Genomic DNA, 57671 nt, shown 5'->3' on the forward strand with positions numbered 1-57671 from the left:
CTTTTATGACTATACCTTTTCAATTGTTAACTTCAGGAAATATATAAAACATACAACTAATACAGGCTATATTAAACGGAACTAATGTTAATAACAACCTTAATATTTTTGAAACTCTTTGTAATTTAATACCTCAACAACAAGATAAGAATGTTAAAAATGCTTTAGAAAGTACTGCAGTACAGGTATTAGGAAAAATGATTTCCATTTCTGAAACCAATTGGGATAAAAAAGACGGTAATGGTAATACTATATTTGAATGGGGAGTATGGAGTAATAGCTCTAAGGTGATGAATGTATTTCATAATAATCCTCAAATAATGAATAAATTTGTTTCAGCTGAGAAAACACAAATTCATAATTTTTGCCGTGTTATAGCAGAGCCGCATATTTCTGATGAATTCCGTAAGATACAAATCGAAAAATTAAAGCCATTCGGTTTAGATATTAATGAGTTTGGTTAAGATCATACTGCTTTATATTCTGCAATAAATATCAGCTTATTGCTAATAATCCAAGTAATCAAAATATAAGTTTATTTCAAACTCAAATGGATAAATATTATAAAATAATTGAGAATCTAGTTAAATTTGGTGCTAATCCTTCGCTTGAAGCAAATAATATATTAAAATGTACAAACTCGTCTGACTGATTTACAAGGATTGTTTCACTACACTAGTCCTAAATTTTGGATTTCTTTAAATATTTTTATATATTTTGCGATTCCATCGCTTGGTCCTTCAATCTTTCAAAGAATATTGATGGCAAAAGACACAAAGCAAATATCAAAAACTTTTTTTATTTCGGCAATTATTTATCTTTGTTTATCCACCTTATTTATTTGGATTGTAATATTATTACTATCTCAAGATCCGAGTGTTGACACTAATCAATTGTTTTTACGGATTATTAAAAGTTATATAGGATTTAAGGGGTTAATAGTCGGCGTTATTATGGCAATGATAATCTCAAGTACTAACTCTTATATTAACGTTGCAGCGGTAACTTTTACTAATGACATCATTAAAAAAGCTTCATTAAATTATAATTATATAACCGTAATTACTATAGGATTAATAGGTTTTATTATATCACTCTATACGAAAGATTTAATAAATCTATTTCTATTGTTAACTAGTATCTATTTGCCGCTAATCACTTTGCCGTTAATTTTGTTAATATACGGTTTTAAATCAAGTGCCAAAAGTTTTTTTATCGGTATGATTGCTGCAATATTAACTATTATATTGTGGCAAATATTTTCTTTAAGAGCAATTCTAGGTATTTATCCGATACTACCCGCAACTATCGTAAATTTACTCTTTTTCCTTGGAAGCCATTACATTTTAAAACAACCAGGAGGGTTTAGTTCTTTAAAAGAGCCGCTAGCCGTTAAAATAATCAGGCAAGAGAGAAAAAGAAAAATTTTGACTTTATTTCGTGATCTTAAGAATTTTAACATCTTTAAATATTGGGAAAGTACCCTACCAAATCAAGAAATTACTTATAGTGATGTCGGTATATTTATTTTAATATCGATGTTCTCATCTTTATATACCACACCAGGTAGCAGAATAATGAACCATTTAGAGATATATAATATTATTTACCATACCACACTTATAACTGCTACAATATTAATCACTTATCCTTTATGGTCTTTAAAGTTTAAAAAGAATTATATTATCTCTTTATCTTGGTTTGTTGCTACTTTTGTTATATTAATATTTTTCGGTAGTGTACTTGTTATATCAAGTAGTTTTGATCAGCTGCAATTAATATGTTCGATAATTAACTTACTTATAATTGCAATGATATTCAGGTGGCAAGCTACTTTACTTATGATCGTTACAGGCGTATTTGCTAGTATAGAGTTTTATAAATATTTTATGGATGAGAAGTTATTAATTAGCATAGATAGTTTTCAATTTAAAGTAGTATATTTCCTAACCTTATTTAGTAGCCTTTTAATAGTATTCTTAAAACCAAGGCAGGAGCAAGAGAGATTAGTTAACCTCAAAAATACCCATTTAGGTAATAGAGTTAATTATAGAGAACAGGAATTAGAGAAGTTACTTGATTTGAAACATGAGTTCTTACGTAATATAAACCATGAAATCAATATGCCGCTAACCGGTATTATTAGTCTTGGTGAAACCTTATGGGCTAATTATGATAAATATGCTGTAGAGATTATAGCTAAAAGCTCTATTAGATTAAATAGCTTGATAAATAATATTCTAGATTTTTCAAAATTATCCAGTCTTAATTATGAACTAAATAAAGAAAATATAAACTTAAGCGAATTGCTACATGAAAGGATTAAAATACGTAAGAAATTATATCTAAACGGCAAAACCTTAAATTTTGTATCTGATATTGAAGAGAATATAATATTTAACTGTGATCCTCATTATATTAAACACACATTCGATAATCTAATAATTAATGCTATCAGCTATTGTAGTGAGGGAATAATAAAAATTGATCTACACATGCAAGAAAATAATATCTTGTTTAGTATAAAAGACGATGGAGTAGGAGTGCTGAAAGAGGAATTGCAGAGTATATTCGGTGTATTTGTCGTAAGCTCTAAAACACGTACAACGGCAGGAGGTAGAGGAGTAGGGCTTGCTCTTTTTGAAGTTGTGTCGAAGTATAACTATCATGATTTTAATGTCATTTGTGGATTGATTCTACTTTTTTTAATCTTGAAAGTTTTTAATATATGTGCCACAATGTAGCTACATTATTTAAAGAGAATTTTATGTCTGCTGGTTCTATTGTTCGAGCTCGTATTAATGAAGACGTGAAAGAAGAAGCAACTGTAGTGCTTGCTGCTATGGGGCTTACTGTGTCCGATGCTGTTCGTATGCTTTTATTTCGTGTTGCTCGTGAAAAAGCATTACCGTTTGAACCGCTTATCCCAAATGATGAAACAATTAAAGCTATGAAAGCTGCAAGAAGCGGCAAATTAGTTCATATTGGTAATATAAATAATTTATTATCCGATTTAAATGAGAACGATTAAACGTACTGCACAGTTTAAACTTGATTATAAGCGTGAAAAACATAGAAAACGTAGATGATAAGATTTTTTCAGGTGATGAATTGCCTTTTTTCGCTGCTCCTAAAGAGGAAAGGTTGAGAATGTTTAAAGTAGCCATGGAAAATGAGAAGGTTAAAATAATTTGGGCTTTTCATGGCAGATATGGATGCGGTGAATTTGTAGAAGATTGTTTTAATATAGAGCAAAAAGGGGATAAAGTCCTGATAGGCTATAGCGATATTACCGTTTTGCATTTATTACTAAATAACCATTATAATATCCCAACTATACATGGTTCAGTACTAACCTCGTTACTACCGCCTACTAATCAGGCTATTATGCCTATAATAGATGTTCTTGAAGGGAGAAAGAGTAAAATACAACTTACACCTATAAAGAAAATTAGTGAAGAAAATATAACAGGTACAATAACAGGCGGAAATTTAACGGTTTTTAGCAAATTAATAGGAACTTCCGTTAATCTAAAAAAGAGTAATATATTACTGCTTGAAGATGTTAATGAAAAAGGTTATACAGTACATCGTAATTTAGTTCAGTTAAAAAATGCCGGTATATTTGAATGTATAAAAGCAATAATTTTCGGTGTTTTTACTAAAGGGGATGAGTTTATAGAACAAACTATAAAAAGTTTTTATTTAAATGATATTCCAAATATTAGAACTTATAAAGCAGTAGGAATAGGGCATGGAGAGGTAAATCATCCGGTTATTATGCATCATGAAGTAATTATAAGCAGTAATGTTTTAAGTTTTACTAGTCCTTTTGAAATAGTAGAAAACAAATGACAAATTCTATCAAAATAGGTACAAGAAAAAGTCCGCTTGCTTTAATACAAACTAATTTAGTTATTCAGCAAATCAAACAATTTTTTCCTGATATTAATTGTGAAATAGTATCCATTATTACTAGCGGGGATTTAATCCAAAATAAACCATTATACGATATAGGCGGTAAAGCTTTATTTTTAAAGGAAATAGAGCAAGCCTTGCTTGATAAAAAAATTGACTTAGCCGTTCATTCTTTAAAAGACGTACCTGGTAGAATACCTGAAGAGCTAGTAATTGCTGCCGTTTTAGAGCGTGAAGATCCTAGAGATGTTTTTGTATGTTTAAATTATAAATCCATAGAAGAGCTGCCGCAAAATGCTGTAATAGGTAGCTCGGCAGTACGAAGAAAAGCATTTATCCAAAAAATAAGAGCGGATTTAAAGGTAACGGTTTTTAGAGGGAATGTTGATTCAAGAATAAAAAAGCTAATGACCGGCGAAGTTGACGCAACAATTTTAGCATATGCAGGTCTTAAAAGGTTAGGGGCGTTTAATCCAGAGTATTGTCATTTGATAGAGTATTCACAGATGTTACCGTGTATAGGGCAGGGAGTCATTGCAGTTGAAATACGACAAGATGATAATGCTATGCTTGAGATATGCAACCAAATTAATCATCTTCCTACCTTTGAACTAATAAAACCCGAAAGAGCATTTTTAGAATATCTAGATGCTAATTGCTGCACGCCGATTGCTGCTTACTCTAAATATTTAGATACGGATACTAGACATCTTTCCAAACTCGCTTATAGGGAGGAATTTGAAGGCAACACGGAAGCACTTGCCGCCGCAGCATACAAAAGCGATAGCACAGATGCGAGTACTGAATTGACATACAAATTACCCCTAGAAGTAGAGTTTGGGAAGATGTCTAGTATAAAAACCGATTTCATGCTAGGTAACCTCGACGGTAGTAAAATAATCTTCCACACCGAAACTACCAATATAAAAACCTCAAAAGAAGCAAGTATAAAAGCCGCTAAAATGATGTTGAATCAGCTAGACAAATAGATATTTAAGGAGTATACTCCTTAAATATCAGATATTTAAGGAGTATACTCCTTAAATATCTAAATTTGAAAGGTATTATCATGACGATACAAAGATTTTTAGACCTAGAATTACCAAAAGGACAATCTTGTTTTTTATGGGGAGCACGTAAAACCGGTAAGTCAACATATTTAAAACAACATTTTCCAGATAGTTTATATATAGATTTATTACAAGCTGATATATATAAAGGCTACTTTCAAAATCCTGAACGTTTAAGAGAAGAGCTTAAGTCAAAAGACGGCATCTCAACTATTATTATTGATGAGGTGCAAAAAATTCCCTTACTGTTAGATGAGGTTCATTATTTAATAGAATCTAATAAATCTTTACAATTTATCCTTTGCGGCTCCAGTGCTAGGCGTTTAAAATCAACAGGTAGCAATTTGCTTGGGGGAAGAGCGTGGAGATATATGTTTTTACCCTTATGTTATCCTGAAATAAAAGAGCTTGATTGGCATAAAATTTTCAATCATGGACTAATACCGGATCATTATATTACATTAAAAAAGATTCATAAATATCTTGCGTCTTATTTATATGATTATATTTTGCCGGAAGTGCAATTTGAAGCTAATCTTAGAAAGCGTGAGGCATTTGCTAAATTCTTAGAGATTATAGGTATTTCAAACGGTGAGATGATAAATTATAGCAATATAGCAAGAGATTGCAGCGTTGATGCAAAAACCGTTAGAACATATTTTGAAATATTAGAAGATATGTATTTAGGATATCATCTTTATCCGTATAGATCACATAGTAAAAGGCAAATTATTACGGAAATGCCTAAATTTTACCTTTTCGATACCGCACTCGCAAATTATCTAAGGAAATATAAATATCAGGAAATGATAGGGTTTGATGCCGGTAAAGCTTTTGAGCATTATGTATTCTTAGAGTTAATAGCTTATAAACACTTAAACGATAAAAGAGATGAGTTATTTTATTGGCGTACCAAAGAAGGATATGAGGTTGATTTTATATTTCAAAATAATGCATTTGAAGTTAAAATCGCTTCTTCTATACAAAAAAATCATTTAAAAGGTCTATTAGAATTCAGCAAAGATAGTGACTTTAAATTACATGTTATATCTTTAGAAAAAACAAAACGTATAATTAATTTAGAAAATAAAGAAATTACCATTTGGCCTATTCAAGAATTTTTAGATACTCTTTGGAATAATGAAATATGGCGGTAAAATAGTTAATAAATTTTTTCTTAAATTTTAATTTAAAACTAAAAGGTATGGTTTATTACCCATACAAATATATGGACATTTAGTATAAAGCTAAGTATTATTAAATTAATCTATTAAAGGTTAAAAATACATTCTTCTTTTGAATGGGATGAAGAAAAAAATAAAATTAATATTGGGAAGCATAACATAAGCTTTTATGAAGCTCAAAAAGCTTTTCTAGATATAAAAAGGATAATTCTTGAGGATGTAGACCATAGTATTACAGAAAAAAGATATTTTTGTTTAGGTAAAGTTGATGGTAATATTTTAACAGTCCGTTTTATGTTCCAAGATAATCATATAAGAATTTTTGGAGTAGGATACTGGCGTAAAGGTAAGAGGATTTATGAGCAAGAGAATAAAATACACTGACGGGGGAATAGATGCAGTAAAAATAGTAAAAGATTTCTTGCCACACCCTAGAGAACTTTTATTAAAAGATGATTCTGTAAAAGTAACCATTTCTTTAAGTAAAGAGAGCGTAGAATTTTTTAAATCAGAAGCAGCAACTGCACATGTTCCTTATCAAAAAATGATTAGGATTTTACTAGATAAATATACTAAGCATTATAAAGAAAATACAAGAGCATAATACCATAAACTGAGCTGGCGGATAGGGTGGGATTCGAACCCACGGTACGGTTGCCCGTACGCCAGTTTTCAAGACTAGTGCCTTAAACCGCTCGGCCACCTATCCAAGAAGATTCATAGCAAAAAATGTTGCGTAATTCAAGGAAAATCTTGAAAAATATAAATTTAAATTACAAATCCGAATTGTTCTTTCACTTCATTTACCGTTTCAGAGGCTCTAATTTTTGCTTTTTCTGCTCCTTTATGCAGTATTTTTAATAAATATTCTTGATCATTCATTAATTCTAAATATTTATCACGTATCGGTTGTAGATTTGTAATAATAATTTCTGCTAAATCTTCTTTAAATTTTGCAAAGCCTTGGTTTTGATAATTATCGATTATTTTTTCTAAGCTTTCTTCAGACAAGCTTCTATAAATATCTAATAAATTACTAATTTCCGGTCTTGTTTCTTTATCATAGCTAACGAAACTTAAATGATCAGTTTTGGCTTTTTTTATTTTTTGATGAATAAGATCGTTATCATCTTTTAAATTGATACGGGAAAAATCTGAAATATCGGATTTACTCATTTTCTTTAATCCGTCTCGTAAGCTCATGATTCTTGCTCCTGTTTCACTAATTAAAATATCCGGAACTTTTAGAATTTCTTTATCAAATTTCCTATTTATCACCCCTGCAATATCTCTTGTTAGCTCTAGATGCTGTTTTTGATCTTCACCGACAGGTACTATATCCGCTTTATATATAAGTATATCGGCTGCCATAAGTGCCGGGTAGGAAAATAACCCAAGACAAGCCTTTTCTTGATCGCTACCTGCTTTATCTTTAAATTGCGTCATCCGCTTTAACCATCCAAGCGGTGTAACGCAATTTAGTAGCCAAGCAAGTTCAGTATGCTCTTTCACCATACTTTGTGCAAAGATTGTTACTTTATCAGACTCTAGTCCTGCTGCTAAATAAATAGCAAGAACCTCCATAATTGAATTATTAAGTTCTGACGGTTTAATATCAACCGTGATAGCATGCAAATCTGCTAAGAAGAAAAAACAATTATATTCTTCCTGCATTCTAACCCAGTTTGTAATTGAACCTAAGTAGTTACCGAGATGTAAAGAACCGGTTGCTTGCACACCGGAAAGAACAGTTTTTTTCATTTAATACCTTTTTATTTTACTCATTGTAAAATTATGTTATAAATACCATTTTAATTAATATAATTATTTTAATAATTATGCTTTGGCGTTTAAGAATTTTATCATTTTACGGATTATTATCGTTATTTACATTTATTTTTTTTCTTATATGTTACATACCCGTAACATTTTTCAATGTCAACTATCAAATAAGATATAGAATTGCCATTATCTTTTCTTATGCTTTTGTGTGGCTTGCAAAAATTTGTTGCGGTCTTAAATATAAAGTAGAGGGGCTTGAGAAATTACCGAAGACTACTTCAATAGTCGTGTCTAATCACCAATCCTTTTGGGATCAAATGTTTATGCAACTGATTATTCCTAAACATTCTTGGGTATTAAAGCGTGAATTATTTAATATACCCTTGCTTGGTTGGGGACTTCGGATGGTTAAACCTATTGCGGTTGACCGTGGTACTAATAGCTCAGTTGCTCAAATTTTAAGAGAAGGTCAGGAAAAAATAAAAGAAGGATTATGGTTAATAATATTTCCGGAATCAACCAAAGTCCCGCCTGAGAGAACGGTAAAATTTAAGCCAAGTGCTGTAAAGCTTGCTTCAATTACTAAAGTTCCGATTGTAATGATGGCTCATAATGCCGGTTTATTTTGGCCTAGAGGTTTTTGGTTTAAGCAGCCTGGAACTATAAAGGTAAAGATTATAGGTGTAATAGAAAAAGAAGAGGTAGAGCAAACAGACGTACGTATACTTAATGACAAGGTTGAGCAAATTATTAACAGTGAAAAGCAAAAATTATTAAATTAATATTAGGTTTTAAAAGTAATTAGTATTATCATAAAATTACTAACTAGTTTTTATGGAGGTATTTATGGTAAGTACAGCACCGTTAAAATTAATTGCGGTTATCGATAGTAAGCAAATGATGCTTTACGACGCTCAAGGAGTTAAAATTACTACTAATAAACCTTTAAAATTATCTTTGGATTTAGAGGAACATCACCACCATAGAGAAAAAAGACAAAGCCTTTACCAAAATAAATCTACCCCAGGATCACTTTTTGAGCCGCATACTTCGCTAAAAGATATAGAACATAAAGAAGCAGCCAGAAGTATTATTAAGCATTTAGAAAAAATAGCAGGAAATGATCAAGCTAAATATAAAGAATTGATTATTGTAGCAGAACCGCAAATGCTTGGATGTGTTAGACAAGAACTTAAAAACGGTCTAAAAAAGATGATTACTAAAGAAATTGCTAAGGATTTAGTACAACATAGCGTAGATGCAGTGGAGCGAGCAGTATTTTCTTAGATAATAGTGAATAGCAAATTACTTTTATAATTTGCTATTGTTATATTAAAATAAATCGGAATGAGTTCCAGTACGATATAAAATAATTGTATCTTTTTTTATTTTATATTAATAGCCAATCAGGTTCAATATGACATTCCCATTTTGGGTAATGATCACCCATGGGTTTATGAGGTCTATATTTTTGTGGTAAAGCAATATTGTTTATAAGCATATTCACTATTGCTTGTATTTTTTTGATATTTTTACCTCTTTTAACCAATCGTTTTAAATCGCGATTAAAAATTACGGTAGAGTGAATTTGTTTCATTTAGCGATGTCGTCTAAAAATTTTTCAAATTGTTTTAAGTTATAGCTTTCAAACTCACCGTTTTCTGCCTGCTTAAATGATTCTAATGTTTCTTTATTAGGAATCTTAATGTGTGGTTTGAAAGGCAAACCGCCGCTATTTATACATTGATTTAGGAATATCCTCATGGCTTCCGACATAGTCATCCCCATTTGCTTAAATATTTCTTCTGCTTCAATTTTTATATCTGCTGAAACACGTAATCTAATATCTACCGTATTCATAATATAGCTCCATTCAACTATTATTATCCGCTATAGTCAAATGATTTGAATTCACTTACATCGTCTCTCGTCGTTCTCCTATTATCTATAGGCTTCGCTCCTCGCTCCTTGTAATTAAATCCCACTGATTTGACTATATTTTAGTATATATGGCGGCATGTGTCAATACAATCATATTTTAATTAAGAATAGTTGCACTAATAAGAAAAAGTGGTAAAATATCATATCGAACAAATTAAATATTATGAATAATTATGCCGCAAATTTATTTTAACGGTCCGGAAGGACGAATCGAAGGAAGATATGCAAAAGCTACCTCGCCTAATGCCCCTATTGCATTAGTTCTTCATCCTCATCCTTTATACGAGGGTAATATGAATAATAAAGTAGTTTATAATGCCTATAAGATTTTAGCAGATAACGGTTATACCGTCTTACGTATTAATTTTAGAGGAGTAGGGGGATCGCAAGGTAAATTTGATAACGGAGTCGGTGAAGTTGTTGATGCGGGGGCAGCTTTTGACTGGTTACAGCAGAATAACCTAAATGCTCAGTCTAATCTGATATTAGGATTTTCGTTCGGAGCATGGATAGCTATGCAGCTTGTAATGCGACGTCCGGCAATAAATCATTTTATTGCTATTTCGCCACCGGTTAATACAATTCATAAATATGACTTCTCATTCCTTTCGCCTTGTCCTATCCCAGGGTTTATATTACAGGGAGATAATGATAGTATAGTATCGGCAGATGATGTAAAAGATCTAGCAAATAGATTATCTAAGCAACAATCCCATATTAAAGTTGATTATAAAATTATCAATGGGGCTGACCATTTCTTTCGTTATAAAACTGAAGAATTTTCTAAAGCAATAAATGATTATTTAATAACAATCCAATCTAATTATCATCACCATAATAATAATGTAAATGCAGAAATTAGTAAGAGCCAAAAGAAACTATTTTTATATTAGTTTTTGTTGTGTGGTTCGAGAGGTCCGGTCCGTGCTCGATGTCATTCCCGCCTTCGCGGGAATGACATAAAAGAAGCCATGCATCAACGTCTACAATTCTAAATAAGCTTCTATTGCCAAAATTAATATTTCATCTTTTTTAGCATCTAACTCTTGAGTTAATTCTTCGTAAATTTGCCTATTTGATAGAGAAGTGGATTTTTTAAATAGCTGCACTAATTTTAAAGAGGGGATAATACGAAAAGCATCTTTTAATATTTTGATCTTTTTATTAACATTAAGCTTATCATTTAAATTAAAGTAAAATTCTAGTAATTCGTCGTTATAAAAATTTAAACCTACAGCCGTTTCCAAATAATCTATAGCATTAGCCGTATTATTACTTTCTACTTCTTGCTTCGCTGCTAATAATAAATAATACTCAGCAATTTCTTGAGTTTGCAGTAGTATAGAACCATGTTTATGAAATTTTGCGAGCTTATTCATTATAAAAATAAATTTCGTCCATAGAGAAAGCTTTCCATAACAACGCATTAAAGTAATTAAATTGTCACTATCAAGTTCATTGAAATTATAAGCCTTTGTTGCGTAATTTTCTGCTTGCTCATACAAAGATTTATCATAATAAAGTTTTGCTAGGTTTTTGCTACCGTAAAAAACAAATTCTTTAGATGTAATAAGTTTTTGAAAATAGGAAATTTTTCTATCTACATCCTCTTCAGTTACGGCTAAGATTAAATTATGGAATTCTTGTGAATCTTTTAGATCTTCAGAAGATAAATTTTTGCGGGCAATAGAAGCAGATTTAGCTTTATTATTCATAATATATTCGGCAAAAGCTAAAATTAAAGCATATCTATCATGATTAATTTTTCGTTTATTAAAAATATTATGTATTTTAGACGGTAAATCGATAATTAATATTAGAAATCTAATGACAATAAAACAAGAAATTAGTAATAAAAGCCCTAAAATAAGACTAAAGAACAACGTAGTTTCAATATTATAATCGTATAAACTAATAAAAACTTTTGAATCAAAGCTCTCTATTAAAGTAAATCCGAAATAAAATAGTAAAAAAGTAGCACATATTAATAATAACCTAAACATCTTTATTTACAAACTCCTGCATAAATTTTTCTGAATAAAGAAAATCGATTAGATAGTTTAATTTCTCTAAAATTAGAGCTTTATCTTGTTCTTTTATCATCATAGCAGAAGGTTTTTTCTCAATTTTGATAAATTTCTCCAGCCACTTATGGTTGGTAGGAAAAATTACTTCCGTACTACTTGATTTAGAAAAAAGATAATTATTATTATATGCTTCTAAGTTATTTAAAATATTCCTTATATCTTGAGGCAGCAGGCGGAATTTTACTATTCTTAGTTCTTTACTATAATCCTTATCTTGCATGAAATTATATACTAATAAATTTACGTTTAATAAATAATGAATATAGTTCTTAGAATATGATTCAATAGGGGCTTTTACATTGTCATCCGTGACTTCTATACTGTTATCCTGCGGCTTGACCGCGGGATCCGGTTTTGGTGCTTCAGGAAACTTTAAAGAACTTACGTAATTTAAAAGCGACTTGGTAGATAATAGAGGGGCTGCTTCCTTTTCTTCCAGGGTAGTATTTTCTTTATTTTCTACTGTTTGATCAGGAATTTGGCTTAAATCTTTATTTTCACTTTTAAACAGTTTTAAAATATCGGATCTATTATGATAAAGAGTAAAAGAAGATAAGACAAATATTACTATTGTTATAAAAAAGATGTTTGTACTTTTAAATAAACTATCAAATTTTTGCATTTTCGGATAATAACTTGATTATATCGTTAGGGTTTTGATCATCACAATAAACCACATTTTTTATAAAAGGTCTAACTATATTTGCGACTTTCAAACTTATGGCTATAACTAAACTATCTTGTAAATATACCTTTGATACTTCAAGATTTGGTAAGTCAAATTTCAGGATTCGCCTTTGCTCACGTAGTTTTCTATGCTCCGCAGGCTCACCACTTATTTGACTTTCAACTTTTGAAGTATCTGCAGTATACTCTAGTAAATTATTTTGAAGTAATAATTTTATAAAAGTCTTAGCACTATTCTGAGAATAAAGAAGTATAAAGTCAATATTGTTTTTAAATTCTTTTATAATAGATACGGGCAGCTCATTCAAATATTCTACATTATAAATGATATGTCTAGCTATTTTACTAGGTAAATCTTTAGTAATTTCATTTGAAGATAAATATATAGTCTGCTCATATAAATCAGGAGGAAAATGCTTAATCAAATCTTCCACGTTTTTAGCGGTATAAATTACTTTCTTGCCCAATAATCGTTTTGACTTACTACCTACTACCCAAATATCTTGTTTTAAATTATGACCGGCTAAGATATTTGCCGCATATTTACTAGTAATTATTATATTTGAATAATCGTTTAAAATATCAATATTAAAATCTAGGGTTTCATATTTAATTAAAGGACAGTGAATATAAAGTAAATCTAAATTATATTTACTTATTTCCTTTATAGTTTCATTATTTTCTTCAATATTTCTAGTTAATAAAACCGATTTCATGCAATATACTCGATGAACTTGAAAAATTGGCTACGTCGTCTTTGTAAGCCCTCGGATGCTCACGTATTTAGTATACGCTCCGCTCCTCTCGGCTTACAGCCTCCTTGCTCTTTTCCAAGTTGATCTTCGTATACCGACTATTCATTTTACTTCAAAGTATATTTGTACTCCAATATAAAAAAGTAACTGCCCAAATAATAATAGCAGCTATTTTATTAATTATAGTTAAAATCGTACTACTTTTATTTAGCTTTCTGATATTATAACCTGCAACTGCTAAAGAAAAAAACCATATCTAAGATATAACTATGCAAGTTAAGGTAAATATAATTTTGCAATACCGTTATACTTTAAAGCACTAGTACCTATTACTATAATCATATCCATAATTGCATGCGGATTTAATATTGACACCGATATAGCAAATAAAATTTGTTTCCATATAGAAACCGGCTGAGGTTCTATTGTTAAATTAAAATATGATTGAGTCCACAAATTATATCCCATATAAAATTAAAAAAATAAATTCAACTATTCCTATCATAAAAGTGATAGGCACGATAAACAATTGACCGAGGGCAGCAACCATACTTATAATAAAGCTATAACAAATCCAAGCAATAATTATACTGGGTAGAGCTTTTTTAAAACTATGATATTTAGTACTTTGATTTAATATAAAAATACTCGGCATAATGGAATATATAGCCACATACGGTGTTAAAAATATTATATGTGAAAAAATATTTAATACATCTTCATTGTAGTTTAGTTTTTATTTTTAATAATATTAGTAAAGAGGGGATAGTTATAATAGTAGTAAATAAAAAGAAATTTTGCCAACCGAAATTTACTACCATATAGCCTGAAATTATAGGAAAAATTGAACGCGAAATCCCCATCATTGATGAAAGGAAAGAATATTGAGTAGCTCGAAATTTACCTTGACAGAGTGAAGAAATAAAAGCGATATAAGCAATCATCGTCATACCGCCGGTAATACTTTCTATTCCTATTGTAATAAATAATAATAAAGAATTTTTACCGTTTATTTCAAGAAAAATAAATAAAATATGTCCTAAAGCGTGAATAATACCAAATAAAAATATACTATTTAATATATTTTTATGTTTCATAATAATACCGCCGACGAGTCCACCGATTATAACTCCTACAATGCCCCAAAACTTTCCAACGCTTGCTATTTCAAAAGCATTATACTCAAGATGAAGCAAAAACGGATTAATCATAACATTGATTAAGTTATCCGGTAATCTATATAATACTAGGAAAATTAATATAAGAATAATGAAATAAACAGAACCTATAGGTTTTAACGCATTATATATAAAATTTATTATGTTTTTTTTATTTTGATTATTTTTTATATCATTCTTGATTATCTGTATATGTATGTTCTCGTTTAAATAACAATATTTAATTCCTACAATCAATAAAATTAAATAAATCAATACTAAACCGGCAAAGATTTTATATATTTCATTAAATGTTAAATAAATAGATAAATAAATAGCTCCGGAACCTGCTAAAAGCATACCGACCCGATAACCGAATATATATATTCCTGAAGTAAACCCAAGCGATTCTTTAGGTACTATTTCCGTTCTTAAAGCACTTAATATAGTATCTTGTACGGCACTAAAAAAAGAAATAATTAAAGCCGTAAAAGCAAATAATAATAGATTAGTACTAGGATCTAGAAAGCTGAAAATATATATAAGAAATATCAATGCACTACTAGTTAAGCAAATCCAAGATAATCTATGACCGAATATTTTGTTTAAATATTTAACTTGCACTGCATCAAAAATCGGTGCTAACAAGAAATTAATAGAGTAGGGAAGCGTTATGAATGATAATATACCGATTGTTTGTAGTGCTATATCTTCTTTAGCAAGCCAATAATTTAAAGTATTACCGGTAATCATTAGATTAAAACCGCTAATAAGCCCAAACAACCAAATAATACATAAACGAGAGTTATTTAACATGAATTCTATATATGTCTGTAGCTCTAGTTCCCATAGGCTTAATATGCAAAAATGTGAGTATTCTGTTTATTTGTGGCATGTAATGTAATTATGTTATTTTAATTTCTCAATTTCTTCTTTTTTTTAAACCTGTAAAGTTTATAATCTTATTTATAGGCTCTTTTATAGATAGCATCTTTTTAGCTATAATAATTTTCTCTTTTTTTCTACCTTTTTCTATACCTTGTTGCTCCCAGCTATGAGTTAAGCTATTCATAAGTTTTTCTCCTAATTCAGGGTTTAAATGCGATTTAAGCATTCTTTCTATTTCTATTTTATCATTTTCCTTAATCTTATTCAAGGTGTAGGACAAAATTAGCTCTATATAACCAATATTAACTTTAATAAATTCAGGTAGGTTAGAAAAAATTTGCTCTTTTCAAGTAGAAGACGGAATGGTACGTTTAGAGGTAGCAAAGGGTTATGATTACTTACTACGTCTTTATCTAGACAAAAATGCTACTTTAGTTCAGCAATATAAAGCGATTAAAAACGGTAGTTACGGTTTAGATACTTAAACTAACAAGTTTGCTATTCATGCCGGTGCAGTAATATCCTCTAGTTTACTAAATAGCGATTTAGATAGTTTCTATAGATTTCATATTGTTATGGATTCTAATGCCCCTGTTCTTTCCGCATCTAGATTCTATATTATATCTTGATGCAGATATTGTAGTGCTGCATGATTTGAATGCTCTTAAAAAAATAGATATGAGTGATTATATTGCGGCGGGTAGCATAGATACAGGTATTACATATTGTAATTATAAAGTGACAAAAGAATGTAAAAGAAATATGGCTCATTCTTATAAAAATAGCGGGATAGTATTTTTAAACTTAAAAAATATGCGAGAAAAGCAAGATAAAAATATGCTTTTAGAAACTTTACAAAATTTAAAATGTGATTTTTCTTTTCCTGACCAAGATTTATTAAATGTTACATTTCAGCATTATATTTATCCCTTATCGATGAGATGGAACTTTTGTACATATTTTGAGACTCAAAGCCCTTATTTTTCTTACTTCATTTTACACTATGCAGGACCTAAGCCATGGACTACCGATAAGCAGGAATTATGGGAGACAAATCAGGGCAAATTAGATAAGATCACAAAATATTACTGGCTATATAGAGAAATAACACCTTGGAGTAGTATAAATTGATTATTTTAATTGACTTTAGCACTTAAGAGATTTAAAAGTTAACTTTAATATGTAAGGTTACAATAAAAATGTTACCGCCTAAAATTTTCTTTGAAAAAGTTAAAGAAATAATTTGGCCTATAGAAAGGAAAGAATTAAAGCTATTTATACCTATGGCTTTAATGATGTTATGTATTCTTTTTAATTTTGGGGCCTTAAGATCTATCAAAGATAGTTTAGTAGTACCCTCTATGGGGGCTGAAATTATTAGCTTCTTAAAATTATGGTTAGTATTACCCTCGTGCGTAATTTTTACCGTACTTTATGTTAAGCTTAGTAATAAATTAAATTTTGAATATATTTTCTACATTATAGTCGGCAGCTTTTTACTATTTTTCTTATTATTTGCCTATATTATTTATCCAAATCAAGATATTTATCATCCTAATGATGAAATGATAAATAATTTAATTGCTTCATACCCTAATTTTAAATGGTTCATTAAAATAGGTAGTAAATGGAGTTATGCACTGATGTATATTTTCTCGGAATTATGGAGTGCAGTAGTCATAAACTTAATGTTTTGGCAGTTTGCCAATCACATTTTTGATACTTCTAAAGCTAAAAGATTCTATCCCGTTCTTGGAATGATCGGTAATATCGGTCTTATAATAGCAGGCAGCGTACTTGTCTTTTTCTCAAGCGGGCAGGACGTCATTGATTCAAAATTATTACCGGATTCTTTTAATTCATCCGCCGGAAATGCTATAATGCTTCAGCCGATCATGTCAATTATTGTTACTGCAGGAATAATTGCTATGCTTCTATTTAGAATAATAAATAGATTTATTTTAACGGATTCCATAAATGTTTTAGATACAAAAAAAGTTACGGCTAAAACGAAAACAAAACTTTCGGTAATTGAAAGTATTAAATTAGTAATTCACTCAAAATATATAGGTCATATTGCTTTATTAATAATTTGTTATGGATTATTAATAAATATAGTCGAAGGACCTTGGAAAGCAAAAATAAAAGAATTACATCCGAACACTATAGACTATGTTAACTTTATGGGCAGGTTTAATATTTGGATGGGAATATCATGCGTTACTTTCATGGTAATAGGCAGTAATATTCTTAGAAGACTCGGTTGGCTCATTTCTGCATTATTAACTCCTATTATGTTGTCTATTACCGGCTTGATGTTTTTTATCTTTATAATTTTTATTGAAGAAATAGGATCATGTTTCGGTGATTTTAATCTTCTATATGCAGCGATTATTGTTGGAGCAATTCAGAACATACTTAGTAAATCGTCCAAATATTCATTATTCGATTCAACAAAAGAAATGGCGTATATTCCTTTATCTTTAGAGCTTAGAACTAAGGGAAAAGCTGCCGTAGAGGTAATAGGTACTAAATTCGGTAAATCGCTTGGAGCATTTATCCAGTCTTTGATATTTATTATTATTCCGACTGCTAACTTTGATTCTATTATAATATATTTATTAGTAATTTTTATAGTTATGATGAGTTTATGGATTTGGAATGTTATAAAATTGAATAAGGAATATATAGAGCTATGTAAGTGATTAGGTTTTAAATACTTTTTTTATATTAGTTGCTAAATTATACCAATTATGGTACATTAAGTGTGGATAAACTTGCTGTTGTCATCCCACGACTTGATCGTGGGATCCAGTTGAAAATACTAACATTGTTAGTATTTTTAGTTATATTTCTGGATACCGTGGTCAAGCCACGGTATGACAACGAGTGCTTTTTTCGATCCGTACAATAAACTCTGATTGCTGAACAAATAAAGCAGATTATGGAACAAAAACACATAACAAAATCAGAAATGGCCGAAAAAATGGAAACAAGTAGATCAGCCGTAAATAGACTTCTAAATCCTAACAATCCTAATGTCACCCTTGATACTCTTGATCGTGCCGCTATTGCTCTAGGAATGAAATTAAATATTTCTTTAATTTGATTTAAAGATGAAAAAAATTCTTAAAATAATATTATTTATAACTATCTTTATTATACTCGCATATAGTGGGCTGTGGTTTACTATTATGTTCTCTTTATCACACTCTATAAACCAAAAATATGCCGGTACCAACCTTAATATAGAAGAGGCTGATAATAATCCTAATCAGCAATATCTTATTAAATTTTCCAAAGTTCAGCCCTATGGTTTTCCTTTTAAATTAGGTATTTCAGTAATTAATTGGCAAGAAGAGAGTATTAATAGAGCAATTGAATTTACCACACCGATAAATATTGGTTATGATTTACTTAAGCAGAAGTTATTTATAAATTTTTCTGGAGAAGCATTTGGAAAATTTAAGCCGGTTCAAAGAGGATTTGGAGTAAGATTTTATAATGAGAACTGCATATTATCAGTAAAAATACCGTTAAATTTTAAATTATTTGAAATAGTACGATCAAAAAAAGATTTATTTGAAGTTATAAATTTAATAGAAAATATTAAATTTACTTCCGGTAAAACAGAAATTTTTGACTTAGTCGATAATCAAAAATTATATGAAGAAGATCATACTATACTTACTATGTTATTTGATAAAAGTAAGTATTATACAAGTAAACAGGATTTCCTTGATAATATACCGCAAAAATTAGAAATTTATTATGAAACTGAAATAGTACAAAGTAACCTTGAAGATAGAATAATACCTGCCGGCTTATTATTATATAGACCCGCTTGGAATAATAATTTCAAATTTTCCGGTAATTTCTTGATTAGTACTAGTAGTTTGCATTTTAAAGATATTGCTAAAGATTTAACAATTGAAGTTACTAATGCAAAAATAAATAGTAATAACTTTGAAAATAATATTAATTTATTATATAAAGGTAAGTTAAACGATTTCAGCAATAATAATATTGATCTTTTGGTAGATTCGCAATTTAAGCTAAAACCAGGTTTTATAATAGGTTCATTAGAATTTATAAAGAAATATTACGATAAGCAAACCTATCTGTTTAAACTTTCCGATAATAAGCTATATAAAGATTTTAATAATGAACTAAGCTACATTTTGAATAATAATAAACAATATAATTTTAGCATTTTTGAAGATAGGCAATATAATTTTAATTTAAATATTAATTTAGTTACTGAATTAAATAAATTAACTAGAGCACAGATAAATGCTTTAAGTCTATATTCAAACGCATCGGGATTTAATATAACAAATGAAACTATAGTAAATGCTCTTAAAGATTCTTATAGTAAAGGTACAGTAATAATTAATGATTACTCTAGAATAATAGATGTTTTAAGTCCATATATGTATGGGGTAGGGGATTTAAAAAACTTATCCAAAGAGAGCAAAGAAGTATATGGAGATGCTCTAAAATCATTTTTAAAAACCATTTCCGATCACCCGAATTCATCTAATTTAATTGACGCTAGTATTGAGTATGTATTTGATTTATCCGATTTAAACAAAGCTAAAATAGGTAATATAGATGATATAAATAAACTTATACCTTTATATTATTTGTCTTTATATCAAGCAGCAGTAAAAAAAGTGAAACCGGGAGAAAACGTAAAAGAAAAAATTATGGAGTTAATTCCTAATGTTAATCAAAAAATATTAGAACAATGTGTACTCGATGAACCTCGTTAATCGTCATTGCGAGTGACTGAAAGGAGCGTGGCAATCCAGAAAAAATAACAAAAAAAATTCTGTAATTTTTTACTGCAATGACGGAAAAAATTTAAAAAATACAATGAATATTATAGTAAAAATACAGCAAGATTTAAAAGATGAAGTAACTAAGTTAAACGATTTAATCATTAGCTGTTTAAAAAGTGATGAAGAATTAATAGAAACAGTAGGTAAATATTTACTAGAAGCAGGAGGTAAAAGAATTCGTCCGCTTTTAACTATAATAACCGCTAAAATGTTTGATTATAAAGGCGATAATCATATAAAGCTCGCAAGTGCCGTTGAATTCATTCACACCGCCACATTGCTTCATGATGATGTGGTAGACGACAGCACTTTAAGAAGATTCAAACCTACGGCTAACGTTATTTGGGGAAGTAAAACAAGTATTTTAGTCGGTGATTTCCTCTTTAGTCAGTCTTTTAAGTTAATGGTAGCTTCCGGCTCTATTAAAACTATGAATGTTCTAGCTAAAGCTTCGGCGATTATTTCCGAAGGAGAGGTAGTACAGCTAGTTAAGCTAAATGAGCGACGTATTATAACTATAGACGAATATCAGCAAATAGTTAAATCTAAAACCGCCGAACTATTTGGAGCTTCTTGTGAAGTTGGAGCTATTATAGCAGAGCAGGTAGACCATGTTTCTAAAGATATGCAGGACTTTGGAAGATTACTCGGTACGATATTTCAGGTTATAGATGATTTACTTGATTATCTAGGTAATGACAAACAGGTAGGTAAAAATATCGGTGACGATTTCTTGGAAGGAAAAGTTACGTTACCGCTGATTTTTTTATATAATAAGCTAGAGCAAGATAAACAGCTTTGGCTTGAAAATATAATTAAATGTGATAAGCGTACTAATGAAGAGTTTATGCAAATACATGACTTAATGGTAAAGCATGAAATTTACAATGAAACAATTAATTATTTGAATAACTTAGAAAATGAAACAAATAAGTTATTAAATAAAATTCCGGTTCAGAATATTTATAAAGATTATTTGTTTTTGATTATTAGATTTATTTTAGACCGTTCTTATTAATTGGCATTTTTTTTCGTCTGGCAATATTTGCAAATGGCAATATTTGCATTCGTAGCTCAGCTGGATAGAGCGTTGCCCTCCGAAGGCAAAGGCCGTTGGTTCAAATCCAATCGAATGCACCATCTTCTTTTCTTTTTTCCATAATATAGATTATAGAACAAATCTCATTATTAGTATTATCGATTGTTTTCATAGTCAAGTTCTACTACTTCATTTTATTTGTCTTCTTTAGGTCTGAATTGACTATAGACCGTTCTTAGGACGTTCAGGACTCTTCATCATCTCAAAAAACTCACCGTTAGTTTTAGTATTTTCAAGTTTTTTGAGTAAAAATTCTATTGCTTCACTGCTACCCATCGGATCGATGATACGACGAAGAACCCACATTTTATTTAATATTATTTTATCTACTAGTAAATCTTCTTTTCTAGTTCCTGATCTAGTTATATCAATTGCCGGATAAATACGCTTATCGGCAATCTTACGATCTAGAACTATCTCGGAATTACCTGTACCTTTAAACTCTTCAAAAATTACTTCATCCATACGAGAACCGGTTTCAATTAAAGCTGTACCGATTATAGTAAGCGAGCCGCCATTTTCGATATTTCTTGCTGCTCCGAAAAATCTTTTCGGTCTTTGTAGTGCATTAGCATCAACACCGCCCGTTAATACTTTCCCTGATGACGGCACTACGGTATTATAAGCACGAGCTAAACGTGTTATCGCATCTACTAAAATTACCACGTCTTTTTTATGTTCTACTAAACGCTTTGCTTTTTCAATAACCATTTCCGCAAGCTGCACGTGCCTACTTGCCGGTTCATCGAAAGTAGAGCTAACAACCTCACCGCGTACCGAGCGTTGCATATCGGTTACTTCTTCGGGTCTTTCATCTATTAACAGTACTATTAAAAATACTTCCGGATTATTGGTTGTAATTGCATGTGCTATGTTTTGTAATAATACGGTTTTACCCGTACGAGGCGGTGCTACTATTAATGCACGTTGCCCTTTACCCATAGGGGCAACAAGTTCAATAACCCGTGTACTAAAATCCTTACTATCTTTACTATTATTTTCAAGTTCTAATCCTAATTTTTTATCAGGATATAAGGGAGTTAAATTATCAAAATGAACACGATGATAAGCTTTAGAAGAGTCTTCAAAATTTACTCTATTGACTTTCAGTAAAGCAAAATAACGTTCTCCGGCTTTTGGAGCTCTGATCTGACCTTCTACCGTATCACCAGTACGCAGACCAAAACGACGAATCTGACTTGGAGAAATGTAAATATCATCAGGACCTGCTAAATAGTTTACTTCCGGCGAACGTAAAAAACCAAATCCGTCAGGTAATACTTCAAGTATCCCCTCTCCCACTATTAAACCTCCCTGCTCTACGGATTTTTTCAAAATTGCAAAAACTAATTCTTGTTTAAGTAATGAATTAATATTTTCAATTTTTAATTCTTCTGCTTGAGCTTGTAATTCCTCCGGTAATTTACGTTTTAATTGTTTTAAATTAATAATATTACCGTTCTCTGCAAAATTATTATGATTGTTATTGGATTCGATATTGTTAAGTTCTTCTGTGGATTCTTTATTAGTTATGTTCATTATTTTATTATTAATAGATTATAATTGAAAAGTTGAGTTAGCAATTAAGTTTAAAGGTAAGTAATATACTTATTTAAATTAGGAATTAAATTAGATTTTTAGAAAATTTTATTTATTCTTGCGGTTTGAAGAATTATTTATCTTGTTAGCTTATAAGAGCTGTCTATGCATGTAAAAGCATACTAACAACGTAATAGCACATTGTCAACCCAAATCGTCATTGCGAGTATTTGCTGGTGTTGTTGCGTGGATCAAAAAATGTTCTGATTGTCATACCGTGGCTTGTCCACGGTATCCATAAAGACAATTTAAAATACTAAAATTATATTTTCCGGTCTTAATAAAATTTTCTCTAAAGGATCAAGATAATCAACAAAATTTAAGTCTGCTTTTTCTACGAATTCATATAACTCAGGAACGGAATATGCTCTATCCTGTTTGTGCAGGAACATATCATAAACTCCAACGTCACCAAAATTTTGGTAATCTGAAAATAACTCCCAACCTCTTTTATATCAGTTAGTAGCAGGCAGGTTATCTTTCATTAAATCCTGAATTTGATAAACACCGGTACGCCCGTATTTAGCATATACCATTAAACCTATACCGCCGGTCGGCTTTAAAAAATCTTTTAGATTTTTTAAAATTTAATCAGGATTTGCTAAATGATGAAGCACGCCGGTACAATTTATATAATCGAATTTTCCAAGTTTTAGATTAGGTATATTTAATATTGAATCATTAATCCATTTAATATTTTTAAGACCTCATACTTCTGCACGCTTTTGTGCTACTTCCATGCTAGGCTTGCTGAAATCTAGATATATTATTTCGGCATTTTTATCTTTTAACTGCTCGGCAAGATAAATAGTCGAATCACCGGTGCCGCCCGCCGGCTATTAAACATCTAAACCCGTTATTAAAATTTTCCTTTATATAGAAAATGGTTTAATTCTCCTAAGAACTCACCGCAAATTGCAAGTAAACGTTCTTTGTCTTGATTAGGGTCTCTAAACGGATAAGGATAATCTTGATAATGCTCTTGTACTTCTGCTAAATCTTTAGAAATTGTAGTATTTTTTGTTTTCTTTAAATCGCTCATAAATATTATTTTTAAGTTATTATTATATATACTCGTTTAATTTGAAAAATTGGCTACGTCGTTCTACAAGTACTGCGGTGCTCACGTATTAAGTATACGCTCCGCTCCTCGTCTTGTGAACTTCTTGTTCTTTTCCAAATTAAACTTTGTCTATCTACTCTTTTAGAAGTATATCTTTTATAATTAATTGAATAGTATAATTATCTTGCCAATTATTGGTTTTTAATGTTCCTATTACGGCAATATTCTTTGCTTTAGGGCTTAATAACACTTCTTCAAGTGAAGTTCCTACCGAATTAAAAGCAATAGCAGATAAAGCTTTACTACCAAAACCTCGCTTATTTGGAGCAAGCATACATTTAATATGCTTACTTCCAACGATATCCGCTTTTAATACAAATAAATCATCAAACTTAAATATAGGCTCATGGTTACCTTGTCCAAAAGGTTCTAGAGTACTTAATTCTTCCATTAAGGGTAAATTAATACTATTGAGGCTCAAGTCAAGATCATATTCTACTTGCTTATGATTTTCTAGCTTATTTATACTAATTCTAAAGGCGTTATTTAAAAATTCTTGTAATTCTTGTAATTTTTCAGCAGTTACGGTAAAACCTGCTGCCATAGCATGACCTCCGCCTGCTATCAGCAAATCTTTGCTTTTAGCATTGATAATTTCAGCACCGAAATCAATACCTAAAATAGAACGGCATGAAGCTTTACCAATCCCGTCATTTAAAGCCACAATCGCTACTGGCTTATCAAATTTTTCTTTTAATCTGCCGGCAACGATTCCTATAACGCCTGGATGCCATCCTTCTTTTACGATAAATAATAAACTACTATCTTGTTGTGTCAAAGCAATTTCCATCGCTTCTTCTATCATTAATAACTCAATTACTTTACGCTCATTATTATGTTTTTCAAGTTCTTCAGCTAATTTGTTTGCTTCATTAGAACAACTAGTAGATAGGAGATTAGCCCCTAAACTTGACTTTCCTACTCTACCGCCCGCATTGATACGCGGACCTAAAATAAAACCTAAATGATAACATGTCGGTATTTCATTAAGCCCTGCTATATCATATAATGTTTTAATCCCTATATTTTGCCTTTGTTGCATTACTTTCAATCCGCTTGCGACAAATGCACGATTTAAGCCTGTTAATTTCATCATATCGCAAACAGTACCAAGAGCCACTAAATCTAGATACTTCATTAGGTTAGGCTGAAGCAGTGTTTGCGTGAAATAATTTTGCTTCTTTAAATTCGATAATATGGCAGTTGCAAATAAGAAAGCAACTCCTACGGCTGCCAAATGTTTATATTCGCTTTTTTCATCAATACGATTTGGATTTACTATAGCTACTGCATCCGGTAATATTTCCGTAGTTATATGATGATCGATGACTATAACATCAAGCTGGGCGTCCTTTGCATATTTTAGGGCTTCATGTGCCATAGCACCGCAATCAACCGTAATTAATAATTGAGTAGAGTTATCTTTAATTTTTTGCATAGCAAAAGGAGTTGGACCGTATCCTTCAGCTATACGATCGGGAACATAAATATCACATATTATATTTAAATCTCTAAAGATATTTTTAAGTAAAGCGGCTGAAGTAGCACCGTCCACATCATAATCGGCAAAGATACATATTTTTTGGTTATTTAAAATAGCTTTAACGGTTCTATCTACAGCCTTTTCCATATCAAGTAGATGAAGAGGATCAGGTAATAAATTTTTGATTTTCGGTATTAAAAAATCTTCTATCTCTTCTAAATTATTTACTCTTAATGATACTATTCTAGCAAGTAAATCACTCATTTTAAAACTCCGACATAATTCCATAACTATATCTTCGTTAATCGGCTTCTGTTGCCATATTTTACCGTTTATAGATGCTTGTGGTTTCATTATTATTTAAATTGTTGAGATGTTTTTATGGTGTGTTTTTAAATAATTACACAACAGAAATCATCATTTTTACCCATACAATCAAACGTACCGCAATCACTTTCCTCTTCTAAAGCTAGAATTTTTGTTTGACTACTAATATCATTGTCATTGTATTCTTAATAATTCCGTATCGGCTATACTTGCTAATTCAATTGCTTCTAAATTTTCACTTTTACTTTTATGTAAATGATTATGAGGTGTTGGTTACTTTTTTTTTGCTGTTTCATCTAGCAGCATTAATTCATCGCTATTTAAACTATTATTAGAACAAAATGCTTGTATTATTTTTACTTTTCCGAGGGTTATAGTAGCTTTACCTTGCTCATTATATGTATATATTGTTATACTTTCTTGATTTTTTTTGTATTCATACTTTAGCTTTATATTTCTGAAAGTTTCTTAGCCTCATCATCTGCAATTAAAGCTTCAACAAACTCATCTAATTGTCCGTTTTTAACCACTTCGTCTATCTTATAAAGTGTTAAGTTTATTCTATGGTCGGATACTCTTCCCTGTGGGAAATTATAAGTACGTATCCGCTCCGAACGATCTCCCGAACCTACCTGCCCTCTTCTGCTATCGGCTCTTTCTTGTTCTTTTTTACGTCGTTCTTCTTCATAAATTCTAGCACGTAGAATTTTTAACGCCTTTGCTTTATTTTTATGCTGTGACTTCTCATCTTGCAAGGCTACGGTAATACCGGTAGGGATATGGGTTATACGTACGGCAGAATCGGTAGTATTAACATGCTGCCCACCAGCCCCTGAAGCTCTATAAGTATCGATTCTTAAGTCTTTATCTTCAATTTTAATATCAACCTCTTCAGCCTCAGGAAGTACTGCAACCGTTGCTGCCGAAGTATGAATACGTCCTTGTGATTCCGTTTCCGGTACTCTCTGTACTCTATGAACGCCTGACTCAAATTTAAGCTTAGAGAATACATCTTTGCCTTTTATCGATGCCGATGCTTCTTTATAGCCGCCTATTCCCGTATCAGAAATTGCTAATATCTCAAAACGCCATCCTTTTAACTCGGCATATCGCTGGTACATATTGAAAAGTACGGCAGCAAAAAGTGCGGCTTCTTCTCCGCCGCTTCCTGCTCTAACTTCAATAATAGCACTTTTACTATCCGCATCATCTTTCGGTAATAAAGCAATTTTTACGGCTCTTTCAAGTTTTGGTAACGAATTTTCAAGAGTGTGTATTTCGTCTTCAATCATTTCTAAAGTGGCATTATCAAGTCCCACTTCTAGCTTAAAATTATTTGCTTCTTCAAGCTCAGATTTAGCTTTATTATATTCTTTAATTTTTGCTATAACATCTTCAAGTTCGGCATATTCTTTAGATGCCTTAACAAACTCATCTCCCATAATGCCGGAAGATAGTTTTTTGCCTAAATTTTCATATTTATCTAAAATTTTTGCTAAATTATCTGAAAAACTCATGTTATTTGTGATTTATTTATGGGTGAGAATAATAGTACTATCGTCATTGCGAGGAGGCATTATTGTGGATCGATTTTCTATTGTTCATCCCGCGCGACTTGATCACGGGATCCAGCTTAAAATACTAATAATATTAGTATTTTAAATTGTTTTTATGGACCCCGTGGTCAAGCCACGGGGTGACATAGTGGATTTTACCGGTCTACGCAATAATGCCTCCTCGCAATGACATTGTTCATAACAACATCAAAGCGGGACTCTCTATAAACTTCTTAAATGCTGCTAAAAACTCAGCACCGACTGCTCCATCTACTACTCGGTGATCGGCAGAAAGAGTTACGTCCATAATTGTTGCTATAGTTATTTGATCATTCTTGACTATAGCACGTTTTGAGCTGCTACCGATGCCCATTATACAACTTTGCGGTGGATTAATTATAGCATTGAAATTCTTAATACCGTACATACCAAGGTTAGAAATGGTAAACCCTCCGCCCTGAAATTCTTCAGGGGTTAATTTATTATCTTTTGCTTTCTTTATTAATTCTTTCATTTCACGAGATAGCTCTATAATGTTTTTTTGATTGGCATTTTTAACTATCGGCGTAATAAGCCCATTTTCAATTGCTACCGCTACTGAAATATCAACATTATTATAATATCTAATCGCATCTTCTCCCCAGCTAGCATTAGCACTTGGCACTTCTTGTAAAGCTTTGGCTACTGCTAAAATAATAAAATCATTAACCGATATTCTTGTTGATTTATCTTCAGAAAAAGATTTATTAATGTCTTCTCTTATATCTAACAATTTATCGATATTATATTCTATAGATAAATAAAAATGTGGAACTGTTTGTTTAGATTTAAGCAGACGCTTGGCTATAATCTTTCGGATGTTATTATTTGGTACTAAACGATATTCTTCAGGATTTCTACTAACTATTTTATTATGAACAGTGCTAGGAGTATATGATAAGATATCTTGTTTGACTATTCTACCGTGTGGACCGCTACCTTTCACGTTCTCAAGCCTAATATTTCCCATTTTTGCAAGTCTTTTTGCAAGCGGTGAAGCGAATATTTTACTAGCATCATGTTTTATAACTGCTATCTGTTCTTCTATATTAGTTATATTTTCGTGGGGTTTCGGAAGACTAGCATCTGTTTTCGGTGATGGTGATACACTATTATTTTTTGCAATCAACGCATCAATGTCTGCTTTTTCTTCTCCCTCTTCACTTAACACGGCAATTAAAGAGTTAACAGGTACATTTTGACTATTTTGTGGGATAACTATTTTGGCAAGTATACCTTCGTCTACTGCTTCTACTTCCATCGTTGCTTTATCGGTTTCAATTTCGGCAATTACTTCCCCGGGATTAACTTTGTCCCCTTCTTTTTTTAACCATCTAGCTAGATTTCCTTCCGTCATAGTTGGAGATAAAGCAGGCATTAAAATTTTAATCGGCATAATTTGTTTTTAGTTTTTATTATTGTTTTAGTTGTGGTAGGTTTACTCGAAAAATGTCATCCCCGTGAAAACGGGGCATTGTTGCTTGGATCAATGTCATTCCTGCGAAAGCAGGAATGACATCGAGTAGGTTTTTTGAGCCATGCAACAAGGCCTACGCTCGCAATGACGTTATTGCACCTTAATATTATCAGGGCTAACTATCATTATCATCTGCTTACCTTCCATTTTAGCATACTGATCAATTTTAACGAGTCCTTCGAGTCCTACTTCTATACGTTTAAATAGTTCTTGACCTACCTCTTTATGAAGAATCTCTCGCCCCTTAAACCATAAAGAAATTTTTACTTTATCTCCGTCTTTTAAAAATTCTTTTATTTTTCTTAGCTTAATTTCAAAATCACCTATACTAATATTAGGTTTAAATTTCATCTCTTTAAGTACGACGATTTTTTGCTTTTTGCGTACTTCATGCAAACGCTTTTTGCTTTCGTACTTAAACTTACCAAAATCTAGAATTTTACAGACAGGGGGTACAGCATTTGGTGATATCTCGACTAAGTCAAGACCGGCTCTTTCCGCCATATCTAATGCTTCTCTAATATTTACGACGCCGTGCATTTCACCGTTTTCGCCTACTAGACGAACTTCTCTAGCTCTGATTTCTCTATTAGCCTTAGGAAAATTATTTTTAGAAATAAAATTTCTCCGTATTATGTTTATAAATAAATATATATTGCATTTAACTTATTTTATTTAAAATTACAAGTAAATAAAATATTTTATCTTTAATTATTATTGAGAAAGTTTTAAAAAAAAATTGACACTACAAGGCAAATTCCAAATATTAATAAACAGATTCGTGTTAATTTAGCGACTCTTTCCTGTATTTTCAAGTTTTTTAGGTCTATAGCATGCTTATGAGCTTGTTCTTTTTGTGCCATATGTATTAATTCCTGTAAAGTACCGGGATAAATACTCTCATACTCACTGATTAAATCAATTGGCGATAATATATGTTCAAATTTTTTACGGTAAAAATTATTATCAGGCTCGGTTATGCTAAAAGTCGTAGCATAACCTTTATTTAATCTATTATTTTTGTTAAAAAAACGTTTAGTCTCTTTCATATTCCTTTTTCATTTTTTGAAATGTATATAATATATTACTTTCAACTATTTTAAAATAATCAATTAATTGCGTTTCTTTTTTTTGCTGTTGTTTGGAGCTTTTCATATTTATTATATTCTTTAACTCTGCATATACTAGTTTTATAAAACTTTGTTTCATTGATTATACTAAATTTATAAAATCTTTTTTTGGTATTAGCGGTTCGCCCCTAAAATTTATAGCATTATTAAATTTATTACAACAGGTTATAAAATTTTTATCACATCTGGCAGTAATTTTTACTTCCTCGGCATCTTTAGCATAATCTGGTATAATATCCTCTAATATAATCAAATCATGAAATTGCTTAGAACTTTACTGTTAAAATGATTTTCGCCGAATATAATTTGACCGCTGTTATAATAGCCGTTTTCTTTATCTAAATCTAGTATTTTTAAACTTTCCTTGAGCATTTCTTTAACCTTATATATGCCGCTATATAAAGCTTTATCTATTTTACATTTACTACTCTCCGAAAACTGCTCTACATGTTTTGCTATATCGATTAATTACAGTCTGATTATATTTTACCGTTTCGGGTTTTAAATGCATTTTAAAGTTTAAATCGTATTTTATATATAAAGTGCAATAATATGTAACGAAATGCTCAAAAACCTTGTCAGTATATATTATTATTTTAACAATAGCATTATTTAAATCCATTGCCGTCGTAATGCCGTTTTCCTCAAAAATATCTTCAATGATTATATGGTTTTGTGCGGAATCGTTAAATTCCGCTTCTTTTAAATCTAAACCGGAATTCGGTAAAAAAACTTTCTTTTCACTTTTTATAGCATGATCGCTATTTGTTAAGTTTAATTCCTCACCGCTAGCTAGCTTAATTTGAAAACAATAAACAAAATTTGCAAGCTTTGTAATTACTTCTTCAAGGGCAATACTTCATATAACTACCTCTACTAACTCTATGTCAGATAATTCTATAGAACCATCATTACAATAAGAATATTCAAAACTATCTATACTAAATCTAACAGCTACATCAAAAGTAAAATCAGCAGTTAAAATTGCATCTTGACCTAAGGGAATTGGTAAGGTCACTATACCATCGTTGTAATCTACAATGCCCATAGCTCTTACATTATTAATATATAGAATTACACTATTATTAACCGGTTTAGTGATAACTCGTTCGTAAGGAGCAATAGGATCGCTATTTCCTTAGCTGAAATTTATTTAAATTACCGTCCCCTTTAGCGATAACTTCGTTAATTCCTTTATAATCTGCATAATCCCTAAACCTAAAAGCAAAATTACTGCCACGTCTTGCTTTAAAAAAGCTATTAAATTGCTCAAATTCCGTACTGCTTAACCTTGCATTTTTGATTAAATATTTCTGACAGCCATAGTTGCGATCTAAATATCTTGCTTCTCTACCTGATTTAATTATAGCGTGAGAAGTAGAAAATTCTGGCTTCCCAACCGCAAAACTTTCAATAAATTCCGGCATGCGTATATCGTGAAAATTCATAGAATACCTGCGTTGTTATTCAAAAAGAATAAAATCATTTTTAATTAAAGAACGAAAATGTTCGTCCATATCTATAAACCATCTTTTTATATCTACATGTATTGATATATCAGATTCTTCTAGCATTTCCCTAATCTCAAGCAAAACTTCATAATTAATATCATCCATAATATAAAAATCAAGATCGGAAAATTTTTTATAATTACCTTTAACTCTTGAACCATAGGCATAAAATTTATAAGGATATTTACTTAATATAGTACGTAATATTAATAAATCTTGTTTATCAAGCTCCATCACTGCGTTTCTCCAAGTTTTTTATAAGTTCATCCACGGCATTAGAAAAGTCATCAAAAATACTAATTACTAACTCTACATTTTTTTCATTATAAGTATGAACGGTAATATTACGAATCTCAATAAATCTAAACCACCTTTTTGGATCAGAGATTAAACCGCTAATAGCGGCTTCTTGAAATATTTCCTTTAAAGTATAAGGTGTTTTACCTGCTTTCTCGCAAAAGCGTTTCATTGTCTTCCAAGCCACTTCATAACAAAATTCAAAAGCTTGAATACTACCTGCCTTTTATTCGGTATCTAATGTTTACGAAATTCTTCAAATTTATTGTGAGATTTTAATAAACTACTTATGTCTAATCCTTTAATTAAATGCATTTTATACTCCTATTTTTTGCTTTAATAATGTCTGATAATTCATTACCAGTTTTGTATTCACTAAATCTTTACTAGTTTGAAACTCTATTTTATTTGCTTTTATCCCTGCAACGTTTTCAAATGAGTGATGCTCTATTTTATCGCTTATTTTACTAGCAATATTACGATTTTTATCATTAGTAAAGATGCATATTTCAAATTCCAGCTGCATTATATTTTGTACATTAGTCGATATATTATTAACATTTAATATATTAACAAGTCAGAATGGATATTTTGCATCCTGAACAACGGAAAAATATATTTTATTAATTTTAGTTTTTATTTCATTATCGTTTATAAGTAATTTATACAAACTTAGCTGAAAATTATAGATAAAATCATGATACATATATTTCCAACGCTATTATATTTAAAAATTTGCTTTTTTCTTCGACATTAATAATTTCGTTTAATTTCAAATTCTCGCTCTTTAAATAAAATACGCATTTTAGTAGTGATATTTTTAATAAATCTTATTCTAAATAAAAAATATCCTTCCGTTATTATATGTCCGAAACTTATATTTTCTAAAGCAAGAAATTTACTATCACATAATGGTTTGATTTCGGCATAGCTCGTCAATTTCTCTACCCATCTATCCTCCTCCATTCCCTCCTCTGCTATATTTTCTAAAAATTTAATTTGATGCTGAAAATTTTTCACGATTATTTTTGTCATTTTATTACCTTTTAAATTAAGTAAGGTATCATCCTGCGAGCTTGTAGGCGTTATTGCATGGATCGGTTTTTCAGTTATCATCCCTGCGACTTGATCGCGGGATCCAGTTAAAAATACTAACGTTGTTAGTATTTTTAGTTGTTTTATGGATACCGTGGTCAAGCCACGGTATGACATTGAATAATAATAAATGCCATATTTCCTAAATTTGTATATTTCTATAAGATAGGGATAAATTTTTTACCTCTTTTAAAAGACCGATACAATTCATAGTTTGACGATCATACATCTCGGCTATATGTAGCATTATTCCGTGTTTTATAGCATGCGGAATATTGTTTTTATCATAACCGCTTATATATTTTACCGTCAGCTCTTCATTACTTAATGCTTTATGTAGAGTTAAAATATTCTGCTCAATCACATAATCATCTGCCGCTAAATCATTTTCTTGGTCTTTAAATTTTTTCTTTATTTTTAGTAATGGGTTATATTTTAATGAAAACTTCCCTTTTCCTGAAATATTACAAATAAATTTAATTTGTTTTGATATAAAATTTAGCTTAGTAAAATTCTCTGCTACTGTGATTGCAGCATCAATTAATCCGACTATTAAATCATCATCATAAATTGCCTCCACCCGTATATAATTTTTTACCTGCTCTAAACTCCATACTTCTTGTGGAAATATTTTTATGATTTGAAAATTGTTTTTTTTGAACATAATGAAGCCCTCGGTGTTATGCCGTGGCTTGACCACGGCATCTAGAAAAATTAAAAAAGACTGGATCCCGCGATCAAGTCGCAGGATGACACAGTCTCTAACCAAACACCCCAATCTTAATAGCTTCTTGGTTCATCACATCGCTCCCTGCTCTTTTTACGGCATAAAATTTAACAAAAGGCTTTTCGGTATAAGGATCACGCATTATATTAATACCGCTTCTATCTACTATTTTATAGCCTGTTTTAAAATCACCTATTGCTATAGCATTTCCTTTTTTATCCATAGTAGGCATATCGGAGCTATAAACCTACCGGTACTCCGAATATAGTTTGCTTAAAAGAATCCGAAAGAGATTATTGCCAAATAAAACGCCCTTGATTATCTTTAAGTTTTTGTACTTCCGATAAGGTAATACGGTTCATTAGCAAAGTTGCATTTGCTAAATATTCTTCCTTAAGCGAGTTTATAAAATCAAGCAATCCCTCAGCAGTAATTTTATTACCCATTTTAATTTTCTCAATTTTATCATGATTAGGCGATAAAATACCTTTAATAGAATGAAGTTTTTTTCCTATTTCGAGACAAAATCTCCTTCAGTATAATTTTCTTTAACTAACCAGCCATTATAATAAAACTGAGCTAAATGCCACGCTGCATTTTCTTGACCGCAAAAAAGAGCTTCTTTTAATTTTTGGTATACTCCAATTATAATATCTCGGTTATTTTCTGTTATTTCTGATGGACTTTTTCCTGAGTTGGTAAGAGGCATTGTAATATTCTCAGAATAGTATTTTAATGCTTCTTATAATATTTCTAAAGAAGTAAGTAATGTATTTTCTGTTTTTCTAGTTTCATTTATCATCATTATTTTTATCCCTTTATTTTTTTAAGATATGGTGCAGTTTTCTGCTCCGGTTAGCCAGTAATCATCATTCTTAACATACTCTCTATATTCTTCTATTGGTTCTAGAGTTATAGGTTGAGATTGGGCTTTAGTAGGTTTTATTATTTCTTCCGTTTCTTGGGGTTTTTTGAATTATAGATTTATGCTTATCTTTATTGCTACCCAATACAGTAAATTCGTTTATTTCTTCTTTACATTCAAAAACGCTTTTGTCAGTAACTAATTGGTATTCAAATGGTAAGGTGTCATTAAACTCTTTTATAATTGTTTTTAAGTTAGTCAGGATCAAATATTCAGGAACGGGAATTTTATGCCATTCTCCCTGTACTGCATTCATATATCCATTTTCTATTATAGCTAGCTCCTTAAGTTCAGAGTAATCAGATATTCCAAAATCTTTTAAACATATAGAATTTGTTAACTTGCTATGATGTAAAAATTTTCCTATATTAATTACAATTTTTATTAAATTACTTAGTTGTTCATTATTAATTCCAAGGTGATTTCCATTTTTATAAAATTCTGATAAATATGCACACAAGCATCATTGCTTCCTAAAAACATAGCACCTTGAAAATATAACATGGTATCTATATATTTTTCTTGTTGCTTAGAAATCTCTTCTTCCAGTAAAGCCTCTTGATAAGATTTTTTACCTTTTTCATATAAATATTCAGGAGTTAGTTGTATAAATTTTTGAGTCGTAATAGTAGTTTGTTTCATAATCCATATCCCTATAAGATATTACACAAACTATATTCTGAGGTTATTATTTTAACCTCATCTTCGTCTATAGTTTATTGAGGATATAAGCTCTGAATAGTCTATTGTTATAGATATACAGAGGCTATCAAGAGTGAAATTAAAATTGTCAATAATTTTATTCTTATTAATTGCGAAAGGATTTTTACTATTTTGCTTTTGACATATTTCAATAGCTTTTATATGAGCAATAACACTTGGTTTGAGAAATTTTTCATCAATATCTATTGACAATAAGGAAGTTTTTATACATTTTTCATTCTTAAGTTCTCTTCCGACTAAGACCATAATATCTCTAAATTGTATTATATTTATATTTTGAAGTTCATAATCAGGTATTTTTTTTATTACTTCGTCATATAGTTCTACTAATCCTAATCCTTCACATAAATAAGGCACATTTAAAAGCTTTTTCAATTTTTAAGAAATCTTGTGTTAAAGTACAAATATTGTCGTAAGAAAGATATGTTTGAGACATATAACTTGGGCTGTTATTCTCTTGGGGCATATATCTATTACCTTGTTAAATTGAAGCTTAAGTAGAAGTGAACAAAAATTAAATCTATAATTTAAATTTAGTAAAATTTTTGCTAAAAGAAAAGTTCGACAGTGGAAAAAGAGATTATTTTTTTGGAAGGTAGTTGCAATATTATTCTTCCGGTATTATCGATTTTTTTAAAAAAACCGGTTATGAGTTCATTTTGATGTTTAACGCTAATATTCTCATGTAACTTATAAGCATGTTCTAACCATTTTTTTCTAATAAAAGAAAAACCTTGAGCATGCCAAATTTGATAATATTTTTCAAAATTTTCTATTAATATCTTAAGTAAAGCTTGCGGTTCTATAGTCGGTAGATTTTCGCTTATTAAGCTAGTAGTAGGCTGATCTATATTATCAGGGTGATAGGTAATATTAATCCCTATACCGAGAATAAGGTAATAATTATTTTCTACTTTAACGGATTCAAGCAGTATACCGGCAATTTTTCGACCGTTCACCAAAACATCATTGGGCCATTTGAGTTTCACACTGTCATACCGTGGCTTGACCACAGGATCCAGAAAACAACTTACAGCATCATTAGTTGTTGATTTACTAGATCCCATGGTCAAGCCACGGTATGACATAGTCAACAATTCTATACTCTCATAAACGGCAAGTGCTGCAACAAAAGATAATTGCGGTAATAATTCTAGCTCTTTATCAGGCTTTACTACTAAACTTACATATAAGTTACCTGATCTAGATTGCCAGTTTTTACTGCTTCTTCCTCGTCCCTTGGTTTGAGATTTAGCAAGTACTGCATAGTTTGAATCAATTTTATTACTCTTAGCAATTCTCATAGCCTCAGAGCTTGTACTATCTATTTTATCAAAAACAATTAGTTTAAATTTACCGATGTTCATTTTTTTAGTAGCCGTCATTGCGAGGAAAGGCGAAGCCTTGACGCGGCAATCTCATAAAGCAGTATAAAATTCTTGAGATTGCCGCACTCACTTCCGTTCTGTTTGCAATGACGATTTTGATCCCATATAACACCACCTAACTCACCCCCTACTTACATGATTTGTAGCTACGTTATGTTTGCTTTGAATTTTTGGTGTTTCGCTTTTACTTTTAGTTATAAAGCTTTCGAAATCTTGTTTAGTAAATTTAAACTTAGCAATATTTTCATCAAAGGTTTTAGTTTTATCAAATCTTACATCTTTATTTTTGTCTATTCCAAGTACCTTAATGAAACTATCTTTTACTTTATTTGAAGCAGCAGGATCGTTTAAGGTATGCAGCAAAGCTTTCAATGAGTTTGTATCGGCTTTTAGTGTATTATTACGACTAGTTGCAGCAATAATTACATATTCTTTAAGCTTTTCATTTAATTCTTTTTCGTTTAATGCTCCGGTTTTACAAAATGATAATAACATTTTTGCTTTATCATCATGATTTTCAATAACTCCTTCTTGCCATTTAGAAGTATTATTTTCTTTTGATGGAATAAACATTTCTAATAATTTAGTTCCAAATGTTTTATGTAGATTTTTATTATCATAAACTTCATAAACATTTAGTAGAAATTTTTGATGGTCAAATGTTTTATCTGCTTCTTTGCTAAGGTCATGATTATTCAAATGTTCTCTAGTTTGACAATATCCTTTAATATGCAAATAATCAGAATATTTTTGTGCATCTTTGAAATCTAAAGTATCTATTCCGGCAGTATCTAAAACCACAGTGTTTAAAGCATTTTCACGTAACTGCTCATTAGTTTCTCTTAGAGTTTCAGTATATTTAAATTTTCCTCCTACTTTTGCAAGTGTCTTAAATAGTACATCAGCTAAAAACTTTACGATATCACTTGGGCTTTCAAATTTTTTTGCACTATATATAGCAATATTTGCATCAGCTTCCATACCCGTACCAAAAGCCATAGCTAGAGTTCTACCTTGCTTTTTAGCTAAGGTAATCTCCTCCATATTATTAGTTACTTCTTTTATATCAAATTCCGGTTCATTGCCTTTAAAATATTTTGTCGGTATATTATCTCTATATCCGCCGTCGACATATTTTTTACCGTCGATTTCTACCGGCTCAAAAACAAGCGGTATAGAAGCAGAAGCACGGCAAGCTAAAGCAATTTCAACATTTGGCGTATCAAAGCTATTGAAAATAGTTAGTTTGCTTGTCTCTTGCTGAGTTGCCGTAATTACTAAATCCTTATATTGCACGGGATCGTATTTTTGCAGTAACGCTACATCTTTAAAATATATTTTACCGTCTTTTTGGTTGTATCTTTCTCTTAATTCATCAAGAGCTTTATCACCTTTAACATTTACTATATCTGATCTCTGTAAAAAATTCCCTATATTTTCTTTAATAACAAGTTCTAATAGATCATATAAAGGTTTACCGTCTTTATTTAACTGTATTATACCCGCAGAAAATCCTTTTTTTCCAAGCAATGTTTGTAAATTTGTATTTTTAGAAATTTCTTCAAATCGCTCAGGCGGTGTCCCAAGAGCTACCACTGCTGCAATTATAGCACCGGCGGAAGAACCGGCTACCGCCTTGACATTATCCAAAATACCGGCTTTTTTAGCTGCCTCATAAGCTCCGGAATATATTGCTCCCTTAGCTCCCCCTCCACTAAAAGCTATATATTCGATAGGAGTTTCTTGAGCCTTTTTAATATCCTCTAAATTCATAATTTTACTTAATTAAGTTATCTTCTACAAACTTCCAGTTAATCATATGCTTAATAAATATGTCAACATAATCAGGTCGTTTGTTACGATAATCAATATAATAAGCATGTTCCCAAACATCACATGCGAGAAGCGGCTTCATACCGTTTGCTATAGGTGTGTTGGCATTAGCGGTTTTTATAATTTGTAACCTATTATCGTGATATATAAGCCACACCCAGCCGCTACCGAACTGCCCTACTGCCTCTTGCTTAAACTGCTCACAAAATCCTTCAAAACTACTGAAATCTTTATTAATTTGTTCTAATATTTTACCGCTTGGCTTACCTCCGCCCTGCGGCTTTATTGAATGCCAAAAAAAGGTATGATTCCATATTTGGGCTGCGTTATTAAAAATAGCTGCATTTGAGTTTTGAGATGACCATTCTATTATTTCTTCTAAATCTTTTTTTTGTAATTCTTCTTTATCTTTGAGTAAATTATTTAGATTTTGTACATAAGCATTATGATGTTTACCATGATGATAATCAAAAGTCTCGGGAGTAAAATGTGGTTTAAAACTCTCTTTCTCATAAGGTAAATCAGATAAGATAAAAGGATGTGAGGTTTGATTAGATTTGTCGCAATAGGTCATATTTATTTTCTCCTATGTTGGTTAAATTATTGTCATACCGCGACTTGATCGCGGTATCTCGTATACGGGCTGCATCACAAGACCCAGTGGTCAAGCCATGGGGTGACAATTGGATAACAATTTATAAAAATCGGAAGCTAAATAAAGCGATCCGGTTATTATAATATTTGCTTTATTATCGCCGTTTATCTTCTTTATATTACTAATCGCTTCTTCGAGTGAGCCGCTTTCGCTAAAATCAATGCCGCTCTTTCCACCTTCTGAATTTACTGTTTCTGCATTATGACTTAGCGGTTCGGATAAAACTTTAACACCATAACCCTTAATTGTCAAACCCTTAAAGTAAGAGCAAAATTCCTCGATATTCCTATTTTTAGTCATACCGAGTATTAAATATATCGGTGATTTTAAATTATCACGAATCCAACTTGCCAAAACTTGAGCTCCGCTATTATTATGAGCTGCGTCTACCCAAATTTGAACATTATCACCTATTAATTTAGAATATTTTTTCGGTTCTATTTTTTCGATTCTTGCAGACCAAACAGTATTTTGCAGTCCTTTAGAGATAATTTCGTTGCTGATATTAAATTGTTTATTTATCAAACTTATTAAAGCAATAACGCTTGCAGCATTTATTAATTGATGATCACCAAGCAGTGAAGGAGTCGGACACTCATAACTAAAATTATTTGATAAATAAATAAATCCATTATCCATCTTTTTAATACTGAAATCATATTCATAACAGAAACTCGGTACTTCCAGCTCTTCAGCTTTTTTAAGTAACACTTCATAAACTTCAGATACTTGCATACTTATAACACAAGGAACGCAAGACTTCATAATACCGGCTTTCTCAATTGCTATTAAGGGTAATGTATTACCCAGCATATGCATATGATCATATGAAATAGGTGTAATTAAAGTAATTAACGGTTGTTCTACTATATTTGTTGCATCTAAACGTCCACCAAGTCCTGTCTCTAAAATTAATATATTGGCTTTAGTATCCGCAAATGCTAGAAACGCTGCTGCCGTAGTACCTTCAAAAAAACTAGGTTCAATATTAAATTTTTCACTTGCTACCCTCACCTGCTCACAAACCTGCCATAATTCATTATCCGAGATTTTCTCGCCTGCTACTACAATTCGTTCATTAAATTCTAATAAATGAGGAGATGTATAGCAATGTACCTTATAACCGGCAAGCGTAAAGATGCTTTTGAGCATAGCGGCACTTGAACCTTTACCGTTTGTACCTGCTATATGTATAATAGGAGGAAGCCTTAAATGAGGATCACCTAAGGCTTTTAAAAGTCTTGCTATATTTTCAAGATCATATTTAATGTTATTGTTCCAGGTTGGTACCGGAAAATGCGGCATTAGCATTTTTCTTTAAATTTTGGTTTTACTGCATTGATAAGTCTAATTAATAATACTGATTTAATTATTCCCGGTATTATAAAAGGTAATACACCACCGTAAAATGCACCGCTTGGTCCTAAGAATTTAGAAAGCCACATCCAGCCAAAACTCATAATAATTATATTACCGATCAAATATAAAGATATCTGATTTAACCATTTATTAGAAATAAAAATTTTATCTTTTAAACTAGAACATATACGGCAAGTAGAAAACCTGCTAGATATCCTGTGCGGTAGGACCGAATAATATTCGTAACCCGCTCGGAAACTCTTCAAACACAGGGATTCCCATTACTCCAAGAGTTATGTAAGATAGTATAGTTAAAGGTGCGGTAGTCTTATTATATGTAAGTCCGATGAACATCACTGCAACGGTTTGTAATGAAATAAATATAGGCTTCATAGGTATTACTATTTGTGAACAAATAGTTAAGTAATGCCACTCCTAAAACTATTTCTATTGTTTGCCTTTTGGTTAACGGTAGTGAGATTGAATTAAGTTGCATAAAATTACCTCATAATTTCTTTTTAAGTCATTACACTAAAAATTATATAATGTTCTTGTCAATAATATAAAAATGAAAATTTATAATGATTTAGGAGTTTCAAAAGAAAGTATTAAGCATTGCGTGCATACCTTAAAACTTTATGCTCCAAAGTATAACATAGATTATATTTCTGCACAAGAAATTATAGACAAAAAGTGGGTTCAAAACACCTTATTACTTATTTTACTCGGTGGAAGAGATTTATACTATGTACAAAAATTGTAAGGCAAAGGAAATGCTAATATAAAAAATTATTTAAAAAATGGCGGTAATTTTCTTGGAATATGTGCCGGTAGTTATTATAGTGGCAATTATTTAGAATTTGCTAAAGGAACAAATATAGAGGTTATAGGTGAAAGAGAATTAAAGATTTTCAATGGAACAGTTAGAGGACCACTGCTTGTTCCTTATTATTACAACTCACATACAAGGAGCAAGAGCCGCTTATCTAAAAATAAATCCAACACTTAATTTAAATATTAAGGATTGGTATGCTTTTTATAATGGCGGTAGATATTTTGTTGATGCAGAAAATACCAAAGATACTGAAATAATAGCAAGTTATGAAGATAATAAACCTGCAATAATAAAATGTACTTACGGCGATGGGACAGCTATTTTGAGTGGAGTTCATCTTGAATATGATCATGCACTTATGAAAAATCAATCTCTTAATAATATTCGTAAAATACTAAAAGCTCATGATACGGAAAGAATCAAATTATTAAATTATATATTCAAAAATCTAAATCTGTATAATAGCTCGGAGGGGTAAAGCCCGGGATTCTATCTTGTAATAATAACCTAAAAGCCGGTCTTGATTTAATTAGTGAATACCAATGTTTGATAAGCGTCCATTTATCCCAATCAATCTCACCGAAATAATCAAGTACCGATAAGTGACAGCTTGCTGCAATATCGGCAATAGTTAGTGAATCTGATACGATATAGCTTCTTTTTTCTAATAAAGAAGTTATATATTCTAAATGATAATTTAAATTATTTTTTGCAGCACGTAAAAACTCGGTTCGTGGGCTGCTCATTTTAGCAATTGATCTTATAACTTTTTCATCGATAATAATCTTAGTAACTTCACGATAAAACTTATCGTTAAACCAAAAGAATAATCGTCTAATTTCGCAACAAATATCAATATCTTCATCTAAAAAATTAAAATTCGGATATTTGCTATTAAGATATTCGACAAAAGGATAAATACCTACTATAAATAAGCTGTATTGTTCTGCTAAAACAGGTAAAGTTCCGGACGGGTTTATTTTTAAGAATTCTTTATTGAATTGCCAATAGTCTTCTTTAATCGTAGTAAATTCTATATCTAATTCTTTTAAGAAGACACGGGCTTGTCTTGAAAGAGGACAAATAGGATAATGATATAACTTTTTCATTAAATTTATGTCATAGTAAGTTCGGTGTCATCCCGTGGTCTTGCCCTATGTTGTATGAACGCTTCGTATGTCATTCCTGCTTTCGCAGGAATCCAGAATAAATAGTCTAATATTAAGTACATATTTGATAAAATAAATCTACAAAAAACAAGTTTTTTATAGATTTTACTAGACTCCTGCTTTCGCAGGAATGACATAAGGTCCACGGGATGATAATAAGGTCTATAAGCCGGATTCTGTATGAATATAAATTCATTGCAGTTATTTATCTAGGATAAACGTTACCGTTTACCTCAAGCGATCTACCCGCATTACAAGCCGGTTAGAGATAACCCGGGAACTTGACAAGTTCTGTAACGCCTATTTGATCTTGCTCTTGGTGGGGTTTACCATGCGTAATTTGTTACCAACTTACCGGTACGCTCTTACCGTACCTTTTCACCCTTACCGAAAATACTCGATGAACTTCGTATTCATATTCGGCGGTATATTTTCTGTGGTACTTTCCCTAAAGTAACAATACTCTGCCGGAGGTTAACCGGCACCATACCTCTATAGAGTCCGGACTTTCCTCGTGATCTATAGCTTTGCTATATCATCACGCAACTGCACGACCATTTAGAATTATGGTCAATTTTCTTAAATTAGTCAATAACATTTAGAAGAAGTTCAATTAACTTATTAGGTTCTGCGGATAAAATTTAAAATAATATATTATAATTCTTTTTAGCTGTAAATTATAAGATTTGTTTTTGAAAATTTGACTTTTATACACAGAATATAATTAAGTTAGTAAGTATAATAACAAATTTAAAATTTCAACTATTTTATTAAAGATATTCTTAATTTAACGTTGCTACTATTTTTTTCATACTGTATAAATATGTATTTAATGCTCCTAAACACATAAATTGTTAGCAAATTTTGATATATGATATGAAAAAATTAATTTATTATTTTGGCAGTAATGGTAGTGATGGAAACGCTAGCATGAAAAATATACTTGGTAATAAAGGTGCCGGTCTTGCCGAAATGTCTAACCTAAAACTACCTATTCCTGATGGTTTTACAATAACTACGGAGCTATGTAATTACTTTTATACCCACAATAATAACTTTCCTAAAAATTTTCAAAGTGACTTAAAAAAAGCTATCACCGAACTTGAAATAACTACCGGTAAAATTTTCGGCAGTACAAGCAATCCTTTGTTATTATCGGTGCGTTCGGGTTCTACGGTTTCAATGCCTGGAATGATGGATACTATCCTTAATCTCGGAATGAATAACGAAGTGTGTAATGCTCTTGCTGATTCGTGCGGTGATAAACGATTTGCTCTTGATAGTTACAAAAGATTTTTAGAAATGTACGGCTCAACGGTATTATCTATACCTAGTGATCTATTTGAACAAATTTATGAAAAACATAAGATTCAAGCTGATATTTATAAAGATAACGACGTTACCGTAGAATTATTAGAAAAAATTATTGATGATTTCAAACGATTGCATATTAAGTATACTAAGCAACTAATTAATGATCCTTATGAACAGTTAGAATCGGCAATTAAAGCGGTGCTACATTCTTGGATGAGTAATAGAGCGATTATATATAGAAAAATCAATAATATTTCGGAGGATTTCGGTACGGCTATTAATATCCAAGCAATGGTTTTCGGTAATTTAGGTAAAACTTCGGCTACGGGAGTTGCTTTTACTAGATCACCTTCTACAGGAGAAAAAAAGCTCTTTGGAGAGTTTTTAATAAATGCTCAAGGTGAAGACATAGTATCGGGAACTAGAACACCTATGCCTATTATTGCAAATGATTCAAATTCTATGCAAGCAATGATGCCGGAAGTGTTTAAGGAGTTATCACAAATTGCGAAAAAGCTTGAAGAACATTACTTAGATATGCAGGATATAGAATTCACTATAGAAAATAATAAGCTATATATCTTGCAAACACGTACCGCAAAAAGAACAGCCATTGCTGCTATTAATATTGCCGTACACATGGTGGAAGAAAAGCTTATTTCTAAAGAACAAGCCTTAATGCGAATTGATCCGGAATCGTTAAATCAATTATTACATACAAGAATTGATTACAGTAAAGGGCTTACTTCTATTGCCGAGGGGCTACCTGCTTCTCCTGGGGCTGCAACAGGTATTGCAGTATTTTCACCTTATGATGCCGAAAAATTATCTCATCATCATAAAGTAATTTTAGTACGCCATGATACCAGTCCCGAGGATATTAACGGAATGCATGTTTCTTCAGGTATTTTAACTATTAGAGGGGGAATGACTTCACATGCCGCAGTTATAGCAAGAGGTATAGGGAAGCCTTGTGTTTGCGGCACAAGTAATTTATCTATAGATGAGAAAAAGCAAATACTAACAGCAGACGACATAGTGATTAAACAAGGTGATATTATAACGATTGACGGAGGTAGCGGTAAAATCTTCTTAGGTGAAATGCCTTTAATTCAACCTACTTTCAGTGAGGAATCAAAATTAATTTTAGATTGGGCAGATGAAATTAGCAGCTTAAAAGTTCGTGCAAATGCCGAAACGGTTAATGATGCTTTAGTATCTATAAAGTTTGGAGCTCAAGGTATAGGTTTGTGTCGTAGCGAACATATGTTTTTTGATAAAAATAAAATTCCTTTAGTAAGGGAAATGATTATTGCTCCTGATATAGAGCGGAGAAAGCTTGTCGCGCAGAAATTATTACCTCTGCAAACTGAGGATTTTAAAGCTTTATTCAGAGTAATGAAAGATAAACCGGTAAATATTAGATTACTTGATCCGCCGTTGCATGAGTTTTTACCTACCACCGAAGAAGATAAAAAGAATTTGGCAAATAGCTTAAATCTACCTTTATCCATGATTAATCAACGTCTTCATGCTATGCATGAAGTAAATCCTATGCTCGGTCACCGTGGATGTAGACTTGGTATATGTTCGCCGGAAATTTATCAAATGCAAATTGAAGCAATTTTTACAGCTATTTTTGAGCTACATAAAAAAGAACATATAGAATGTAACTTAGAACTAATGATTCCTTTAATTAGCAATGTAGGTGAAATAAAAAAGCTTAAAATGGATATTTATGAGGTAATAGAGGAATTAGAGCAACGTTATAGATATAAGTTTTCCTTTACACTTGGTACTATGATAGAACTACCAAGGGCAGCACTCAGCAGTAAGAAAATAGCTCAGGAGGTTGACTATTTTAGTTTTGGTACTAATGATTTAACTCAGACTACATACGGAATTTCTAGAGATGATATTGCCTCCTTTCTTCCATATTATTTAGAAGAAAAGATTTTTGAATCCGATCCATTTACTACTCTAGATGAAGAAGGTGTAGGAGAATTAATTGAAATTGCTATAAAACGAGGAAAAAGCAGTAATGCTAATTTAAAGTTAGGTGCTTGCGGAGAACATGCAGGAAACCCTGCCTCTATAGAATTTTTTCATAGAATGAATTTACACTATGTATCATGTTCTCCATACCGTATCCCTATAGCAAGGATCGCCGCAGCACAAGCTAAAATTAAACACGGGTGATAATATCGTCATTGCAAGTGGGCTTTATTGTGTGGATACCGAGCCATCGTTGCGAGCAGCCATAGGCTGCGTGGCAATCTCATGAAATAATAGCAATCTCGAAAAAACTGAACCCCGTAGGAATGACATTCCCCGATTAAACCGGCGTTTCAAATGTTGATGACTCACCTATAAGATCGCTAGAATCACCTACCTCTGTTATTGTATATTTACTAGCATCTTTAATAGCATTATGATTACCCTTTTTATCAAATATAATTAGATGTTTATCGCCGTTTCGATATACTATACTAGGATATAACCTGCTATCTTGCTCAATTTTTAATTCTATTTTATCATCAAGGAATTTTACTCCGTTTTCACCTTCGCTTCTATGAACAACTCCTTTTTTTAAAGCTTGAGTAAATATATCAAATGTTACCTTTTCAAGTGTTAGTTTAGAATCAATTACTGCATACCAATTTTTCTTAACCTTGATAACTTCTTCTGACTCTGTTGTAAAATCTTTTCTATCACCAATATGCCATGAAATTGACTTTTTAGTTCCAAGTAATTTTTGTACTTGTTGTTTTTGTATTTTTTCTTTTTTATATTTGAAATATTTTTGAACTAATTTTTGATCAAGTTGAGTAAGAGAAGCATGATCTCCTGCGTTTATTATTGCTTAAATGTTTTTTTATTAGTATTTCATAATATTGTAGGTTTTTTCAAAATTATCAGCTAATTTTTTAAAAGAAAATCTATCGTTAAAATTATATTTTTTTAGTATATCAGATACTTGTTCCCCTGATTCTCGAAGAGCTTTAATAATTAAAAGATCCGTATAGTCTTGATCATATATTTTTCTTGCTTCATCAATAGCAGCTTGAAAGTTTTTAAAACCTAGATAAATATTATATTTATCTTTTACTATTTCTTCATCATTGGTAGTGAGTGCTTCTACTTTATTTAAATATAAAAGTGCTTTATTTTTATCGATTAAATTATACACTTTTCCCAAATTATGATATAAGCCTTTTTCCATATTATTAGTTGTTTGTTTTTCTAATAAATGAAAATTTTGTTCAATTTTTTTATATAATCCTTAGTTTCAAAAATATCACCTCTATTTGCGGAAGCACCCATTAAATCTGAATAAATAGCTAATAATTTAGATGAATCCCCAAAATGTTGTTCCGCGATTTCTAATATATAATCCTTTAAGTTTTCGTGACCTGAAAATGTAAAAATCTTATAAATATTTCTTAGTACATACAATCCATCGGATATATCTACTAAAATATTTTCCTTTACTTTAGCATTTTCTGTTGACTTTAATTGAACTATTTTATCGTTAATTATTTTTTTTGTTCTGTAATTACTTGTGGAAGTAATGAATATTTCTTACATAATATAAGCTTGTAATAACTATATTTATCTTTTTTCCACTCCTGCTAGTAGCTTACATAGCTCACGCAATGATGGAGAATTATCTTTATCTCTAGAAGAATTATTTAAAATTGTAAGTTTTATATCCTTATAATCTTTTTAGGCTTTAAAAAGCGTATAGTTTTTATTAGATGAGTTATTACCGTTTTTTTTATAAAAAGATTCAATAACTTCTTTCCCTTCATCATAAGAATATGAAGAACGTGTAAAAACCTCTATAGTTTGTTGATCTATTTTAGCACCCTTTTGAACTAATAAATTTATAATATCTTCATAAAAACATGCATATGTTAAAGGTGTAGCATCACTACCATTTGTAGTATTTATATTATATTTTCCTATACCTAAAAGATATTCTAAACATTTTTTAGCTCCAAATGTTACTGCAAAATGTAAAATACTATCTCCATTTTCATTGTTTATTATTGATTTAAAATTTAATTTTAATTCTTCTATAAAATATTTAAGAATATCTGCCCTATCATTTATTCCTATTAAAAGTTTAAAGTGACTTACTGCCTCCTCCTCACTTAATTTTATTCCTTCCTTTTTCTCAAGAAGTGCTTTTAAAACTTCTAAATTTGTATCTTATAATGCAGGAGTTATTATCGCATCTTTACGTTTTTTAATTAAATAATCTGCCGTTTCTTTTCTAAATCTTTCGTTAACCTCAATAGAAAAATTATTATTCTGATTTTGTTTGCTTTTACTTTTCTTCCCCATATATTTACTCAAATTAACTAATAGATTATTAAAAAATTAGGCATTATAATCTTTTTCTTAAGAAATTGCAAGGTTTACATTTTTATATTTGTTGGATAGAATACCTAAATTTATTATTTTTAAAAATATATGATCATAATACCGATATTAAGCATTTTTGGCTTTTCGTCTTTTTTTGCCAAATATTTCAAAACAAAATTGACTTTCGCTATTCCAGTAACAATCAGCATATTAGTACCGATTTTATATTGTTTTGCTATGTTAAAGCTATTATTGGCTGCAACATATGTAAGTTATTTCATCGGTATATTTTTAGCTTTCGTGTCATTTCTGTGCTTCATGTCATCCTTACCCTTTACGTCATTCCTGCCCTTTATGTCATTCTTTCGAAAGCAGGAATCTAGAAAAAATATAATTGAAATCATCGTATTTACTTTATTGATTCTTTTGTTTTTTCTTTATACAAGAGATGCATCGCTGCATGCTTATGATGATTTCTCACATTGGGGGATATTTACTAAAGAATTGCTATATTTCGGTGTTTTTGAGAATCAGTCTTCGTTAACCTCCATTATTACTACTCATGCACATTATCCAAGAGGAGCCGCCGTTTATCATTACTTCATGCTTTCACTTTCAGGTTATTCAGATGGTAACGTATTATTTGCACATTTCTTATTACATTTAGCATTTCTAGCTCCTTTAGCCGCAAATAAGAAATTGTGGCAAACCGGTGTGTTGTTTTCACTAATACTTTGCAGTGTAGTATTATATACGACCGGAATTCGCTCTATATATAACGATAGTACTATCGGCTTAATGTTCGGAGCTATTGTTGCAATTTATATCCTTGAGGAAGACAAGAAGAAAGCATTATTGCTTATTTTACCTATCACGATATTGCTTGCCTCTTTCCGAGAAATTGGAACATGGTTTGCAAGTTTTGCTTCGGTAATTCTTATAGCTCATTATACAATTTTTTATAAAAAACCTAAAAAATCAAGCGATTATATTACATATCTAATTCTACTTACCTTACCGATTTTATATAATTTTATTTGGATGCATTATTTCAAAAATACTCATGATTTTTTTGACAGAGGCGAACATAGTTTTAGTAATTTAGTATATATTGCTGAAAATTTTAATGAACAGCATAGGTTATTATTACTAAATTACGGTAAATTTCTCTTGTTATTCTTAGTAAAAGAAGGAAGTTTAGTTGTGTATACTATTTGTATAGCTGCATGGTACGGAATTCGTAAATATAAACCGGATTTGCTGAAAGAATATAAATTTTTTCTGATAAGTACGTTTGCTTGTTTTATAATTTTTGCCTTGTGGCGATTATATTTATATTTCTTTAACTTTAGCTATGAGGAGGCAATTAGAGGAGCATCATTACTTAGATACCTTGGATGTTATATTATCGGTATCGGAATGATTGCAGCTGCATATGTTAAAAATAGTATTTTCTTAAATAGACCTCTTCAGAAACGAGGGTTTAGGGAGGAATTTGAAGGAGACACGGAACACAGCACCGCAGCGTACACAAACGTACGTGAGGATTCGAGTACTGGATCGACGTACAAATTACCCCTAGAAGTAGAGTTTCCGAAGAGGTCTATTAAGCAAAGTAATAAAGAGTTATTTATATTCCTTCTGCTTCTTGCTGTTTCTACGTTTTCTGTAGTAAAAAATATACTAAGAATCAAACACTTAAACTTAGAACAAAAGAATTTTATCCAGCAAACAACAGAGATTAAAAAGCTATTGAAGCAAGGAAATAAAATTGAATTTAACTTTAGCGGTAAGAAAGATAATTTACAATGTTATATATTAAATTATAATATAGTACCATATTTAGGGAAAAAATATTTACAAGAATGTATAAAAACTCCTAAAGAAGCGATGATAGAAACAAAGGAAGAAGCGGTATATGCTCCTTTTTTGGGTATTCAATATTGATGGCTTGAATACTCTTACGTCATTGCGAGCGACTGTAGGCTTTATTGCATGGCTCGGTTTATCCGTCATTGTGAGGAAATTGCGTAGCAATTGATGAAGCAATCCAGTAAAAAAATGTTAATTTAACATTTTTGTATTATTTTTTATGGATTGCCACGCAGTCTACGACTGCTCACAATGATGATTTGGAATCCACGCAATAATGCCACGTGGGAATGACATAAAACCAATATAGATTTTAACAATAATGGATATAAAATATAATTTAGCTGCCGCTTACCGAATAATGGCGTATTTATCGCTGGATGATCATACCTATACGCATCTATCCGCAAGACCTAAAAATGCCAATTTTTACTATATTTATCCTTTTGGACTAAGGTTTGAAGAAGTAACTATGGAGAATCTTTTAAAAGTTAGTTTAGACGGAAAAATTTTAGAAGGGGAGGAATATCAATATAATAAAACCGGTTACTTTATTCATGGTAGTATTTACAAAGCACGCCCTGATATTTCTGCTATTTTTCATTATCATACTCCCGCAGCTATTGCGGTTTCTGCTTTAAAATACGGGCTTTTACCGATCAGCCAGTGGGCATTACATTTTTACGATAGAATATCATATCATGATTATAATTCTCTAGTGCTAGATGCTGACAAGCAAAGCACTAGACTTGTTAATGACCTTAAGCAAAATTACGTGATGTTACTTCGTAATCATGGTGCTATTACCTGCGGAAAAACTATTCATGAAGCTATGTTTTATACTTACCATTTAGAACAAGCTTGTAAAACACAATGTCTGCTAAATTCCACAAAAGAACAAGAACTTATAATCCCTTCCATAGAAATATGTAAGCAAACGGTAAAAGACTTATTATCGTTTGAAGAAGATTTAGGCAAACGCGACTGGGAAGCTTGGCTGCGACTTGTGAAGATGTGATCACAACACCACAACCCCAAGTGGCTTTACTTGCTTGTTTTAAGAATTTATCAAGTGTTGCTATTGGTAACCCCCACAGCGTAATGCTAGCTCTAAATAGCTCTAGCATCATAAAGTGTTAATCCATATTGTACGGCTAAATCCATTGTCTCAAACCATATATGTTCCAGTGTTATTTGATCAATTTTGATGTAAATATCCTTTAAAGTATAAATTGCTTGATGGCATTGATTTGGAGTAAGATGTTTTGCACGCTCTGCACATAGTAATACACTTCCAATCTCAAGTCTCCAAATAGAAGGGACGATTGCTCCTTCTTTTACCGTTTTATCTAATATTCCTAAATTTGCTACTTCATCACAAGCATAAGCCAGGATAAAGCTACTGAAGAATCTAAAATAAAAGAGACCATCTTCTTTACTTCTTACCCTCATTCCTGTAATTTAGCCATACTTCTAGATCCGATGGTTGTAAATTAATTTCTTTTGCAAGTTTCCGAAGTCTGAGAGCTGCTATATTTGCAATCTCTACATTATTATGAGAATTAATAGGAACAATTTTTGCAGCAGCTTTTCCTCTTTTAGTAATTACAATTTCTTCACCTTTACTAGCTCAGTCTAATAATTTAGAAAAATGGGTTTTAGCATCAAAGGCTGTAATTGTGTTTTTCATATAATTAACTAGTCAGTTATAACATATTTTAAATTCAAATGTCAAAAACTTTAATGCCTACAACTGCTACTGTGAATATGTGGAGGATGGAGTTTTATATGCTTTAGCATCTTTTTAAGGAGTGTATCATGCTTAAGTTTTGATAAATGATCTAAGAAAGTTTTGCCGTTTAAGTAATCTATTTCATGTTGAATCACGGTTGCTAGAAAGCCTTCCGCTTCTAGTTCTTGTTTATTACCGTTATAATCAAGATACTTTACCGTGATTGCTTTTGATCGTGTAATAGATGCTTCAATGCCTGGAAACGATAAAGAACGCTCAATAAAAGTTTGTTTTTCTTCCGAAAAATAAGTTATTTCCGGATTAATAAAAACTATAGGCGATGATTTATTATTTTCATGGAGGTCAACTACTGCTATACGCTTTAATATTCCTACCATATTAGCACCTAGCCCCACTGCCCTTTCTATATGTAAAGTCTGAAGCATTTTATCGACAATAGTACGAATATTATCATCAACAATGTCTATATATTCTGCTTGTTTTTTAAAAATATCGTTAGGTGCATAAACTATTTGATAGTAAGGTTTCTCTTGATTCATTAATATACTCCGGATAAATGAAGAGTTATTTTGGCATTGCTAAATAAATATTGATATCGTCATTGCGAGCGGGCATTGTTGCGTGGATCGAAAAACGCACTGGGTGTCATACTGTGGCTTGACCACGGTATCCAGAAAACAACTTAAAATACTAATAATGTTAGTATTTTAAACTGGATCTCGCGATCAAGTCACGGGATGACAGGGATGGAATTGATCCATGCAACAACGCCTCCTCGCAATGACGTAGCTTTTTCAAACCATCAATATTTATTTAGCAATGCCATTATTTAATTACGATAGCTGATAATATATTCTGATTATAAGGTTCTTGCAAATGATATGAGCGTCTTTTGCTTGGATATTTTAACGGATTTGTGTAAGTATCTTCACCAATATTTTTTATATCTTTAACGCCTGCTTCTTTAAGTTTTAACTCTACAAAAGCCGGTAAATCAAACATATAATGATTTTCTTTTATCGAGTTTATAAAAAACTGTTTATTGTTAATATCCTTACTTAAGAAAGCTTTATAATATTCATCATCAACTTCATATGAACTTTGAGCTATAGCAGGACCTATCACTGCTATTAAATTCTTTGCTCCTTTTTCTGTCATTTTAGTAACTATATTACTAATAATATTATGTATACTTCCTTTCCAACCTGCATGTGCCGCTCCGATTATTTTACCGTCGCCGCTTGCAAGTAGTACCGGTACACAATCTGCCGATTGTACCGCTAATACTAAATTTTTCTTAGTTGTAATGCTTCCATCTGCCTCAGGTACGGCAATTATGGACTCATCAGCATTAACAATTTGATTGCCATGTACTTGGTTTAAAATTAAAATATCTTGTGCTTTAAAATAAGTAGTAATAGATTTTTTGTTTTCAACTATTTCTGTTTCATTTATAGAGTTATTTTTTTTTATATATCTATGACTAGAATTATTGAATGTTTTATCAAAAATTTTATAATAAACTGATCCATTTATTAATCCTTCCATGAAAATGCCCTATAATAATTATAATAGTTTTATTAATACTTTATCCGGTCGTTTACAAAAAAATAAACAGCTGGAAAAAATAATAGCACAATTTCATCAAGACTATAACCTAATCCCTATTATCGGCGTAGAAATAGAGTTTTATTTAAGTCACAATATTGATATAGCTAAATTTGAAATACTTTCAAGAAAATACTTAGCTAGATTTAAAATTTCTAAAATAAAAAAAGAAAAAGGCAATAACCAATTTGAAATAGATCTCCCTCCTTCTGTAAACTTAATACAATATATAAAAAATATATTAGAGGTTAAAACTATTTTAAAAAAAATGGCACAGCAGTTAAACGGTTATATAGATTTTTCTCCTAAGCCGTTTTTGGATGATTATGGTAATAGTATGCATTTTCATATTAATTTTAATTCTGAGTTCAATGATTATTATATAATTTTAGCAGCACAAGGGCTATGTCACTATATGTTAGACACCCTACTCGCTTTTATGCCGACTACTCTAGATTATTCACGGATAAATAAAAAATTTATGGCTCCTACGCATATATCGTACGGTGGAAATAATAGAAGCGTAGCCGTACGAATTCCAAATTCTTTTCCCAAACGTTTAGAACATCGCTTATCTTCCCCTGAAACCGATCCGTATATAGCAATTTTTACTATTTTAAAATCAATATTATTGGCTTTAAAATCTCCAAGTTCGCTCCAAAAAATAGAAAAAATTTACGGGAACGCTTTCGATCTGCAATATAATTTAATTCCATTACCTACATCATCTCAGGATAGCTTTATGTTATTTAAACCGGAGTTTTTTAAATAATTTGTATTTTGTTCACAAAACCTAAAAACTAAAAAATAATTGTTTTTTTACAACTAAAATAAAGATTGATATAAAGTTTTAAATATAAAACTGCCAAAATTATTTCAATTAATTATTTTATTTTTGTAAAACTAAATACTTTATGAAGTGCTTTAAGCCGCACTTCACTCTATATTTTCATAATTTTTCATTAGATAATTAAATTCCGCACCATAGATAAATATCATATTTATAATATAGAAGAATATTAATGTAACTATTATACTACCAAGAGAACCATACATTAGATTTAATTGATTATAGTAGACTATATAAGTTGAAAGCAAATAGCCGCTTATTATCCATAATATCACAGTTAATAAAGCCCCTGGAAATACATCAACAAAATTTAGTGTTACATTAGGTAATATATAATACAAAGACGAGGCACCTAAAAATAATAAAATTAAAATTAAAGAATATCTTATAAAATTTAAAATGATCTTATATTTTTCAATGGTCTCTAATATTATCGGAATTTTTGTAAATAATATTGGAATCACCACTAAAAGAAACATAGTAAAGATAATCAAGGCACTAATTATAAGAAACTGTATAATACTAAGTAATCTTCTTCTTATATAAGGGGGGGGAGATTTTATTTGATATACACGATTTAAAATAGTCCTTAAACATTCTACAAAAGAAGAAGCAGTCCAAATACTGCCTACTATGGCAAGATTCATTAAACTTTGAGGAGGAGCACTTAGTAATTCTCGTATTCTCTTTTCTATTGATTCTGTTGCTTGTTCCGGAAGACTCTCTAGAAAAATTTGTATAAAATTTTGACCAAGTTCTGAAGCTCCTAAAAAGCTTGTTAAAGCTAATAAGAATACTAGGAAAGGGAAAATAGATAAAAGTATCATGAATGACATATATCCCGAATGTTCAACGCCATCATCTTCTATTGTTCTAAATAAGGCTACGTAAAGACAATTAAAAATTTTTCTCATTATAAAAGCTAAGTTATTATTATTAATTTTATATTTAATCTTAAATAAGTTTGCTGTAAATAATTAATTTATAATTAAAATGAAACTATACTTTATCCTTGATTTGAAATATTAATATAGAAATGAAATTTTCCCTTGCATTAATTTTATATTTTTATAAATTGTAATTTATGCTTCAGTAAATAAGTTTTTAAAACATAAAATATTCATATTTTAACTTTAAAATAATTTTAAAGTTCTTATGATATTTTTATTTGATAAGAAATAATTTTCTTTAATAATTATTTACCAAATGATTACAAAAAACTTAAAAAATGTTATTTTATAGTTGCTTATAATATTAATTTATGGTATTATTTCTACTTATAATTGGATATAGTATAAAATTATTAATAACCACATGTTTTATAATAATATAGGATAATATCATTTTTGTTCAAAGAAAATTTTTAAATATAGATATAATTAGTAACCAAGGAGAAGATAATGGGTAGAAAAAACGATATTATACAAAAAATCGATAGTTTTATCGGCAAGAAAATTTATTCTTTAAGACTCGCTAAGGGGTTGTCTCGTCAACAACTTGCTGAAGTAATTGATGTTACTCATCAACAATTACAAAAATACGAAAAAGCAATTAATAGAATTTCTGTAGGAAGGCTAGTACTAATCGCAGAAGCTTTAGATAGGAATATTGATTATTTCTTTGAAGGTTTAGAAGAAGCTAATAAACCGCAGCCCGTACATACTCAACATCAACGTATGTGCATTGAAGTTTCAAGAAATTTTATGAAAATTAATAGCACGGAAGAACAACAAGCCGTTAATAATTTAGTAAAATGTCTAGCCGGAAAAGAAAAACTAAACACTAATGCATAAAGGCAAGCTGGCATCCTGATTATGTTTTACTACATTCCCGCTTTCGCGGGAATGACATCGCTTGTCCTATAATATACAGAATACAAATCTTGATCAGCGTTGTAGAGGGGAAGACTCTCTTTTAATAGGTGTTGATTTATTTAAATTTTCCGACTGAATGCTATCTCTTGCATTCATTAATGCTCCCATAATTTTTATATTATCTTTGATATTAACTCTATCTCTTTCTACTACCATTTTAGCTTTTTCAATATCCGGCTCATCTTTACTTATAGGTTTTAATTCAGACTGTCCTGATACTACCCTTACATCTTCCGTTTTAACACTAGGGTTTTCAACTGCTTCTGCTTGTTTTTGCTCTTGTTCTTGTAATAACTTATCTATAGTTTGTAAACGTACCTCTTTAGATAAAGTTTTATCATTAATTAAATTAGCTTTAATGAAACTTTGCTGTTCTTCAGTAGAAGATTTAGTACCAAATTCCTTTACCAGCTCATCTACTTTTTTTATTGATTCCTTTTTTTTTTCTTTAGCTATATCTAAAGGATCACGAAAGGTACTTTTTATTCTCTCGACATAACTAGAGATATCATTTAATATACTAGAAGTTTTTTTCGCCATTTGTTCTTCTGAATGAGCCTCTAAAACAGGATCAATAACATTTTTTAATGCATCAGTTACATCTTGGGATTTGTTATATATATCATGGTGAGGCTGAGTTTCTTCTATATTTTGCCCTTGTAAATCTTTATTTAAATTTTGAGTTTCTCTATCTAAAGCTGCCTCACTCACTGTATCTTTAGCTTTTTTAAGTGCCTCTTTCTCAGAGTCATTAATATTACTATTATTAATCCCGCTAGAAACTGCCTTAGGCATTTCCTTAGTGATTTCAGGATCTGTTTTGCTTTCATAAACACCTTCTACTAACCCTTTAGTCATTAGCTCTCTATCAGGTAAATCAGTCTTACTTTCTGCAATACCTTTTTCCGCTGATGCCATAATAAGTGCTTTATCTGGTAAGGATAAAGAGGTGTCACTATGAGTAGCTATAGTCTTGCCTACACCTTTAACAATCTCTGCTTTGTCTTTAGCTTCAAGCGAGCTTCCTGCAACTGTGTTAGTAATTCCTTCAATTATTTCACTTTTTACCTCTACTTTAGCCGGACTATCTAAAACATTAGCCGTAATGGCTTGTATGTTTGTTGTTTTTAATTCAGTATTACTTAGAGGATCAAACAAAATATCATTTACTTTTTTTATTGTATCTTTTTTAGTTTGTTCCGCCGTAATCTTATCTAAATTCTGTTGCATCAATTGTTGTTGTTCCGGGCTGAGAACTTGGGTTTCTACACCTTTCTTTAATATAGAACCTAATAATTTTTGTTTTTCCACATTGCTTAATTCAGAGGCATTAACCTTATCATCTACTGCTATAAGTATTGTCCCT

General features: G+C 30.8%; 61 protein-coding genes, 2 tRNA genes, 1 other RNA gene and 11 pseudogenes (1 of these 75 only partly in view). 24 read left to right on the top strand and 51 right to left on the bottom strand.

Features of this window, described 5'->3' with window-relative positions; all coding sequences use genetic code 11:
- The first annotated feature begins 197 nt into the window (after positions 1-197).
- From RAS_RS02615 to RAS_RS02650, 8 genes and pseudogenes are all read left to right on the top strand, one after another.
- Positions 198-464, top strand: a complete 267-nt coding sequence (locus RAS_RS02615; RefSeq protein WP_232049304.1) for a hypothetical protein — start codon at positions 198-200, stop codon at positions 462-464.
- A gap of 165 nt (positions 465-629) precedes the next feature.
- Positions 630-2744 (top strand): annotated as a pseudogene (locus RAS_RS02620) (ATP-binding protein); the annotation flags it as partial.
- Between the two features lie 23 nt (positions 2745-2767).
- Positions 2768-3031 carry a type II toxin-antitoxin system RelB/DinJ family antitoxin gene (locus RAS_RS02625; protein WP_010422883.1) on the top strand — a complete coding sequence of 88 codons (264 nt, stop codon included), beginning with the start codon at positions 2768-2770 and terminating at the stop codon, positions 3029-3031.
- A 50-nt stretch (positions 3032-3081) separates the two neighbouring features.
- Positions 3082-3855 (top strand): annotated as a pseudogene (locus RAS_RS02630) (LD-carboxypeptidase); the annotation flags it as partial.
- Complete coding sequence (gene hemC / locus RAS_RS02635; protein ID WP_147142096.1) at positions 3852-4907, top strand: hydroxymethylbilane synthase; 1056 nt, start codon at positions 3852-3854, stop codon at positions 4905-4907. The pseudogene RAS_RS02630 and the gene hemC, both read left to right, overlap by 4 nt.
- An 80-nt stretch (positions 4908-4987) precedes the next feature.
- Positions 4988-6145 (top strand): ATP-binding protein, encoded by a 1158-nt coding sequence (locus tag RAS_RS10990; protein ID WP_147142099.1) that lies wholly within the window; start codon positions 4988-4990, stop codon positions 6143-6145.
- A gap of 186 nt (positions 6146-6331) precedes the next feature.
- Positions 6332-6556, top strand: a complete 225-nt coding sequence (locus RAS_RS02645) for a BrnT family toxin (protein ID WP_232049353.1) — start codon at positions 6332-6334, stop codon at positions 6554-6556.
- Positions 6531-6776, top strand: a complete 246-nt coding sequence (locus RAS_RS02650) for a CopG family transcriptional regulator (RefSeq protein ID WP_147142048.1) — start codon at positions 6531-6533, stop codon at positions 6774-6776. Before RAS_RS02645 ends, RAS_RS02650 begins: the two co-directional genes overlap by 26 nt.
- A 15-nt stretch (positions 6777-6791) precedes the next feature.
- Here the strand turns inward: RAS_RS02650 and RAS_RS02655 are convergent.
- Both RAS_RS02655 and trpS read right to left on the bottom strand, forming a co-directional pair.
- Positions 6792-6881: transfer RNA gene (locus tag RAS_RS02655), tRNA-Ser, on the bottom strand.
- Positions 6882-6940: 59 nt separating this feature from the next.
- Positions 6941-7933, bottom strand: coding sequence for a tryptophan--tRNA ligase (gene trpS, locus RAS_RS02660; protein WP_147142101.1), 993 nt, complete (start codon positions 7931-7933; stop codon positions 6941-6943).
- 77 nt (positions 7934-8010) lie between these two features.
- On the opposite strand from trpS, the gene RAS_RS02665 reads away from it, so the two are divergent.
- Complete coding sequence (locus tag RAS_RS02665; RefSeq protein ID WP_147142103.1) at positions 8011-8736, top strand: lysophospholipid acyltransferase family protein; 726 nt, start codon at positions 8011-8013, stop codon at positions 8734-8736.
- A gap of 64 nt (positions 8737-8800) precedes the next feature.
- Positions 8801-9241, top strand: a complete 441-nt coding sequence (locus RAS_RS02670; protein WP_010422898.1) for a host attachment protein — start codon at positions 8801-8803, stop codon at positions 9239-9241.
- 103 nt (positions 9242-9344) lie between these two features.
- Here RAS_RS02670 and RAS_RS02675 read toward each other — a convergent pair whose 3' ends face one another.
- The 3 genes and pseudogenes from RAS_RS02675 to RAS_RS02685 form a co-directional block, all read right to left on the bottom strand.
- Positions 9345-9551, bottom strand: coding sequence for a type II toxin-antitoxin system YafQ family toxin (locus tag RAS_RS02675; protein WP_232049306.1), 207 nt, complete (start codon positions 9549-9551; stop codon positions 9345-9347).
- Complete coding sequence (locus RAS_RS02680) at positions 9548-9814, bottom strand: type II toxin-antitoxin system RelB/DinJ family antitoxin (RefSeq protein ID WP_010422900.1); 267 nt, start codon at positions 9812-9814, stop codon at positions 9548-9550. Before RAS_RS02680 ends, RAS_RS02675 begins: the two co-directional genes overlap by 4 nt.
- A gap of 29 nt (positions 9815-9843) precedes the next feature.
- Positions 9844-9951: pseudogene (locus RAS_RS02685) on the bottom strand (palindromic element RPE2 domain-containing protein); the annotation flags it as partial.
- Between the two features lie 117 nt (positions 9952-10068).
- Between RAS_RS02685 and RAS_RS02690 the strand changes: the two are divergent.
- Positions 10069-10788 carry an alpha/beta hydrolase gene (locus RAS_RS02690; protein WP_147142107.1) on the top strand — a complete coding sequence of 240 codons (720 nt, stop codon included), beginning with the start codon at positions 10069-10071 and terminating at the stop codon, positions 10786-10788.
- A gap of 90 nt (positions 10789-10878) precedes the next feature.
- Here RAS_RS02690 and RAS_RS02695 read toward each other — a convergent pair whose 3' ends face one another.
- The 6 genes and pseudogenes from RAS_RS02695 to RAS_RS02725 form a co-directional block, all read right to left on the bottom strand.
- On the bottom strand, positions 10879-11898 hold the full coding sequence (locus RAS_RS02695; RefSeq protein ID WP_147142109.1) for a tetratricopeptide repeat protein: 1020 nt from the start codon (positions 11896-11898) through the stop codon (positions 10879-10881).
- The gene (locus tag RAS_RS02700) at positions 11891-12604 is read right to left on the bottom strand and encodes a hypothetical protein (RefSeq protein ID WP_147142111.1); all 714 of its coding nucleotides are present in this window, start codon (positions 12602-12604) and stop codon (positions 11891-11893) included. The genes RAS_RS02695 and RAS_RS02700 overlap by 8 nt, the downstream gene beginning before the upstream one ends.
- The gene (locus RAS_RS02705; RefSeq protein WP_010422910.1) at positions 12591-13385 is read right to left on the bottom strand and encodes a uroporphyrinogen-III synthase; all 795 of its coding nucleotides are present in this window, start codon (positions 13383-13385) and stop codon (positions 12591-12593) included. Before RAS_RS02705 ends, RAS_RS02700 begins: the two co-directional genes overlap by 14 nt.
- Positions 13386-13526: 141 nt before the next feature.
- Positions 13527-14130 (bottom strand): annotated as a pseudogene (locus tag RAS_RS10685) (LysE/ArgO family amino acid transporter).
- A 13-nt stretch (positions 14131-14143) separates the two neighbouring features.
- Positions 14144-15397: an AmpG family muropeptide MFS transporter gene (locus RAS_RS02720; protein WP_147142112.1), complete on the bottom strand. Its 1254-nt coding sequence runs from the start codon at positions 15395-15397 to the stop codon at positions 14144-14146.
- Positions 15398-15503: 106 nt separating this feature from the next.
- On the bottom strand, positions 15504-15737 hold the full coding sequence (locus tag RAS_RS02725) for a transposase (RefSeq protein ID WP_147142116.1): 234 nt from the start codon (positions 15735-15737) through the stop codon (positions 15504-15506).
- Positions 15738-15783: 46 nt separating this feature from the next.
- On the opposite strand from RAS_RS02725, the pseudogene RAS_RS10690 reads away from it, so the two are divergent.
- The 6 genes and pseudogenes from RAS_RS10690 to RAS_RS02760 form a co-directional block, all read left to right on the top strand.
- Positions 15784-16600: pseudogene (locus RAS_RS10690) on the top strand (glycosyltransferase); the annotation flags it as partial.
- A 68-nt stretch (positions 16601-16668) separates the two neighbouring features.
- A complete protein-coding gene (gene tlc3 / locus RAS_RS02735) occupies positions 16669-18174 on the top strand; it encodes a nucleotide exchange transporter Tlc3 (RefSeq protein ID WP_147142118.1) in 1506 nt (501 codons plus the stop codon).
- Positions 18175-18401: 227 nt separating this feature from the next.
- Positions 18402-18578 carry a helix-turn-helix domain-containing protein gene (locus RAS_RS02745; protein ID WP_408634812.1) on the top strand — a complete coding sequence of 59 codons (177 nt, stop codon included), beginning with the start codon at positions 18402-18404 and terminating at the stop codon, positions 18576-18578.
- Positions 18579-18585: 7 nt separating this feature from the next.
- Complete coding sequence (locus tag RAS_RS02750) at positions 18586-20244, top strand: hypothetical protein (protein ID WP_147142124.1); 1659 nt, start codon at positions 18586-18588, stop codon at positions 20242-20244.
- A gap of 103 nt (positions 20245-20347) precedes the next feature.
- Positions 20348-21331 carry a polyprenyl synthetase family protein gene (locus tag RAS_RS02755; RefSeq protein WP_147142126.1) on the top strand — a complete coding sequence of 328 codons (984 nt, stop codon included), beginning with the start codon at positions 20348-20350 and terminating at the stop codon, positions 21329-21331.
- 45 nt (positions 21332-21376) lie between these two features.
- Positions 21377-21453 (top strand) — tRNA-Arg (locus tag RAS_RS02760).
- A gap of 121 nt (positions 21454-21574) precedes the next feature.
- On the opposite strand, the gene rho is transcribed toward RAS_RS02760, so the two are convergent.
- From rho to RAS_RS02895, 28 genes and pseudogenes are all read right to left on the bottom strand, one after another.
- Positions 21575-22951, bottom strand: coding sequence for a transcription termination factor Rho (rho, locus tag RAS_RS02765; protein ID WP_147142129.1), 1377 nt, complete (start codon positions 22949-22951; stop codon positions 21575-21577).
- Positions 22952-23262: 311 nt separating this feature from the next.
- A pseudogene (locus RAS_RS02770) lies at positions 23263-24053 on the bottom strand (class I SAM-dependent methyltransferase); the annotation flags it as partial.
- 154 nt (positions 24054-24207) lie between these two features.
- Positions 24208-25971, bottom strand: coding sequence for a single-stranded-DNA-specific exonuclease RecJ (gene recJ, locus RAS_RS02775; RefSeq protein ID WP_147142132.1), 1764 nt, complete (start codon positions 25969-25971; stop codon positions 24208-24210).
- A 422-nt stretch (positions 25972-26393) separates the two neighbouring features.
- Positions 26394-27461 carry a peptide chain release factor 1 gene (gene prfA, locus RAS_RS02785; RefSeq protein ID WP_147142134.1) on the bottom strand — a complete coding sequence of 356 codons (1068 nt, stop codon included), beginning with the start codon at positions 27459-27461 and terminating at the stop codon, positions 26394-26396.
- Positions 27462-27696: 235 nt separating this feature from the next.
- Entirely contained in the window at positions 27697-28935 is a 1239-nt protein-coding gene (locus tag RAS_RS02795; RefSeq protein ID WP_147142137.1) for a pyruvate dehydrogenase complex dihydrolipoamide acetyltransferase, read from the bottom strand.
- A gap of 171 nt (positions 28936-29106) precedes the next feature.
- The gene (gene infC / locus RAS_RS02800; RefSeq protein ID WP_147142140.1) at positions 29107-29670 is read right to left on the bottom strand and encodes a translation initiation factor IF-3; all 564 of its coding nucleotides are present in this window, start codon (positions 29668-29670) and stop codon (positions 29107-29109) included.
- A gap of 74 nt (positions 29671-29744) precedes the next feature.
- Positions 29745-30065 carry a DUF2335 domain-containing protein gene (locus RAS_RS02805; RefSeq protein WP_147142142.1) on the bottom strand — a complete coding sequence of 107 codons (321 nt, stop codon included), beginning with the start codon at positions 30063-30065 and terminating at the stop codon, positions 29745-29747.
- Positions 30052-30225, bottom strand: a complete 174-nt coding sequence (locus RAS_RS08540) for a hypothetical protein (RefSeq protein ID WP_010422953.1) — start codon at positions 30223-30225, stop codon at positions 30052-30054. Before RAS_RS08540 ends, RAS_RS02805 begins: the two co-directional genes overlap by 14 nt.
- A 3-nt stretch (positions 30226-30228) precedes the next feature.
- The gene (locus RAS_RS02810) at positions 30229-30399 is read right to left on the bottom strand and encodes a phage BR0599 family protein (protein ID WP_010422956.1); all 171 of its coding nucleotides are present in this window, start codon (positions 30397-30399) and stop codon (positions 30229-30231) included.
- Entirely contained in the window at positions 30396-30518 is a 123-nt protein-coding gene (locus RAS_RS10440; RefSeq protein ID WP_269473010.1) for a hypothetical protein, read from the bottom strand. Before RAS_RS10440 ends, RAS_RS02810 begins: the two co-directional genes overlap by 4 nt.
- A gap of 52 nt (positions 30519-30570) precedes the next feature.
- Positions 30571-31002, bottom strand: a complete 432-nt coding sequence (locus RAS_RS02815) for a baseplate hub domain-containing protein (RefSeq protein ID WP_172616176.1) — start codon at positions 31000-31002, stop codon at positions 30571-30573.
- A 3-nt stretch (positions 31003-31005) separates the two neighbouring features.
- Positions 31006-31594, bottom strand: a pseudogene (locus RAS_RS10695) (phage distal tail protein, Rcc01695 family).
- A gap of 15 nt (positions 31595-31609) precedes the next feature.
- Positions 31610-31891: a nucleotidyltransferase domain-containing protein gene (locus RAS_RS02825; protein WP_232049355.1), complete on the bottom strand. Its 282-nt coding sequence runs from the start codon at positions 31889-31891 to the stop codon at positions 31610-31612.
- Positions 31881-32126, bottom strand: coding sequence for a nucleotidyltransferase substrate binding protein (locus tag RAS_RS09505; protein WP_232049309.1), 246 nt, complete (start codon positions 32124-32126; stop codon positions 31881-31883). Before RAS_RS09505 ends, RAS_RS02825 begins: the two co-directional genes overlap by 11 nt.
- A gap of 144 nt (positions 32127-32270) precedes the next feature.
- Positions 32271-32480, bottom strand: a complete 210-nt coding sequence (locus RAS_RS09510) for a hypothetical protein (protein WP_232049310.1) — start codon at positions 32478-32480, stop codon at positions 32271-32273.
- Positions 32481-32707: 227 nt separating this feature from the next.
- Positions 32708-33151: a phage head completion protein gene (locus RAS_RS09515; RefSeq protein WP_232049311.1), complete on the bottom strand. Its 444-nt coding sequence runs from the start codon at positions 33149-33151 to the stop codon at positions 32708-32710.
- Positions 33152-33191: 40 nt separating this feature from the next.
- Positions 33192-33713: a head-tail connector protein gene (locus RAS_RS08545; RefSeq protein WP_172616116.1), complete on the bottom strand. Its 522-nt coding sequence runs from the start codon at positions 33711-33713 to the stop codon at positions 33192-33194.
- 97 nt (positions 33714-33810) lie between these two features.
- Positions 33811-33999, bottom strand: a complete 189-nt coding sequence (locus tag RAS_RS10455) for a phage major capsid protein (RefSeq protein ID WP_269473012.1) — start codon at positions 33997-33999, stop codon at positions 33811-33813.
- Positions 34000-34069: 70 nt separating this feature from the next.
- Positions 34070-34222, bottom strand: a complete 153-nt coding sequence (locus RAS_RS10460; protein ID WP_269473013.1) for a phage major capsid protein — start codon at positions 34220-34222, stop codon at positions 34070-34072.
- A 65-nt stretch (positions 34223-34287) separates the two neighbouring features.
- Complete coding sequence (locus tag RAS_RS02860) at positions 34288-34485, bottom strand: hypothetical protein (protein WP_147142148.1); 198 nt, start codon at positions 34483-34485, stop codon at positions 34288-34290.
- Positions 34486-34708: 223 nt separating this feature from the next.
- Positions 34709-35161, bottom strand: a complete 453-nt coding sequence (locus RAS_RS09520; protein WP_232049312.1) for a hypothetical protein — start codon at positions 35159-35161, stop codon at positions 34709-34711.
- Positions 35095-35343, bottom strand: coding sequence for a hypothetical protein (locus tag RAS_RS09525; RefSeq protein WP_172616087.1), 249 nt, complete (start codon positions 35341-35343; stop codon positions 35095-35097). The genes RAS_RS09520 and RAS_RS09525 overlap by 67 nt, the downstream gene beginning before the upstream one ends.
- A 57-nt stretch (positions 35344-35400) precedes the next feature.
- Positions 35401-35781: a hypothetical protein gene (locus tag RAS_RS02870; protein ID WP_010422969.1), complete on the bottom strand. Its 381-nt coding sequence runs from the start codon at positions 35779-35781 to the stop codon at positions 35401-35403.
- A gap of 191 nt (positions 35782-35972) precedes the next feature.
- Positions 35973-36791, bottom strand: coding sequence for a biotin--[acetyl-CoA-carboxylase] ligase (locus RAS_RS02875; protein ID WP_147143975.1), 819 nt, complete (start codon positions 36789-36791; stop codon positions 35973-35975).
- A 141-nt stretch (positions 36792-36932) separates the two neighbouring features.
- Complete coding sequence (locus RAS_RS02880) at positions 36933-38585, bottom strand: patatin-like phospholipase family protein (RefSeq protein WP_147142151.1); 1653 nt, start codon at positions 38583-38585, stop codon at positions 36933-36935.
- Positions 38586-38589: 4 nt separating this feature from the next.
- Positions 38590-39219, bottom strand: a complete 630-nt coding sequence (locus RAS_RS02885; protein ID WP_147142154.1) for a superoxide dismutase — start codon at positions 39217-39219, stop codon at positions 38590-38592.
- A gap of 90 nt (positions 39220-39309) precedes the next feature.
- Complete coding sequence (locus RAS_RS02890) at positions 39310-40611, bottom strand: folylpolyglutamate synthase/dihydrofolate synthase family protein (protein ID WP_147142157.1); 1302 nt, start codon at positions 40609-40611, stop codon at positions 39310-39312.
- Positions 40605-41155, bottom strand: a pseudogene (locus RAS_RS02895) (biotin transporter BioY). Before RAS_RS02895 ends, RAS_RS02890 begins: the two are co-directional and overlap by 7 nt.
- Before the next feature lie 66 nt (positions 41156-41221).
- Here RAS_RS02895 and RAS_RS09530 point away from each other — a divergent pair.
- Positions 41222-41972, top strand: a pseudogene (locus RAS_RS09530) (BPL-N domain-containing protein).
- Here RAS_RS09530 and RAS_RS02915 read toward each other — a convergent pair.
- Both RAS_RS02915 and rnpB read right to left on the bottom strand, forming a co-directional pair.
- Positions 41935-42603, bottom strand: a complete 669-nt coding sequence (locus RAS_RS02915) for a glutathione S-transferase family protein (RefSeq protein WP_147142165.1) — start codon at positions 42601-42603, stop codon at positions 41935-41937. The pseudogene RAS_RS09530 and the gene RAS_RS02915 sit on opposite strands and share 38 nt — an antisense overlap.
- A gap of 209 nt (positions 42604-42812) precedes the next feature.
- An RNA gene (gene rnpB, locus RAS_RS02920) (RNase P RNA component class A) lies at positions 42813-43225 on the bottom strand.
- 314 nt (positions 43226-43539) lie between these two features.
- Between rnpB and ppdK the strand changes: the two genes are divergently transcribed.
- Complete coding sequence (ppdK, locus tag RAS_RS02925; RefSeq protein WP_147142168.1) at positions 43540-46176, top strand: pyruvate, phosphate dikinase; 2637 nt, start codon at positions 43540-43542, stop codon at positions 46174-46176.
- A 679-nt stretch (positions 46177-46855) separates the two neighbouring features.
- Here ppdK and RAS_RS02930 read toward each other — a convergent pair.
- The 4 genes from RAS_RS02930 to RAS_RS10700 form a co-directional block, all read right to left on the bottom strand.
- Positions 46856-47200: a hypothetical protein gene (locus RAS_RS02930; RefSeq protein WP_147142171.1), complete on the bottom strand. Its 345-nt coding sequence runs from the start codon at positions 47198-47200 to the stop codon at positions 46856-46858.
- Between the two features lie 503 nt (positions 47201-47703).
- Complete coding sequence (locus RAS_RS11005; protein ID WP_147143980.1) at positions 47704-48144, bottom strand: ankyrin repeat domain-containing protein; 441 nt, start codon at positions 48142-48144, stop codon at positions 47704-47706.
- Positions 48145-48192: 48 nt separating this feature from the next.
- A complete protein-coding gene (locus RAS_RS10465) occupies positions 48193-48327 on the bottom strand; it encodes a hypothetical protein (protein WP_269473014.1) in 135 nt (44 codons plus the stop codon).
- A 119-nt stretch (positions 48328-48446) separates the two neighbouring features.
- Positions 48447-48557 carry a pyruvate phosphate dikinase gene (locus RAS_RS10700; RefSeq protein ID WP_147142174.1) on the bottom strand — a complete coding sequence of 37 codons (111 nt, stop codon included), beginning with the start codon at positions 48555-48557 and terminating at the stop codon, positions 48447-48449.
- Between the two features lie 145 nt (positions 48558-48702).
- Here RAS_RS10700 and RAS_RS02945 point away from each other — a divergent pair, with 145 nt between their 5' ends.
- Together RAS_RS02945 and RAS_RS02950 are read left to right on the top strand one after the other, a co-directional pair.
- Positions 48703-50295, top strand: a complete 1593-nt coding sequence (locus tag RAS_RS02945; RefSeq protein ID WP_147142177.1) for a palindromic element RPE1 domain-containing protein — start codon at positions 48703-48705, stop codon at positions 50293-50295.
- 247 nt (positions 50296-50542) lie between these two features.
- A complete protein-coding gene (locus RAS_RS02950) occupies positions 50543-51238 on the top strand; it encodes a class II aldolase/adducin family protein (RefSeq protein ID WP_010422995.1) in 696 nt (231 codons plus the stop codon).
- Positions 51239-51330: 92 nt separating this feature from the next.
- Here the strand turns inward: RAS_RS02950 and RAS_RS02955 are convergent, their stop codons facing one another.
- The 3 genes and pseudogenes from RAS_RS02955 to def all read right to left on the bottom strand — a co-directional run bounded on the left by RAS_RS02955 (position 51331) and on the right by def (position 52512).
- Positions 51331-51672 (bottom strand): type II toxin-antitoxin system VapC family toxin, encoded by a 342-nt coding sequence (locus RAS_RS02955; RefSeq protein WP_232049315.1) that lies wholly within the window; start codon positions 51670-51672, stop codon positions 51331-51333.
- Positions 51656-51910, bottom strand: a pseudogene (locus RAS_RS10705) (type II toxin-antitoxin system Phd/YefM family antitoxin). The gene RAS_RS02955 and the pseudogene RAS_RS10705 overlap by 17 nt, the downstream one beginning before the upstream one ends.
- Before the next feature lie 50 nt (positions 51911-51960).
- Positions 51961-52512: a peptide deformylase gene (gene def, locus RAS_RS02965; protein WP_147142179.1), complete on the bottom strand. Its 552-nt coding sequence runs from the start codon at positions 52510-52512 to the stop codon at positions 51961-51963.
- A 78-nt stretch (positions 52513-52590) separates the two neighbouring features.
- On the opposite strand from def, the pseudogene RAS_RS11295 reads away from it, so the two are divergent.
- A pseudogene (locus RAS_RS11295) lies at positions 52591-52746 on the top strand (MFS transporter); the annotation flags it as partial.
- A 52-nt stretch (positions 52747-52798) separates the two neighbouring features.
- On the opposite strand, the gene pgeF reads toward RAS_RS11295, so the two are convergent.
- Positions 52799-53521 carry a peptidoglycan editing factor PgeF gene (pgeF, locus tag RAS_RS02975; RefSeq protein ID WP_147142182.1) on the bottom strand — a complete coding sequence of 241 codons (723 nt, stop codon included), beginning with the start codon at positions 53519-53521 and terminating at the stop codon, positions 52799-52801.
- Between pgeF and RAS_RS02980 the strand changes: the two genes are divergently transcribed.
- Positions 53520-54353: a type I glutamate--ammonia ligase gene (locus RAS_RS02980; RefSeq protein ID WP_147142185.1), complete on the top strand. Its 834-nt coding sequence runs from the start codon at positions 53520-53522 to the stop codon at positions 54351-54353. The genes pgeF and RAS_RS02980 overlap by 2 nt on opposite strands.
- A gap of 164 nt (positions 54354-54517) precedes the next feature.
- Here the strand turns inward: RAS_RS02980 and RAS_RS02985 are convergent, their stop codons facing one another.
- Positions 54518-55345: a YihY/virulence factor BrkB family protein gene (locus RAS_RS02985; RefSeq protein WP_010423012.1), complete on the bottom strand. Its 828-nt coding sequence runs from the start codon at positions 55343-55345 to the stop codon at positions 54518-54520.
- 486 nt (positions 55346-55831) lie between these two features.
- Here RAS_RS02985 and RAS_RS02990 point away from each other — a divergent pair, with 486 nt between their 5' ends.
- Entirely contained in the window at positions 55832-56224 is a 393-nt protein-coding gene (locus RAS_RS02990; protein WP_010423013.1) for a helix-turn-helix domain-containing protein, read from the top strand.
- A 93-nt stretch (positions 56225-56317) separates the two neighbouring features.
- Here RAS_RS02990 and RAS_RS02995 read toward each other — a convergent pair whose 3' ends face one another.
- A protein-coding gene (locus tag RAS_RS02995) for a Sca4 family spreading effector (RefSeq protein WP_147142187.1) crosses the window boundary here: on the bottom strand, positions 56318-57671 show its 3' end. The gene runs 1721 nt beyond the window's last position; the window shows 1354 of its 3075 coding nt (coding positions 1722-3075); the start codon falls outside the window, past its right edge — the gene reads right to left on this strand; its stop codon occupies positions 56318-56320.

It is taken from the genome of Rickettsia asiatica, from assembly GCF_007989425.1.
GTDB lineage: Bacteria > Pseudomonadota > Alphaproteobacteria > Rickettsiales > Rickettsiaceae > Rickettsia > Rickettsia helvetica.

Excerpts from the sequence above, each read along its gene's own strand:
- RAS_RS02675 (WP_232049306.1), bottom strand. The coding sequence starts at position 9,551 with ATGAAACAAATTCACTCTACCGTAATTTTTAATCGCGATTTAAAACGA.
- RAS_RS02990 (WP_010423013.1), top strand. The coding sequence starts at position 55,832 with ATGGGTAGAAAAAACGATATTATACAAAAAATCGATAGTTTTATCGGC.
- RAS_RS02980 (WP_147142185.1), top strand. The coding sequence starts at position 53,520 with ATGAAAATGCCCTATAATAATTATAATAGTTTTATTAATACTTTATCC.
- RAS_RS02665 (WP_147142103.1), top strand. The coding sequence starts at position 8,011 with ATGCTTTGGCGTTTAAGAATTTTATCATTTTACGGATTATTATCGTTA.
- RAS_RS02880 (WP_147142151.1), bottom strand. The coding sequence starts at position 38,585 with ATGAATTTAGAGGATATTAAAAAGGCTCAAGAAACTCCTATCGAATAT.
- RAS_RS02795 (WP_147142137.1), bottom strand. The coding sequence starts at position 28,935 with ATGCCGATTAAAATTTTAATGCCTGCTTTATCTCCAACTATGACGGAA.
- RAS_RS10700 (WP_147142174.1), bottom strand. The coding sequence starts at position 48,557 with ATGCTGATTGTTACTGGAATAGCGAAAGTCAATTTTGTTTTGAAATAT.
- prfA (WP_147142134.1), bottom strand. The coding sequence starts at position 27,461 with ATGAGTTTTTCAGATAATTTAGCAAAAATTTTAGATAAATATGAAAAT.
- RAS_RS02860 (WP_147142148.1), bottom strand. The coding sequence starts at position 34,485 with ATGCCTCTTACCAACTCAGGAAAAAGTCCATCAGAAATAACAGAAAAT.
- RAS_RS02805 (WP_147142142.1), bottom strand. The coding sequence starts at position 30,065 with ATGAAAGAGACTAAACGTTTTTTTAACAAAAATAATAGATTAAATAAA.
- RAS_RS02955 (WP_232049315.1), bottom strand. The coding sequence starts at position 51,672 with ATGAGGGTAAGAAGTAAAGAAGATGGTCTCTTTTATTTTAGATTCTTC.
- RAS_RS02750 (WP_147142124.1), top strand. The coding sequence starts at position 18,586 with ATGAAAAAAATTCTTAAAATAATATTATTTATAACTATCTTTATTATA.
- RAS_RS02915 (WP_147142165.1), bottom strand. The coding sequence starts at position 42,603 with ATGAAAAAGTTATATCATTATCCTATTTGTCCTCTTTCAAGACAAGCC.
- RAS_RS02875 (WP_147143975.1), bottom strand. The coding sequence starts at position 36,791 with ATGAACATCGGTAAATTTAAACTAATTGTTTTTGATAAAATAGATAGT.
- RAS_RS10440 (WP_269473010.1), bottom strand. The coding sequence starts at position 30,518 with ATGCTCAAGGAAAGTTTAAAAATACTAGATTTAGATAAAGAAAACGGC.
- trpS (WP_147142101.1), bottom strand. The coding sequence starts at position 7,933 with ATGAAAAAAACTGTTCTTTCCGGTGTGCAAGCAACCGGTTCTTTACAT.
- def (WP_147142179.1), bottom strand. The coding sequence starts at position 52,512 with ATGAATCAAGAGAAACCTTACTATCAAATAGTTTATGCACCTAACGAT.
- RAS_RS02690 (WP_147142107.1), top strand. The coding sequence starts at position 10,069 with ATGCCGCAAATTTATTTTAACGGTCCGGAAGGACGAATCGAAGGAAGA.
- RAS_RS02950 (WP_010422995.1), top strand. The coding sequence starts at position 50,543 with ATGGATATAAAATATAATTTAGCTGCCGCTTACCGAATAATGGCGTAT.
- hemC (WP_147142096.1), top strand. The coding sequence starts at position 3,852 with ATGACAAATTCTATCAAAATAGGTACAAGAAAAAGTCCGCTTGCTTTA.
- ppdK (WP_147142168.1), top strand. The coding sequence starts at position 43,540 with ATGAAAAAATTAATTTATTATTTTGGCAGTAATGGTAGTGATGGAAAC.
- RAS_RS09505 (WP_232049309.1), bottom strand. The coding sequence starts at position 32,126 with ATGAAACGCTTTTGCGAGAAAGCAGGTAAAACACCTTATACTTTAAAG.
- RAS_RS02625 (WP_010422883.1), top strand. The coding sequence starts at position 2,768 with ATGTCTGCTGGTTCTATTGTTCGAGCTCGTATTAATGAAGACGTGAAA.
- RAS_RS09510 (WP_232049310.1), bottom strand. The coding sequence starts at position 32,480 with ATGCAGCTGGAATTTGAAATATGCATCTTTACTAATGATAAAAATCGT.
- RAS_RS02985 (WP_010423012.1), bottom strand. The coding sequence starts at position 55,345 with ATGAGAAAAATTTTTAATTGTCTTTACGTAGCCTTATTTAGAACAATA.
- tlc3 (WP_147142118.1), top strand. The coding sequence starts at position 16,669 with ATGTTACCGCCTAAAATTTTCTTTGAAAAAGTTAAAGAAATAATTTGG.
- RAS_RS02700 (WP_147142111.1), bottom strand. The coding sequence starts at position 12,604 with ATGCAAAAATTTGATAGTTTATTTAAAAGTACAAACATCTTTTTTATA.
- RAS_RS02720 (WP_147142112.1), bottom strand. The coding sequence starts at position 15,397 with ATGTTAAATAACTCTCGTTTATGTATTATTTGGTTGTTTGGGCTTATT.
- RAS_RS08545 (WP_172616116.1), bottom strand. The coding sequence starts at position 33,713 with ATGTTCAAAAAAAACAATTTTCAAATCATAAAAATATTTCCACAAGAA.
- RAS_RS02680 (WP_010422900.1), bottom strand. The coding sequence starts at position 9,814 with ATGAATACGGTAGATATTAGATTACGTGTTTCAGCAGATATAAAAATT.
- RAS_RS10460 (WP_269473013.1), bottom strand. The coding sequence starts at position 34,222 with ATGGGTAATAAAATTACTGCTGAGGGATTGCTTGATTTTATAAACTCG.
- pgeF (WP_147142182.1), bottom strand. The coding sequence starts at position 53,521 with ATGGAAGGATTAATAAATGGATCAGTTTATTATAAAATTTTTGATAAA.
- RAS_RS02930 (WP_147142171.1), bottom strand. The coding sequence starts at position 47,200 with ATGGAAAAAGGCTTATATCATAATTTGGGAAAAGTGTATAATTTAATC.
- RAS_RS02615 (WP_232049304.1), top strand. The coding sequence starts at position 198 with ATGATTTCCATTTCTGAAACCAATTGGGATAAAAAAGACGGTAATGGT.
- RAS_RS02890 (WP_147142157.1), bottom strand. The coding sequence starts at position 40,611 with ATGCTAATGCCGCATTTTCCGGTACCAACCTGGAACAATAACATTAAA.
- RAS_RS02695 (WP_147142109.1), bottom strand. The coding sequence starts at position 11,898 with ATGTTTAGGTTATTATTAATATGTGCTACTTTTTTACTATTTTATTTC.
- RAS_RS02650 (WP_147142048.1), top strand. The coding sequence starts at position 6,531 with ATGAGCAAGAGAATAAAATACACTGACGGGGGAATAGATGCAGTAAAA.
- RAS_RS10465 (WP_269473014.1), bottom strand. The coding sequence starts at position 48,327 with ATGGGGAAGAAAAGTAAAAGCAAACAAAATCAGAATAATAATTTTTCT.
- RAS_RS02755 (WP_147142126.1), top strand. The coding sequence starts at position 20,348 with ATGAATATTATAGTAAAAATACAGCAAGATTTAAAAGATGAAGTAACT.
- RAS_RS02825 (WP_232049355.1), bottom strand. The coding sequence starts at position 31,891 with ATGGAGCTTGATAAACAAGATTTATTAATATTACGTACTATATTAAGT.
- RAS_RS02945 (WP_147142177.1), top strand. The coding sequence starts at position 48,703 with ATGTCATTCTTTCGAAAGCAGGAATCTAGAAAAAATATAATTGAAATC.
- RAS_RS10455 (WP_269473012.1), bottom strand. The coding sequence starts at position 33,999 with ATGGATAAAAAAGGAAATGCTATAGCAATAGGTGATTTTAAAACAGGC.
- RAS_RS02670 (WP_010422898.1), top strand. The coding sequence starts at position 8,801 with ATGGTAAGTACAGCACCGTTAAAATTAATTGCGGTTATCGATAGTAAG.
- RAS_RS02885 (WP_147142154.1), bottom strand. The coding sequence starts at position 39,219 with ATGACCTATTGCGACAAATCTAATCAAACCTCACATCCTTTTATCTTA.
- recJ (WP_147142132.1), bottom strand. The coding sequence starts at position 25,971 with ATGAAACCACAAGCATCTATAAACGGTAAAATATGGCAACAGAAGCCG.
- rho (WP_147142129.1), bottom strand. The coding sequence starts at position 22,951 with ATGAACATAACTAATAAAGAATCCACAGAAGAACTTAACAATATCGAA.
- RAS_RS02705 (WP_010422910.1), bottom strand. The coding sequence starts at position 13,385 with ATGAAATCGGTTTTATTAACTAGAAATATTGAAGAAAATAATGAAACT.
- RAS_RS08540 (WP_010422953.1), bottom strand. The coding sequence starts at position 30,225 with ATGAAACAAAGTTTTATAAAACTAGTATATGCAGAGTTAAAGAATATA.
- RAS_RS10990 (WP_147142099.1), top strand. The coding sequence starts at position 4,988 with ATGACGATACAAAGATTTTTAGACCTAGAATTACCAAAAGGACAATCT.
- RAS_RS09525 (WP_172616087.1), bottom strand. The coding sequence starts at position 35,343 with ATGAAACAAACTACTATTACGACTCAAAAATTTATACAACTAACTCCT.